The organism is uncultured Fluviicola sp. (assembly GCF_902168135.1).
In the GTDB taxonomy this organism is placed as follows: Bacteria; Bacteroidota; Bacteroidia; order Flavobacteriales_D; family Crocinitomicaceae; genus Fluviicola.
This window is the reverse complement of the sequence record NZ_CABHOL010000012.1, coordinates 1-56,711: the sequence shown is the minus strand read 5'-3', so window position 1 is coordinate 56,711 and position 56,711 is coordinate 1. Positions and strand designations below refer to the sequence as shown.

Genomic DNA, 56,711 nt, shown 5'->3' with positions numbered 1-56,711 from the left:
TTTTCGGGCCTACTAATCCGCTCATACGGATAACCGTTAATCGGTCTCTCAGCATGGAACTGATTGCCAATTCCGCATAACCGATCGCGTTGGTTTTCACCGAACCTGCCGGGTAATCAAGTTCACTAAAAATACTGTTTCGCTCCGGGTAAACGCTTGTGGAACTGATTTGAATGACTTTGCAGGAAGGAGGTATCAGATCAAGCATACGGACACAATCTTTTGCATAGGCTTTTTCATCCGTCCTGGAAGGAGTAAAAGCGAGCACCAGGACATTCAGATCGCCGAAATAAACAGTGCTCTGGTATTTTTTCACCAAAGGATCAAACAAAACGTGCGAAAAATGCTCGTGCGAAAGCTCTACGGTGCGTGAGCGTGTGGTTCCGATGACGTGGAAACCTTTATTCAATAGTGATTTAGCCAGAGGAAGTCCAAGCCATCCCAATCCGATTATTCCGATCTTCATGAGCTAAATGTACATTAATTTAGTAGTGGTGAAAAATTTTTCACCACTACTGATTATCTTATTGATTAAACTCTAGTTTTCTTTGATCCAGGTATTCTTGATCGTGTGGCGTACCAAATAGTATTTGTTGTCTCTCCAATAGAAGAAACAAACACAGTTGTTGATGCCGTCGATGATCATTTCGTATTCATTTCCTACATCGCTTTTGATGTTCATCGTGTACTTTACTTCTTCGTCATTGTAGTCGTACTTGGTAATGAAATAATCCGATGAAATGCTTGCTGTGGTGTGGTGAAAAGTCGTCAATTCCTTGTTAAACTCAAACAATGTCCCGGCTTCGTCCGTAGAAAGGATGTCCCACTTGGAAGTTTCTTCGTTCCAAACACCATCCTGACGATAATTCGTAGAGATGTTCAGTTGTGCAAAAGTGATGATTGAGGTGAAAAGCAGGCTGATGATTAAAAGGATCTGTTTCATGGCGTAATAATTTAGATAGAACAAAGGAAAGGAAGAAATCCATATCCTGCAATAATGCATTTGTCGTATTCTGGTATGAGTGAGCAGAATGAGAATGAGGATGAGGATGAGGATGAGGAAACAAAATGATGAAGATGGATAATTCTCCGACAATCTGCATTACAAGCGAAATTTACAGCTGTATTTTCCGGAGTCGGTGTCAAAAAATGACTTGTGTCATAAATTACGAGGGGCATTTATAGCTATTTTTGGGCATCAAACAATACGTATGTTCTCAAAAGCTTTTATAAGATTAAACTGGATCACGCTGGTACTCATTTTCCTGGTAATTATTGCCGGAAGCGTAGTTCGTACCTCCGGAAGCGGAATGGGTTGCCCGGATTGGCCGAAATGTTTCGGAAGCTGGGTCCCGCCCACAACTGAAGCACAGCTGCCTGCAAATTACCGCGAGGTTTACGGTGAAAAGCGCGTGGCGAAAGTGGAGAAGTTCGCGAAATTCCTGACTATGCTCGGAATGAAAGAAACTGCTGAAAAGATCAAAAAAGATCCGAGAACGTACGAAGAAGAGCCATTTAACGCACAGCGTACCTGGACCGAATACGGGAACCGCCTGGTTGGATTCCTGGCCGGAAACGGGGTGCTGATCATTTTTCTTTGGGGATTTTGGAAATACCGGAAAGACCGTCGTTTGGTTTGGCTTTCATTCATCAACCTCATTGCCATTGGTTTAAACGGCTGGTTTGGTTCCATAGTCGTGGCTACAAACCTGGTTCCCTGGACGATCACTGTCCATATGTTCCTGGCACTTTTGGTGGTTTGCCTGCAGTTGATGCTCATCCGCAGGATCAGCCCGGTGCAGCAAAAGACCCTGAACCTGCCTGTTGCCATGAAATGGCTGATCGGGATTATTTTAGCAATCACGGCGTACCAGATGTTCCTTGGAACACAGGTGCGTGAGTACATTGACCAGTTAACCCAGCAAGGATTGGGAAGAGATTCCTGGACCAGCAAGTTCGGATGGGCATTCTTCATTCATCGCTCATTCTCCTGGGCTGTTTTGTTATTGATGGTGCTATTGGTATTCCTGAACTACAAAACCGACAAAGTAAAATCCGTTTACTGGGCATTTTTAGTGTTGGTGATCGAACTGGTAGGCGGCGTCTTATTAGCTTATGCGGACATGCCCGGATTTGTACAAGTATCTCATTTATTGTGTGCTACGGTTTTGTTCGGGATCCTGTTTTTGCAGTTCATTCGTCTGCGTCCTTTGTCCAAACCGCTTGGAAAGAGCAGCTTGCGTGGATAATTTCTTTCAGAAAAAATACAGCTGTCAAAAAAACGGAAATCAAATTGTTGGACTCCGGGATTAACAGGTGATTAAGTTGAACAATACAGAGTTGTGAAAATTAGGAAATTACCGAATAATTAATCATTTTTGATCGAACACAATAACACTATTCATGGCAAACTCAAAAATCATTCTGACTGCTGACGATTTCGGTGTAGATGACTCCATCGACAACGGGATCATTCAATTGGTAAAGTACCGCATTATCCACTCGGTAGAAGTTCTTGCAAACAATGGGGAAAAGGGTGCAGAGAGTATTCGTCGAACCGAAAAACTGCTTGACCAGGCTCAGGGCGTGAACCCGGAACTGGAACTTGGTGTACATCTTACCATTACCTCAGGTAAACCGGTCAGCACAGCCAATTTATCCGAGATACTTTTCGACGGGCATTTTATTTCTGCCAAAAGCACAAAAAGCTCAGCAAATCCCACGGCTATTTACACGGAATTAAAAGCACAAATCGAAATTTTAAAAAGCAACGATCGTATTTGGAGCAGGGTGACACATCTGACGAATCACCACGATGCCTTGTGGTTTTATCCGGATTATACCGAGGTATATGTACGTGTAGCGCAAGAATATGGTCTGCCCATTCGTAATCCGCGTGTATTGCCAGCCTGGAGTGCCTTGTTGTACTACAAATACTTCGGTCCCCGAAGCGCCAGTCAGGAGGATTTGGAAAAATCACAGAAAGCCTACGATTTGCGTAAGTTGGGACATTTTGAAGCCCGCGAGCTGGAGTACCGGTCAACCCATTATTTAGACAGTTCTCATTATTCACTTTGGCGCACTATTATTGATGCCAATCCCTATAAAACAGACGAATTTATTGCACATCGGCAGCAAAAACTCCGGGAAGTGTTTAGAAACATCCGCAAAACCCACGACGAACTCGGTGTTCCTCAAATCGTAGAAGTACTGCTTCATGTGCGTGAGGGGGGAGTGAACAAATCGGCAGTAAAACTCCCGAAACACAAAAGAAACCAGGCTTTTGACAAATTCGACCTGGAACATTACAACGGAATTTCAACGGCTTATTTTGACGGCAGATCCGTGGAATACCATGCTTTATTGTGGGAAAATACGGATGGAAGACTCTCCGGGCTCTATACTGATAACCAGATTGAGAAAGGCCGCTGGGACGAATGCGTCGCACAAAAGTTAAGTACAATTTAAAGGATACGGGAATAAACCGCCAAAAACTGAAATACAATACCTTTCGAGCAAACCTGAATCGAACCGGAATAAATTTTAGAAACCCAAATAAAATCAGTGCTTTCGGAAGATTTGAGTTCACCACCCTCCTTAATCCTCCCTCAGAGGGAGGAGACAGAATTGAAACTTCGAACCGGGATTCCACACTCAAAACTCACGCTCACACTGAAAAAGAAAAAAGCAGAGATAGCGTGAGTTTGAGCGCGAGTATTGAGGGACCAAAAGAAAAAAGCGAACTACTACCGTAATTCGCTTTTTTCTTTTTGTGGTCCCACTTGGGATCGAACCAAGCACCTACTGATTATGAGTCAGTTGCTCTAACCGACTGAGCTATAGGACCTTTAAAGCATGCTTAAGTGAAAGAAATCTTTTCGCTTCCTGCTTCCGGTTGCAAATATAGTATTTCTGGCGAATTTCCCAATCCCGGGTGCATTTTACGCGATTTTTTTCTTTTCCGGTATTTATGGAAACCATCAAGTAGTAGGAGGGAAGTTTCCCTTTCAAAGGTTGATCAATCCCTCCTTTTTTACTTTTCCGGAACCTCCTAAAACTTAAAAAAGAAATAAGCCACTGCTGCCCATTCTTTCTTGATTCCCCGGGCATAGCCCAAAGTGCTGTGGCTTCTGTCTTCCACTGTTCCGTCGTCTTTGATGTAGCCCAAAGTGGAGTGGCTCCTGTCTTCAACCGTTCCGTCTTTTTTCACGTAACCAACCGTAGAATGGCTCCTATTTTCGATCGTTCCGTCGCTTTTGATGTAGCCGATCGTACTGTGGCTTCTGTCTTCAATGGTGCCATCGCTTTTGATGTAACCCTTGGTAGAATGACTGCGGTCTTCAATGGTTCCGTCGCTTTTGATGTACCCAATAGTACTGCGGCTTCCGGATTCAATGGTTTGTGCCTTGGCGCACGCGGCGCTTCCCAGGACCATCAGGATGACAATTGCTTTTTTCATCATGTGTTATTTCAGTTTATATCATTTAGAACTTCAGAACGCAAAAGAATGCATTTCCTTTCAATAAAAATAAATGATTCCGGGATCAAAAATGAACAAAAGACACATTCGATGATTGCGGGTTGATATCTGCGGCGAATGGGGATATATTCGTTGTTTCTATGACAGGAACGATTCAATTTGGGCGTTATTATTCCTGAATGTTCTAATTTTGCAGGGTGGCGAAACAGAAAAACACGGAAAACAAAAAGCTTCATTCCAAATTAATGGGACAGAAGAAAAACAGGAAACAAGCAGCTAAAGAGTTGAACAGGCAGCGACTCCGTGAATTGAATCAGCTAGCTAATAAACGGAGGAATGAGAACCGGCAAGAACCCCTTCATCCTGTGATGGAGAATAACCAAATCCAGGTCGTTTCGAATTTTCCGGACCTGGTCTCTGCATCTTTTCACGGAGCAATGAATGCGGTTTGCTGGAAGCGGGAATTAAGCGGCGATTTTTCTGAGATCGCAAGCAGGGTCGTATTCACCGGGAATATGACAACACTCGAAGAAGAAGACCTTTTGGAGCTTGACCTGAGCGAGCAGGGACAGCTTGCACGTGAAATCCTGATTGCTGATCTGAAACTGCTTAGGGATCACGGTGCGTCGCCGGTCCTCAACGTGATCAGGTACTATGACCGCGACGATGAAGATTCCTTTTTTTCAACGGATGTTTATTCGTTCCATGTAGACCACTCGCCGATACCTGTCGACACTTTCTTGTGCACGTATTATGGCGACTCCAGTGAAATCATACCGAATTCTCAGGCTCAGCAGAAAGTTCATATTCCGGAAATTCGTGATGAGCTCCGAAAGTTGTATAACGGACCGGAAGAAGGATTCGGAGCATTCCTGACCGAACATTTTTTTGATCTGCATTACGAAGCTCTACCCGGAGCAAATCCGGTTAGTTTGGGGCTTGGTCATTTGTGGAAGATTGCAACAGAACATCCCGAAAGACAGTCGCTTCCTTGTGTTCATCGTGCTCCTGTGGAAAAATCCGGGCAGAGCAGGCTGCTGTTGATTTGTTAAGTGCTGTTTTTTACCAAATGATAAATTCGGGTGACTTTATTTTAACTAATTTGCAAAAATGAACCCATTCATCGAATACAGTTTACAATTTGGGCTGTTGAATAAACAGCAAATTGAGTTGATAGAAAGTAAAATGACCGAACTGGTACTTCAAAAAGACCAGTACTTTTCGGAAGCGGGAAAGATCCCCTTACAAGTTGGTTTCGTGGTGGAAGGAATTATGCGCGGCTGTTATTACAACAATCGGGGAGAAGAAATTACCCGTTGCTTTATTCCCGAAAACAACCTGGCGGTCGATTATGTAAACTTTGAAACCAACACTGCTTCATCGGAATACCTGCAGGCAGAAACGAATTGTGAACTGATCGTATTTTCGAAAAAGGACTGGGAGGAACTTTCCCAAACAATCGTGGGATGGGATAACATAAAGAACAAAATGGTCCAAAAATGCATGTACCTTAAATCGCGAAAAGGTCCGGTTATTTCACAAGATGCAACGACACGTTACCTGGAATTCATGGAAAACTACCCCACATTGGTCAACCGGGTTCCATTGGCACATATTGCTTCTTATCTTGGAGTTACCCAGCAATCTCTGAGCAGAATCCGAAAAAATATCCGCTGATTGACTTTTTACCAAATGGTAAATCATTTCATTTTTTGAACCCTCAAATTTGTGTCATACAAATTTAAATTTCAACAAATGAGAACAGTTTTAATTACAGGTGCAAACAAAGGAATCGGATTGGAAACCGCAAAACAGCTTTTACAAAAAGGTCTGTTCGTTTATTTAGGAAGCCGCGACATCGAAAAGGGAAGAAAAGCGGTAAAGGAATTAACCGATCAGGGCTTTGAACACGCAAAGGCAATTGAGATAGATGTTACGGAACCCGGAACTATTCGCGCAGCGAGGGAACAAATTGAACGGGAACAAGGTCGTTTGGATATCCTGGTGAATAATGCGGGAATTAGTGGGATAATACCACAAAATGCAAGAGGCACAGGTGTCGACGAATTTAAAAGTGTCATGGAAGTCAATCTTTACGGAGTTGTAAGAGTGACACAAGCTTTCCTGGATTTGCTCTTAAAATCAGAAGAACCAAGAATAGTGAACGTTAGTACGAGTGTGGGATCACTTTCTTTGCAAAGCAATCCGGATTGGCCCGCTTACGATTATGCCAAATATGCCGTCTATGCTTCTTCCAAATCTGCCATGAATATGTATACCGTTCATTTGGCTTATGAATTGCGGGATACTAATCTTAAAATCAACGCGGTTTGCCCGGGCTATACCAAAACGGATTTTACCGGTCACGTCGGAGGTGAAGTCGAAATGGCAGGAAACAGGATCGTCAAATATGCTTTGCTGGATCAAAACGGACCAACCGGTTGTTTTTTCAGCGAGGAAACCAATCCTGAAACCGGAGAAATTCCCTGGTAATCTATTCGGAAATTCAAATTGAAAGGCCAGTCCGCTATCCCGGACTGGCTTTGATTATTTAAGATCTTGTTTCTTTTTCTTACAATGCAAACGAAACCGGAAGGATCATTTCCGCATCTACTTTTTTACCGTCTTTCTCTCCCGGGATCCAATTCGGCATGGAAGAGACTACACGAAGTGCTTCAGCGTCCAATTCTTTGCTGACACCGCGTTTAACAGTCGCTTTTGTTACTTTACCGTCTTTCGTAACCACAAAAGAAACAATCACTTTTCCGGTGGTTTTGGATTTGACTGCTGATTCCGGGTAACGTACATTAGCGATCATGTACTTCGTCATTGCTTCCATTCCGCCTACATATTCAGGCATTTTGTCAACTTCCGTTTCCTGGGGTACTGCACTATGCATCTCTGTAGTGCTCTCAACTTTGTCCGGGATAACGAAGTAGATATCCTTCTCCTTTGTTTTGCTTGCTTCTTTCGAAACCTGTTCTGTTTTCTTATCAGGAACTACTTGTTTTTTAGGAGCCGGTTTGACTTCTTTGGTGGTTTTAGATTTAGATGCCGGAGTCTCTTTTTTGGTGCTTTTCTTCGTAGGCTCCTGGTCAGGCGAAGTAAATGAGATCAGCGTAAAACCTCCTGCGATAAGCGGCAGGGCAAGTGCAGTAATCAGCACTCTTTTCGATGTTTTTTTCATGATTTTAATGCGTTTAATCAGCGTGAGCTTTGTCATAAACTGATTGGTGAATAAATATATGGATGAACTAGTTCCGAGGGAATACGCCAGCAGGAATTCCATGTAGCCGACGCGGTATTTGTTGTACATGATCCTGTCCACTTCGAATTCGTGGATATGGACCAATTCTTTTTTCAAGAGCAGAAAAACAGGATTAAACCAGGAAAAGCAATGCAGGGTTTCCAGGAATAAACGGTCTGCAGAATGGTATTTTTGAGCATGTATCTTCTCGTGCTGGAAGATAATTTCCCGGTCGTACTCCGAAAGCCCGGCAGGTAATTGAATGAACCGGAAGAAGGAGGAAGGTGCTTCATTCGGGAGTTCTACCAATGTAAATCCTTCTTCTTGGGTGCATTTTGCTCTCAGAAAGACCTTGAGTACCCGGTAGATATTAATCAGCATCCACACGGAAAGCGCTCCGACTCCGAGCCAATAAGCAATTTCCAGTAAGATCATATAATCAAAAGGAACTGCAGCTGGTTCTTGTGCACCAGTAATACTTACTTCCTCCAGCTCGAAAACCGGAATGTTGTAGCTCCACGATGATTCGGAGATACTGGCATGTTTAATCCAGACAGCCAGTCCGGAAAGAATAGGAATTGAAAGCAGGGAAAACCGCTGCCACCCGAAAGAAAGGAAGCGCTGTGTGAGCTTGAAAACACCGAATAACAAAGTGATTACGACGTTTGCTTCAAAAAAATACCACAAGTAATTATTCATGACGCTCCTTTTTTATGATTTCAAGTAATTCGTTCACATCATTCAGATCCAGGTTGTTCTCCTTCATAAAGAAGGAAAGCAGTTTCGCATTCGAGTTGCCGAAATAGTTTTCCTTTAATGACCGGAAACGCTGCGCAGAATAGGCTTCTTTACTGATCGTCGGGTAGTACTCATTAGACTTCCCATAGGTTTTGTATTCCACGAAGCCCTTTTGTACCAAAACACGAATTACTGTCAACACCGTATTGTAAGCCGGTCGCGGCTCTTCCAGCTGTTCATGGATATCTTTTGCAAATCCTTTTTCAATAGACCAGATGGCCTGCATGATTTGTTCTTCTGCGCGTGTCAATTCCTTTTTCATACCGCAATGATATAATTACTTTTTTAATTACACAACTATATTTATAAATATAAATGTTAAAAATTAATTTGTACTTCTGTTTTTCTTTGTTTCCAAGGGGTTTTAAGGGTTTTAAGAAAAAAAATATTTTTTTTCTGACAATTCTCTGACAATTGAAATCCAAAACGGAACGCTCATCGTAGGTCATTAAAACAGCAACGATGAAAAAATTCTTCAAACGCACATTAAAGGTATTGGGAGTATTGGTCCTGGGCCTTTTCTTAACAGCCTTTGTATGGGCAAACTGGGAAAAACCGTCACCGGGTGAAATGGCTCCGGTAGTTGACTTTCTGCAGTATGATACTCAAAAGGCTGGAGATTCTGCCAAAATTCAAGGTATTCGAAAAACCCTTTCCGGGATCGAAGGTGTTCGTGGAAGTACGTTCAATCCTGCGAGCGGGTTGTTGGTCGTTTCATACGGAGTTGCAGACACAGACCGTGAACTGATCGAACAAACGATTCGAAATACTCACCAGGTAGAACTAAAAGAGAAAATATTTGAAAAATCAGGCCCCAAATGTCCGATTGATGTATCCTACATTGTTCGGGTAAAAAGGTTTCTGTGTGTAAGAGATTAAAAACCCTCAATTTAAAATTTAACAATTATGAAAAGATCAACATTTATGGTGGTTGCAGGACTTTTGTCCGTTTCCATGTTAACAGTTAGCTGTAAAAAAGAAGAGAAAGACGATACACCTGCTCCAACCCCCACACCGACGCCGTCTTTGTATACGCGTCTTGGAGGTGATGGAGCGATTACCGCTGTTACCGACCAATTCATTCAAAATGTGTTGGCAGATCCTACTATTGCTGATAATTTTCAGGCAACAGGATCAGACCCTTACAGATTCGCACTTTTCCGCGAACGTTTAATTGACCAGTTATGTGCAGCTACTGGTGGGCCTTATACTTACACAGGTGCAAACATGTACGATGCGCATGATGGAATGAATATTACAGATGCTGAGTTTGGGGCACTTGTAAGTGCATTGGTTGCTTCCCTGAATCAATTCAATGTGCCGGCTGCTGAGCAGAATGAATTGCTTGGTATTTTAGGACCGATGCAGACAGACATCGTTGGACACTGATTTCATTAATTATTGAGGAATTAATCCCGTTTGAGTAGATTCAGACGGGATTTTTTGCGGTTAAAAGGGTTTAAAAAGTGCTGAGAAGTCAGAAATAAAAAAGGGAATTGAAAGTCTGCAGATTATCCGTTCGAAATTCTGTAATTTAGACCAATGAACGAACTGGAACGTAACATAGCAGCACTTTTTGAAGTGAGATCGGAAGATCTGAAAACAATCAGTTCTCATTTTCGACCAGTTACCTTAAACAAAGGAGGAACGTTCTTCAAAGAACACGGTTACTGCAACCAGCTTGGATTTGTGAAATCAGGTTTGCTGCGTGAACATGTTAACCTTCCTGAAAAGGAAATTACCAAATGGATCGCAACACCCGGTTATTTCATAACTGACCTCAATAGTTTCCTCTTTGATAAACCTGCCGTTTCTTCCTTACAGGCATTGACAGACTGTGAATTGTTTGTGATCAGCAAAGAGGATTACAGGAATATGGGTAAATCCATCCCAACGTGGAATACCGTAGAAAAATTGTTCATGGCGAAGTGTTTTGCTACCATGAGCGACCGGATTTTGGCATTTATTTCCATGACAGCCGAAGAACGCTACATTCAATTGTGGAATACCAATAAAGAACTCTTCAACCAGATCCCGTTGCAATATTTGGCATCCATGCTCGGTATGACTCCCGAAACGTTCAGCAGACTTCGGAAAAAACTTACCGCCATTTCTTGATATTTGTCAAGAGCAGGCTCCTTCTTTTCATCGAATTTTGTTCCATCAAACGATTAACATTCAATTCAGATGAAAAAGGAAATTAAAACACAAATCATCATAGAAGCAACTCCCGACCGTGTTTGGGAAGTATTGACCGATTTTGAAAAATACTCCGGCTGGAACCCATTTATCAAATCCATACAGGGAAAAGTGCATACAGGTGAGAAGATCATTGTCCGGCTGGAACCTCCCGGAGCAAAAGGAATGACTTTTAAACCAAGAGTATTGGCTTTCGACAAGAACGAGCAATTCCGATGGATCGGTCATTTATTCTTTCCGGGCTTATTTGACGGTGAGCATCGCTTCGAACTGATCGATAACGGAGATGGAACTACGACATTTATCCAGGCTGAAAAGTTCAAAGGAATTTTGGTGCGCATGTTATCCAAAATGCTGGACGGAAGTACGCTGAACGGTTTCAAAGCCATGAATGAACACCTGAAAATAGAAGCGGAGAAATAATTACGAATTACTTCCGTCAGCTGACGGAACGAATTACGAATTGTTTTTCGGATAACTATTTCTGTTGTCTCAAAGTTCTTTAGCAGGGGCAAAAAGATTGTTGAGAGGTATTGAAATCTATTGGATAAAAAGAAAATTTGAAGCTACAAAGGTTTAAAAACTTTCACAAAAGCATTCAATCGGTTCATCCATCCTTTTAGGAAAACAGCGTTTTTGCCCTTTGCAATCCGCTGAAAGAAAGCCGCACGCTGTTTTAACAGTTCGTCGAACAATTCTTTCGCTGGAATGGCATTAGCCGCAGCAATGGTTTTGGGACCTATCACTCCGTCAATGGAAACCGCCCCGCCTTTCTGGTTGATTGCCCGTTGAAGCGTTAAGCCCGCTTGCCTGACGCCGGAACCCCAGGCAATGGTAGTCACCATGAAACCAATCGATAAGGAATTGAAAGAAGCTGCCTTTACTTTTGAATAATAAAGCGAATCGAAAACAATGAACCAATCTGCATTTGACATTTCAAAGAAACGCTGGTCGTTTAGTTTTCCGAATTTTTTGCGCCAAACGGCGTAGGTAATTCCAGCATTGGTATGCCATCCGGTTTTGCCTTTGAAAGGAGTTGGACAAGGTGTTTTGCTTGCAGAGTCGGAAGTGTGTCTGCTGAGACCGCCTTCCCATTTTCGTTCGAAAACGATAAAATCTTCTAGTGTCATGATGTGAATAGTAAATGTTTTGTAAAGATGAGCCAAATTTTAAAACGGCACATCATTGATTGTGATTATTAATAAGTTAATTGAACCTGGATGTTTTTCAAAATGCTAATTTACGACACGAAGTCCGTAATTTTTTTACGAAGTTCGAAATCAGTTTGATGTGATTTGAAAAGAAAACCGGATGGATTTCCGGGTCCATCCGATCTCTCCTTGCATCCGGAGGCCTAGGTTTTATAACGTTAAGATCTTTATCATGACAAAGCTTTAGACATAAACGGAGCTTTTTTGGATTTGGTTGGAAATTGGTCAGAAAAGTTCCGGCTTCTTAAAAAGAAAAATCGGATGAATTCGTTAATCCACCCGATTCTCCGTTATGTGAACCTTGCTTTTAATGCTTTTCAGTGGGGGAGACTTTACTCTTCGGACTTTCGTTCCAGTATTGCATAATAATGAATGAAATAGCTACCGCACAACCGATGCCTTCGGTAAAGAGCGTTAATGCCGCCTGCCCTAAAGTAATGTGGTTGTTCCAAAGTATTCCACCTTCAAATTTGCTGATGAAATCCGGCTCGATGAACATGGCATAGATCACAAAACCAATCAATGATAAACTGACCGTTATCACATTGGCCAGGATCAATGAAACCCAGGCATTCAGGTAATTATTGTCGACATTGTTCTTGTGATTCAGTTTCGCCAGCCTGTTTGTAAAGAAAATAATAATCAGGATGTTTAAGAATCGGAGAAAAGTGACATGTTCCAATGAGAATAGTTTCGTTAGCAGGAATAAAGCAACAATGCCTGCAAAGCTGTAAAGCCCGTAGCGTACGGATTGAGATCGAGTGTCCATAGTGATAGAATTTAAATGTGATCAGAATTTACGTGAAAATGATCGGATATCCAAATTTATTTTCAGGTAATGCATTTAATATCAATCAGCTACAAAAGAAAATCGGGTGAATTTGACTATCCACCCGACTTTCCGATTTGTCAAGAGTTTTACTCTTTGGCGGGTTCCACAGGAACACATTTGTTGTCCGGGGTTCTTTCATTCCAGTACATCACATTAATGAATGATACTGCTAAAGCACTACCCATACCCTCAAAAAACAGGATAACGGCAGCCTGATCTATTGTTACATGATTATTCCAAAAGATACCTCCGTCAAACTTGTTTATAAAGCCAGGTTCGATAAAATTGGCGTAAACCACAAAGCTGAATACTGACAACCCTACTGTAATCACATTGGCCAGCATCAGCGAGCCGAACGCCTTTAAGAAGTTGTCGTCGTCATCCAGCTGGCGGTTCTTTTTAGCCAGTCTATTTGTAAAGAAAAACACGATGAATACGTTCAGGAAACGTAAATAACCGTTGTTTTCCAATGAAAACAATTTCATGAGCAAAAATAGGACTGCAATACCTGCAAAACTATAGAGTCCATAACGGACATGTTGATATTTCGTATTCATAACTTTGCTTTTTGAATGAGATAATAAATTACAATAAACCGTATTGGATTCCAAGTATTTAACATTTTAAAACACTTGAGAACTCAAAATGAAGGATTGAAAATGAGTAGGTACGCAATGCATTACGTGCCTACTCATTTTTTCAAGGTTCGGAAGATTTTGACAAACGTAATTCGGAATTATGTACATTAGTAACATTAATTCGAACCCTATGAAATTCGTACTTTATTCTTTGGCAGTTAGCGTCTTGCTTGTTTCTTGTGGAAACCCGGCTGTTCCAGATTCGGAAGCTGATCGCAACGGAAAGATAGCTGTTGATGAAAAAAAACCGATCCAATTAAGTGCAGCCGACCTTTTCAACGGGGAAAAAGTGCGCTTGTTCCTTTATCAGAACCCAAAGGCAAACCCGGAATCCAATAAATTGTTTTTAAGTGCCCTGGACGAATTCAAGAATAAAAAGAACCTGCAGGCTGCAAGCGATGGATTCAAAGCTTCTATTGCGGCATATCCGAATGCAAAGTCTTATTACGAACTGGGAAATGTATTCATGGAAATGAAAAATTACCAGGCAGCACTGGATGCTTATTCATTAGCTGAAAAATTGGGCTATGAACCTTTCTCGAAGGTCATGTTTAATGTAGCATGTGCGTATTCCCAGTTAAAGAACTTCCCCATGAGTGCCGATTACCTGCAGTTCGCCATTCAATCCGGATATGTGAATATCGATAACATCGAAAAAGACAAGGATTTGGCAAACCTGCGTGAGAAAGAGCCTTACTTATTCAAAAAATACATGGATCTTGGCCTGAGCGGTGTTTCCGATGTGGAGAATTTGCATTGGCTGCAATTTAAACGCATGTTTGTTCAGGCTACTTTTCCTGTCAACCTGAATATGGAACAGGGAAAAGTGGTGTACGATGACAAGAACCGTATTTCCTATGATTACGAGCGTTTTGTGTCTGAAATGCGCAATGAGCGTTTTTCCCGGGACGTCAGTAAAGGATTTTACAATTTTGTACAGGTTGCAGAAAAGCCTAATTACGTGGCATTAATTTACGTAATCAGGGAAGAATTTAATGGTGACCAGAGCCCGCTGACTTACCGCCTGGTGACATTTTCAAAAACAGGAAAACTGATCGATAAGAAAACAATTGCCGGTCGCGAGGATTATTCGGAAATGCTTAAAATGTGTACGATCAACAAAGATCTGACGTTTACGATTACCAACTATGAAACAACTTTTGAGAAAGACCCGGAGGAAGAAGGATATTATGAAAACCCGATTGTTTCAAAAAAGAAAATAGACTCGGAAAAATACCGCATTGATGCTTCCGGGAAGATCCTTTACCTGGAAGGAAAAACATTTGCAGAAGCTACTGCGTTGCTTAACGGCTGGCTAATAAACGTTTTATAAGCCCTCGTTGAATAAAAATCTCAGCAATAACCAGGTTCAGCGTCCAGCTTAACCAGGAAAGCAGGATGTATAGATTTACGGGATCCATTTGAAGGTAGAAAACATCGAATAAATAGGAGTACAGTCTCAGTGAAACTGCCGATAAGGTCAATGCATAACTGCGGACCATCCATTTTCCGTGTTTTTCGTAATCCTTTTTGCGTACGTAATGGTAAGCCAGGTAAGTTGTTCCCAACCAGAGAATACTTAAGATCACAAAACTCGCCTGGGCAGGATAACCGCCGTTTGCATATAAAGACATGACTAAAGCAGCCGGGCCTGAGATCAATAACGTGACAACCAGGTAAATGAATCCGGAAATGCGGTGAATCCTGGTGTACTTGCTCAGAATTGTTTTGCTGAACTGCAGTAAGCCGCTGGTAATAATCAGGACGCTGGTAAATACATGGATGTAAAAACTGTATTTCCAGTGTTTGATATGGTATATTAACTGTTTAGTCTTCAGGAAATCAATACCACGGCGTATTTCCAGGTAAGGAACCGACAATAGAAGCAATAAATACGAAGCGTAAAGAATACCGATAGCAAAGAATATCCAGGCTGTTTTTCTCATTAAACCTTCCTGAATTAGTAATAATCCGGGTAAATACTCAACTCATTAGGTCCGTCAAAACTAGGCATTTCGTCCTCTTTTTGTGTCAGTTTGAAAGTCATGACCTGTTGTTTGAAATGCGTGTTTTTAGACCAGTTGATGACAATGGTCTTTTTGTCGGTAAATTTCCAGGAACCTTTGATAATTTCCTGCTGTTCATTTTCCTGTCCGTCCGGATAATAAGTATAACGCAGAATCCCGTTTTCCCTGAACTCCACGTATCCGCCGTTCAAATTGGAGTAAGAGAAAATATCCATGAAATTGTCTTCCGTGATCTCACCACCGTCGAAGTAAGATTTCTCTTCCGAACCGGTAGTTTTTTTACTGGACTGCTTTTTCAGCTTGAATGTTTTAGACTTGATTTTCGGATTGTTGGCTTTCCAGCTTGCTTCAACACTACCATCCTTCTTTGAAATAATCAAAGTGAAAACGCCGTCAAATTCATTGTCTCCGGGCTCGTTCAGAGTCAACTCGAAATGGTCCTTTTTCTGTACGACCGAACCGCTGACATTGCGCTGTAAACCTTTGTGTACGTTGTAGCCTATTGCTTTTTTATCGTTCACATAAGTTAGAACGATATTGATGAAACCATCCCCGAAATCGCCGGTATATAATCCTTTAAGTGTGTCAAAATCAGTTTGAGGAAACCATTCTTCTGTTGAAACAGAATCAACGGATGTTTTTTCTGCGGTAACGTTATTCTTAGTTGCATCAGTATCTGATGAACAGGAAGTACTTAGTAGTAAACCGGAAATTCCGACAAATAATGCGAAAGGTGTTTTCATAAAGCAATTAATTCGAAGCTAAAATAAACTTTTTGACAATAACAAACCGATTCGAAGGATTCACACAGCCGAATGTTTAAAGAAATGTCCTCTGAAGTTGGCCAAAAAAACTATTTTTGCGGTTAAGATTAACGATTTACAATGGAAGAATTCATTATTGATAAGATTGAAGAAATTGCTTTTTCACGTGTTAAACCAAGTGATTCGTTGTGGCAGGAAAAAGTATTGGATTCAATTACAATTGTGGAGTTGGTGGTTGAATTGGAGAATGAGTTTGGGATTAAGATTCCGTTTAATGAAATCGTAGAAGATAATTTTGAAACTGTAGAACGCATAGTTACATATTTGAATTCCAAGAAATGAAAAAAATCCTGCCGGGTTTATTCAAGTACCACCTCATTCCAATAGCAATTTCCCTGGGAGTTGTTTACCTGCTAAATTTCCTTGTAATATCTTTTTACAAACCAGATAAAACACCGGAACGTATTGTGTTGTCTGGCATCGCTTCGGGCGAACGCGGTAGTTTTGCGGATTTCTATAACAAACAAACAGAGATCGAGCTGATCGGTTCATTGAGTGACAAGAAGAAACTGACTATTTTCGGTTCATCTGAACTACAGGGAGAGCTATATTCGAGCTATTTCTTTTTGCCCGACAGTATCGGTCTTCCAACGATTGCTTTCGGACATGAACACCATCAGAATTTGAGTATTGCTTGTGAATTGCTGGCTGCAGGAGATAAGTTGGAAGGAGCCAATGTGTGTGTAATTCTTAGTCCGGGATGGTTTGAAACGGAGGGAACCAATATTGAAGCGTTCCTGGAATTTGTACGACCGAATTTTCTACGCCGCATTATTCACGATCCATCCATTCCGCTCAGTAATAAATTACGTGTAGCAGACTTTGTTAGGGATTTTTACAGCGACATCAACAATCCGTCGGTGGAATTGACTTATTTGAAGAATATGAGTCTTTACGGGAGGTATTCCTGGCTGCCGGGCAAGTTTAATGACCTTCCGCTGGATCTGATCCCACATGTGGAGTATGAAATTACTTCAGGGCCAAAAACGTTGAAACCGACGGAGAGAAAGTTCTTCAGTTGGGCTGCATCAAAGAAAAGAATGGAAACAGAATTCCTGAAAACTTGCAGAAATAATTCGGCGTATGTTGATAGTGCATACTATGTAGAGAACTTATTGAAAGATGGAAAACACAAAAGGGGAAGAATGATCCCGGCTTCTTCCGAAAGGGAGTTTGAAGATTTTCAATTGGTAGTAGAAATTTTAAAACGCCATCACTGCAAAGCCTCTTTTATTCTTCAGCCACTTAATCCTTATCATTTCAGATACATGTACCGGTTCACCGAAACCCAAAAAAAGATCAAACAGGAAGTAGCCAAAGCGGGTTTTTCTATACTGGACATGTACGTTATCGATAAATCACGCTATGTGCCTGGAACGTTGAAAGACGTAATGCATCCGGGCAACAGGGGATGGATGGAAATGAACGAATTTTTAGTCAAACAATACCGGAACATGTATGAATAAAAGGAGGTTTTTAATGAATACGCTGATTTATATCTTACTTCTTGTAGGATATTATATGTTCTATGTTGCACAACTTGATTCGTTTTTTAATCGTTCCCAGGAACAGAATCCCACTTCCAAGGTGAATTTTATTTACCAGCAATTTTAATCGGATGGGAAAATTGAATCACATGCTGCCGTTTACGGAATCAGGATTCTTCTATTTCCTGTTATTGGGAGTAGCTTTATTGGTTATTTGTAAACGTTTGTTTTCACGGAAACTGAAATATCCGTATGTGCTGGCACTCATTAGTTTGACTTACATTATCCTGTACTTCACAAAACCGGTACAAATTATCGGGTTGATGGCCTATTTTTACCTCATTTATCTGATTTTTGCCCGGGTGTTGAAATTTTCCGGGTTGTTGCTGCCGGTCATTTTGATCTCGCTGCCAATGATCTTTATGAAGACTCTGAACATCCTTCCTACGGAAGAACCGGGAGCTTTATATACACTGGCAACCATTTTTCAGGTCGCTGGAATTTCGTTTATGACCTTCAAAGTGATCCAGCTTTATATCGATGAGGGACAAAAAGAAGAACGGGTTTCCGTACTTGATTTTTTCAACTTTGTAGCCTTTGTACCGACTTTGCTGATCGGGCCGATTGATCGTTTTGCACGCTTTAAGGAGAATGTAAACAAAGGATACGAATCCATGACTTCTGAGCTTTTTTTGGACGGATTGAATGATCTTATCCGTGGGTTGCTCTATAAGTTTATTATTGCACATGCAATTCTGGTGATGATCCTGGATCAACTGGAGAATGACGGAACAATCCTTTTCCACCTGGCGAATATGTATGCTTACCTGTTCTATTTATTCTTTGATTTTGCCGGTTATTCCCTGCTTGCCATCGGAGTGGGAAAAATGATGGGGATCCATGTTCCGATCAACTTCAATAAACCGTTCCTGGCGGTAAACCCGAAGGATTTCTGGAAACGCTGGCACGCAACTTTGGGAGATTGGCTGAACGATTATTTTTTCAAGCCTATTTTCAAGGAATTAACCACCAAAAAGCGGTTTAAACCTATTCAGAGACAAAACCTGGCTTTGTTCCTGACTTTTACCCTGATGGGATTCTGGAACGGATTCGAATTGCATTACATCCTGAGCGGTATGCTTTTCGGGCTTTTTTCCATCACGCATAATTACTATGTTTATCGGTGTAAAAAGAAAGGAAAGGATGTGTTCTTCGGGAATTTGTCACCGGGAGCTATCCGGTTCATTTCAATTTTCCTGATGTTTAATTCGGTAGCTTTTGCCATTTACGTGTTCAGTGGTAAGATCAGCTACCTGTTTGATAAAATATTCTAAGCGATGAGGTTCTGTTTTGATACCAAACAATTTACGGATCAGGCTATTAATCCGGATAAACTGGCTGTAGTAGGTGAGAACGGTGAAATTACCTGGACTGAATTTGAATCGCGGGTAACCGATTTTTGTACATTTTTCAAAAGCAAAGGCTGGGATCAGTTAAAGTTTCCTGTGATCCTTTACGGACACAAACAGGTCGAAATGATCGTTGCTGTTTACGCGTTGATGCAATTGGAAGTTCCTTACATTCCGGCTGATGTCATCTACCCGAAAGACCGCGTGGAATCGATCAAACAGATCTCCAAAACGAACCTGATCATTAATTGTTCGGACGAAGAACTGGATTTTCAGGACGTTTCCATTTTGTCGTTCCGAAACAATGCATTTGAGCTTTCTCAGGAAGCTCCGGTTATTCTTGCAGAAGAGAAGCCCACGGATCCATTGGTGTATTTGATCTTTACATCCGGAAGTACCGGAGAACCAAAAGGCGTTCAGATCAGTACCCAGGCAGTGCGCGATTTCACGCAGTGGATGCGCGAAGATTTTGGTTTTAAACCGCATGATGTCTTTATCAATATCGCTGTTTTGAGCTTCGACCTTTCCGTTTATGAATTGATGTCTTTCGGAGCAATTGGTGCGACTTTACTGCTGAATTCCAAAACAGTATCCGAAAATCCGGACTTGCTGATGGATCGGGTTCAGAAATACAACGGAACGATTTGGGTTTCTACTCCTTCCTTCTCATTTATCTATTCCCGGATTGATGAAGTGAGCCGATTGGACAGCATTCGTTATTTCTTATTCTGTGGAGAATTGCTTCCTCATAGTTTGGCAAAAGTATTGGTGGAAAAGTTCCCGAAAGCGATAGTCTACAACACTTACGGACCAACAGAAGCGACCGTTGCTACAACCATGATCGAAATAGATGCGGCTATCTTGGACAAACACCCGATTTTACCGGTTGGAAGATCAAAGCCGAGAAGCAGGATTCTGATTGACCAGGACGAGATAGTGATCGTTGGAAAAAATGTTTCGCTGGGTTATTTGAACCGTCCGGACCTGAATGTGGAGAAATTCATTACCATAGAAGGTGAACGCGGATTTAAAACAGGAGACCAGGGTTATCTGGAAGATGAAGTGTTGTTTTTCAAAGGCAGGAACGACGACCAGGTAAAACTGCATGGGTTCCGCATTGAATTGAATGAAATCACCTCAGTTCTGAACGATTTGGACTTTGTGCTCCAGGCAGAAACCATTCCTTTGAAAAGAAACGGGGAAGTGAAGAAAATCGTGAGTCTGATCCAATTGAAAACCGGGGTGGACGAAAGCAAAGACTGGAAGGCTGAAATACTGGAAGGACTGAACAGTAAGCTGCCTTATTACATGATTCCATCCGATTTTAAATTCATTGATAAAATGCCTTTAAACCAGAATGGTAAGGCCGACAAGAAGATGCTGGAACAGTTCTACCTTGCAAAAAGCTAAAATGAATGTATAAGTTGAATATCCGTCGAAAGGATATGTCGATTTAAAAGCTTATTTTTGAACTTTCGAAGAAAATTTATGGAATACAACACCACGAGACCGAAGTTATTACTTCCGGAGTATGGTAGAAACGTACAAGAAATGATTTCTCACGCGATGGAAATCGCAGACCGCGATGAGCGCAATAAAGCAGCCAGAGCAATTATTGAAGTCATGGGACAGTTAAACCCGCATTTACGTGACGTAGATGATTTCAGGCATAAATTATGGACGCATTTGTTCGTGATGTCTGATTTTAAATTGGACGTTGATTCTCCTTATGAAATCCCAAAACCCGAGACACTTACCAGTAAACCGGACCAGATGGATTACCCGAAGGGCCGTATCAAGTATGGGCATTACGGGAAGTATACACAGGAAATCCTGAAAGATGCTAAGAGCATAGCTGCTGCTGATGAACGTGATTACCTGAAGATCACTATGGCAAACTTCATGAAGAAGCAGTATTTGGCTTACAACAATGATGCGGTGGAAAATCATGTCATTGCTAATCAATTGCGAGACCTTTCGCAGGGAGAATTGATCCTGGAGAACCCGGATGAATTGATGAATACCAACCTGATCCTGAAATCTTTCGGAATTCAGCCGAACAAGCGCCCGAAAAAGAATCAGAAAAACCAAAAGAACTTTAAAGGAAAAAACAACCAAAATCGTAATAAGAATTAAGTATGTCGTCTTTTGAAATTTACGGAGGAAAGAAACTGAAAGGGGAATTGACTGTACAAGGGGCTAAAAATGAAGCTTTACAAGTACTTTGTGCTCCTTTGTTGACCGCTGAAAAAGTTACTATTTCAAACATTCCTGACATTGTGGATGTGAATAAGTTGATTGACTTATTGCAGACGATGGGTGTGAAAATTGAAAAAGTAGAGCGCGGTACCTACGTTTTTCAGGCAAAAGACATTGACCTCGGGTATTTGGAAACCGAAGATTTCAAGAAGAGAGCGGCATCCCTGAGAGGTTCTATTATGATTGTTGGTCCTTTACTGGCACGTTTCGGAAAAGGATTTATTCCAAAGCCGGGTGGTGATAAGATCGGCCGCAGAAGACTCGATACGCATTTCGAGGGATTTGCCCTGTTGGGAGCAAAATTCAATTACGATGCCGGCGAGCATTTTTACTCAATTGAAGCAAAAAAATTAAAAGGAACATACATCCATTTGGATGAGGCTTCCGTAACCGGAACTGCAAATGTTATTATGGCAGCGGTTTTGGCTGAAGGAACAACTACTTTCTACAATGCGGCTTGTGAACCTTACATTCAGCAGTTGTGTAAGATGCTGAATTCCATGGGAGCGAAGATCTCCGGGATCAGTTCAAACTTGCTGACTATCGAAGGTGTGAAGGAATTGGGTGGTTGTTATCACCGTATTTTGCCGGATATGATCGAGATCGGAAGTTTCATAGGCTTGGCAGCAATGACGCAGTCTGAGATTACGATCAAAGATGTGAGCTGGGAAAACCTGGGTGTCATTCCGAATACTTTCAGAAGATTGGGAATTAAACTGGAAAGAAGGGGAGACGATATTTACATTCCTGCGCAGGAATCTTATGAGATTGATACTTTCATTGACGGTTCCATTCTCACTATCTACGATGCGCCCTGGCCTGGATTTACCCCGGATTTGTTGTCTATCATCCTGGTAGTTGCAACACAGGCAAAAGGAAGTGTATTGATCCACCAGAAAATGTTCGAATCGCGTTTATTCTTTACGGATAAACTGATCGATATGGGGGCACAAATCATCTTGTGCGACCCGCACAGGGCTACTGTTATCGGGTTGGGAAGACAGCATAATTTACGTGGAATCCAAATGACATCCCCGGATATTCGTGCCGGAGTTTCCCTGTTGATTGCAGCCCTTTCTGCAGAAGGAAAAAGCGTTATTCACAATATTGAACAAATTGACAGAGGTTACCAGGATATCGATATTCGCTTGCGAAACCTGGGTGCCGATATTCGTCGCGTAAACTAAGAACAGATGAAAAATTCAATAATCATTCTTTCAACTTTATTCCTGGTGGGAATTGGTTTGTCTTCTTTCAAAGCAATCAAGCCAATGCCGGGAGTCGGTACAAAAGCTCCTGAAATTGCCCTGACGGGTGTTGATGGGAAAATTGTAAAGCTTTCTTCCTTGAAAGGGAAAATGGTTTTAATCGACTTTTGGGCTTCCTGGTGTGGACCTTGCAGAAAAGAAAACCCGAATGTGGTTGAAGCTTATGGGAAATACAAGAACGCGAAGTTCAAAAACGCAAAAGGATTTGAAGTGTTCTCCGTTTCCCTGGACCGGGATGAAACCAAGTGGAAAGAAGCTATCAAAGCAGACGGGCTTATCTGGAAAAGTCACGTTTGGGACAAAGCAAATGAGGCCGGAAAAGCTTACGGGGTTCAATTTATTCCTAGTGGGTTCTTAGTAGATGGCGAAGGGAAAATTGTAGCTTCGGGTGAATCGTTAAGAGGACTTGGCTTGCACGTGGAATTGGACAAGCAGAAAAAGTAGTCTTCTTGTTCTAAATTCGATCAGCAAAATATACGGATAGACATCCCGTATTGACGGGACAAGTTATGTCTATTTGATCAGTGATACTGGGCTTTTTTAACTTTTTATAGCTTGTTTTTCTTGGTTTTAAATCCAAATCCGCTGAACTTGCGTAACTGATTCAAAACGATTGAAGATGAAGAACTATTTGATGATTTGCTTAAGCTTGTTTGTCGGTTTAACAGCTTGTTCCCAGGAACCAACCAAGACCGATTCGTCTAAAAAAGAAACCAAATACAATAAACTCACTCCCCAGGAAGAAAGCGTAATCCTACATAAGAATACCGATCGTGCTTTTACCGGGGATTATTACCTGAAAACGGATAAAGGAGTTTACATCTGCAAACAGTGCAATAATCCGCTTTATAAATCAGACGATAAATTTGAATCGCATTGCGGCTGGCCGAGTTTTGATGATGAGATCAACGGCTCTGTAATTCGCGTTCCTGATGCCGACGGAATGCGTACAGAAATCATTTGTGCGAATTGTAAAGGACATCTGGGACACGTTTTTACTGGAGAGGGATTTACGGATAAAGACACCCGTCATTGCGTAAACACCAGTTCTATTCAGTTCTATCCTTCAAAGGATTTGGATAAGCTCCCGAAGGTGATCAAGTAAGAAATCTGCCAGTAGGATCTGTTTGATCGTCAGTTCAAGCAGAAAGAAACTTCAAGTTGCCGATATAATAATTAAAAAGTCCTTCACTAACGGAGGACTTTTCTGTTTCGCTTGAAGAGCCCCTGATCCCTGCGCAAATTGGTAAATTTGCCAGTTTGCCAAATAGCAAACCGTATTTTTAAAGGGACGTAGAGGTTTTTCTAATCAAATAGGTCTTAAATAAAAACTCGCAGCAAAAATCAATAACCCAACTACAAATCCATTAATTCGTAATTCTTAATTCGGAATTTTCAAAGTCTGCCCCACACGGATCAAATAAGAGCGTAAATGATTCGCAGCTTTAATTTTTGAAGGTGTTGTATGGTACTTTTCAGCAATTTGAGAAAGCGTATCTCCCGACTTTACAGTATAACGTCTATAGCGCACAGCCGGAGCTGCAGGCTTGGATACGACCATTAAAGAAGCCATTTCAGCATCTTTCTCTTTCTGAACCACTTCTGCAAGAGTTACACCGTTCCCTATCTGAGGATCGTAGTATTTATAGAAATGCTGCTGAATATTGATGGCATGTGTCACCGTGTCTATTTTGGCTCCGTCCCAGGTGTAACATTGTAATACATTATCGTTAAACTCCAGAACTTTCACAGGAACAAGTGTCGAATGAATGCGGTGCATGCGCGGACATTGCTTCTGAACAGCGGCTAATCCACCACCGGCAGAACCACGGCTGTCAACGCTCATGTAACATCTTCCGTCAAGACTTGGTCCAACTACTGCAGTCCAGTAAACCGTCAAAGTCGAAGGATCAATTTGAATGTATAATTTCTTCAGATCGGAGTTGAATCCTCTATTGCGCACTTCGGCTAATCCGGCATTGATCTTATCGTTTAAAAATCCTCCGAATCCATCCATTCTTCTGCGATGGAAAGAATGCAATGCATCGTATACATACGGCTGCCCCATAGCAGTGTATGAATCCGAAACCAGGAAATCATTTTCTCCAAGTTGGATCGTATCCGGATCGTATTTTTGGAATGCAGGAACTTCGAGAATTTTCTTAGAAGAAACAACAGTAATAGAATCAGGTGTTTGTGCCATCGCTGAAGCTGTAGGCGACATGTGATCAACTTCTGACTCGCTGTCTGATTGCGCGTACAGTGCTTGACTGCTAATCAGAATGCTTAGAAAAATGAATTTGATACTTCCCACTTTTGTTGTTTTATTTGCATTTAACGCACCTAAATTTAACAAGTTACATTGGGAATTCAAAAAAAGTTTGTTGAAAAGCCCGATATATTCGATAAAAAGTGCGAAATGTACAGTTAATCACACGGATTTACCCATTAAATCGAAGCTAAAACCAATTTTTCAACCACAATCCATCAATTCGTAATTCGTAATTCGCAATTCGTAATTACCTTTGGTTCATGCACGATCTCAAGCAGCTTACGGCGATTTGGACGGATAAACTATCAGCCCTCTATTCGGAAAGAGAAGTACGGAATATCCTTCTGCTCGTTTTGGAAGATATCTTCGAATTCAACCGTTCCGCATTACTGGTTTCGAAAGAAATCCTCCTTTCGGATGCTCAATTAGAGAAACTGGATCAAATCGTGTCCAGGCTTCAAACGGGGGAACCGGTTCAATACATTATCGGATTTACGTATTTCGATGATTTGAAAATAGGAGTGGCCCCGGGCGTTTTAATTCCACGACCTGAAACAGAAGAGTTAGTTTCCTGGATATTTGAATCAATTCAAAACAAAGAAAAACCTGAGATTGAGGATTGGTGCACCGGTTCGGGGTGTATCGCGTTGGCTCTTAAAAATCGAATGCCGGATGCTGATGTCAGGGGAATGGATGTCTCTCCGGAAGCACTCGAAATTGCCCGGTCAAATGCAAAAGACCTCCATTTGGATGTAAGTTTTGAATTTCACGACGCTTTGAGTATTGAAAAAACAAGAAAATTAGATGTGATCGTCTCGAATCCACCTTATATTCCATGGCTGGAAAAAGAGCAGATGCATCAAAATGTAACTGATTTCGAACCGGATCTGGCGCTTTTTGTTGCGGATGAAAATCCTTTGTTGTTTTACAAAGCAATTGCAGAGTACGCAGCAAAAAACCTGAACAAGAATGGATTGCTTTTCTTTGAACTGCATGAAAAATTCGGATCGGAGACGAAAATAATGACGGAACAATTGGGGTTTACCGATGTTGAGGTCCGGCAGGATCTGCAGGGAAAGAACCGTATGTTGAAAGCGGCATGGAAGTAAAACCGAACAAATCATTTCGTATCTTTAGTTTTATTTAACTCGAATTCCCCATGGCTGATAAACCGATTGTAAAAGAATATTCCAACGAAGAAATGACGATTGTCTGGAAACCGGAAAGCTGCATCCATTCAACAGTTTGTTGGAAAAAAGCGACTGGCCTTCCAAATGTTTTTCAGCCCTCTACCAAGCCGTGGATAAAAATGGAAGGCGGGACGACCGAAGAAATTATCCGTCAGGTAGATAAATGTCCGAGTGGAGCTTTGAGCTATCGTCTAAAAAACGAACAGAAAGAAGTACATCAATCAAACATTGTTGAAACGATGCCGAATGGACCATTATTGGTTTATGGAAACATTACGGTAAAGCATCACGGTTCGGAAGAATTGAAGGAAAGTAAGGTAACTGCATTTTGCCGCTGCGGAGCTTCTTCAAATAAACCTTATTGTGATGGAACTCACGTCAAGATTAATTTCTCTGATTGACCAAATTACCGCAAACAAGCAAAGAACGCTAAGTTTTTAGTGGTTGTTTTGCGCTCTTAAAATGTTATAAAGGATTTATTTTTCGTCACTCTTCCTTTGCGTCTCAGCGCTCTTTGCGGTGAGAATAAGCGTTGATTTTCGTATCTTTGCAGTCCATAAGAGAATCCGTGTCAGTAAACTCCAAATTTATTTCTTTTCATTCCGATATTTCATCGATTCCGCGTCCGGAGAAGTTTACCTTTCCGTTTTACTACGATCCGCACCCGCTGGCTGTCGCTGCAATGGCGCAGGTACAGGAATACCTCGAAACCCAAACGGAATGGGTACATAACTTTGGCCTGGACGATCAGCAGGAAGGATTGGTGATAGGGAAGATGTTCGGAGTACTCGTTGTGGAAAACAACAAAGGAGAACTAGGATTTTTGGCCGCCTTTTCAGGGAAATTGGCAGATTCCAACGACTTCGATTACTTCGTTCCACCAGTTTTCGACCTGCTCGATTCCAAAGGTTTTTTTAGGAAAGAAGAAGTGATTATCAATGAAGTCACGCTTGAAATTGAAAAACTGGAAAAAGAAGAAGCTTATTTAAATGCAAAAACAAACCTGGAAAGCACCATTGCGTCTTACCAGGAACAGCTTCAGAAGTACAAAAAAGAGATCAAGGAGTCAAAAGCGAAGAGAAAACAAATTCGCGAGGATATCACCGGATTAAATGAAGCAGAATTAGAAACGTTGCTGGAAGATTTGAGAAAACAATCGATCCGGGAGCAATACTTTTTGAAGGATTTTACAGATTCCGGTAAAAAACAAATCGCTGCATTAACCGAAACTGTTGCAACTTTTGAAAACCGGTTGAATGAGCTTCGGGAAAAACGCAGGAATATGTCGAACAGGCTTCAGGCAGAAATCTTCGATTCGTATTATTTCCTGAATGCAGGGAAAGAGCGAAGAAGCCTGCAAAGCATTTTTCAAAATACGATAGACCATAAACCGCCGGCTGGAGCGGGAGAATGTGCGGCGCCGAAACTGCTTCAGTTTGCTTTTGAAAATGAGTTGAAGCCAATTTGTCTGGGTGAATTTTGGTGGGGAGCTTCTCCCAAGTCGGAAGTGCGTATACACAAACAAGTCTATCCGGCATGCCGTGGTAAATGTGAACCTATTCTCGGCCACATGCTTCAGGGAATCGAAACCGATGAAAACCCGATGCTTCAAAACCCGGCAGAAAACAAAGCATTGGAGATCGTTTTTGAAGACGAATACCTGGTGATTGTCAACAAACCGGCAGAATTCCTTTCTGTTCCCGGGAAAAACATCGAAGACTCGGTTTACACGCGCATGAAGGAAAAATACCCGGAGGCAACAGGCCCGTTGATCGTACATCGCCTGGACATGTCTACATCCGGCATTTTGGTACTTGCAAAAGATAAAAAAGTACACATGCACCTGCAGAAACAGTTCATTAAGCGAAATGTACAGAAGCGCTATGTAGCCTTGTTAGACGGAATTGTAAAGGAGGATTCCGGCATCATAGATTTACCGCTGCGTGTAGACCTGGACGACAGACCGCGCCAGCTGGTATGCTACGAACACGGAAAACGCGCCGTAACCAAATGGGAAGTCGTAAAGCGGAGAGACAACCAAACACTGATCTATTTCTATCCGATCACAGGAAGAACGCATCAATTACGTGTTCATGCGGCGCATGTCCTTGGACTGAACGCTCCGATCATTGGTGACGATCTTTATGGAAGCAAAGACAACAGGCTCCACCTGCATGCACAATTCCTGCAGTTCACGCATCCGATCACCAAAGAAGCTGTCAAGATCAAAGTGGATGCGGAGTTCGCATAATTTCTCCTACTTTTTGGGCCTATCAAAAAGTAGGGAGGAAAAGAGGATTGTTTCGTGGGGGGGAATTTAACCGGATAACAATGATTCATAATTATTCTTGGAGAATCCTGTAATCTTTCTTCCTCCAGATATATCCGTCAAGTATGTAATGTACTACCTGAGGCATAATAAGCAATGGTACAAAAAGACTGATCACCTGGTCGTCATTCAATTGATTAAAAGTACCGTAAAGCCATCCGAAAGGAACGGTGTTTTCCCGCCAGATAAAGACATCCCAAAGTGTTTCTTCAAAATAGGCGAAAGCAAAAACAATGGCATAAAAAAGCACCCATCCCCATTTGGAAAGTACCAATTTTAAAAGGGTAGGGGAATCTTCTTTGAGTTCTTTCTTTTCACTGAAATAAACAAGCGCCAAATAAGGAATTCCATGCCCGATCACATTGACCAGGGAAAAAATGAAATCGTTATTGGTCAATACAATACTTACGTAATAAGAAAAGCAGGTTGAAAGCGTCAATAAAATGCGAGGAGTATTCAAATACCCCGAATCCTGTTTCTCTTTCCATTCCACAAACAAGTACGCTATTCCGATCAGGATCATGACTCCGTTTAAGATTGGTTCCAGGAAAGGAAGGTTTATATACCAGAAATCACCGGCAGTCATCCAATTGAAGTTTTGCTGTCCTCTCACGTGCCAGATTAGGATAGGAATGACAGTTACCGCATAAATTGTGATCGATAAAATTCCTTTTCTCCATCTGTAAGAAGTTTCGCGCTTGGAATAGAGCCTAAAGAAACCGTATTGCTGTCGGATAAAATGAAAAACGGCAAAATAGGCCAGTAAGGACCAGAACAGTTTGCTGCTTATGGAGTAAACCATCACGCCGACAATCCAAACTAAAAATGGAACGGCAAGCAGTTTCAGCTTATGAATCTTGAAAGCACTTGGTTTGAAATACGTTTTGTAAACGGTTGTGTATACGTGTGCTACGTCGATTGATAGAACAATGAGAATCCAGGACCATGGAAAAATTTCTGTCTTTTGCTGATTAGTGAATTGTTCCGGCAAGAAGAATACGATCAATGGAGGAAGTGCCATTGGAGCAATGAACCACCATAGATCAAAAGAGCGCGATTTTATCCAGATCTTAGGCTTCATGATTGACGAGTTTGTTTGCGGCCAAAAGACCAAGGTCAAATCCTTCTTCAAAAACTGAATAGGAAGAATAATCGGTGTGTGCCAGGTGAACGCGTTTTGCATTTGATTTTAAGCGGAGATATTCCTGGTATTTTGCAAGTGCTCCCGGATAAGGTGTTACCATTCCGTGTCCCCACCGCTGAAAACTGATACTCTGAATATGCTGTTCAATTAAAGGATGCATGGATGTCAGTTCTGAAACAACCAAACCGCACATTTCTTCATCAGTCATTTGGAATAGTTTTCTGCGTTCAGTTTGCTCGTCTTCCCGGTCCAGCGCCAGGTAAACACTAATTACATGCTTATCTCTATGCTGCCCGAATTCCTGGTGCCTGTCGGAAACATAGCCTAATCCCTTCGTTCCGAATTTGACATTGTCCCATGCCAAAGGAGTTCCGTTTCCTTCGGGAATTTCGTCCACTACAACAATGCCGATAAGCCATGGGTTGTGATGTATTCTTTCAAAATAGGATTGGGGCCAGGACGGAGATCTTAAGATATGTTTCGCTACATAAGAGGGCGAAGAAATAACAGCAGATTCCGCGTGGATATGAAGTTTTTTCTGTGTTTTAAGGTCAACTGCCTGAACAAAGACACGATCTTCCAGTTCCTCAACCGAATAAACAAGTACATTTGTTTTGACTTGTTCGCGGATGCTTTTTTCCAGGATGTTTGTAAGGAAACCATTTCCTTCCGACCAGGTGAGTACTGTTGTAGGATCGGTGTTGCCCGGTTTAGCCTTTCGCCCCGCAAAATAATGAATTCCTGCCCAGGCAGAAACTTTGTCAGAACCCGCTCCGAAGTCATCCCTGCAGCAATAATCCAGGAACCAATGCAATTCCTCCGAATGATATCCCTGGTCATTCAAATAGTCCCTGAAAGTAATTTTATCAAGTGCTTCCAAATCTGAATTGATGCTGGCCTGCGAAATAGGAATGTTGAAAAGGTCAATTCCATCGGTGTTTTTTGCTTCTTTCAAAACTTTCATCTGATCGAAAAAGCGGGTGATTTCTGCGTGCGTTTCAGGACTTATTCCATACTCCGGAACCAGACCTTCGTGGAAAACACCCTTAAACAATAAGCGCTCATCCGGTGCATGACATAAAAAGTCTTCCAGGTAGTATTGACGTCCGTCCTCTTCTCTGGTAATTAGTCCCTGTTCTTTCAGAAAGTCAATCAATGCCCGGTTGTTCGGATTTGCAAGCGATAAGTAATGTGCTCCCAAAGGATATTTGGAATACCGGTTTTCTCCGAAACCCGAATTACCACCAACACTTTCATTCAGCTCTAGCAACAGAAAATCGGTGAATCCATTCTTTTGAAGGTGATATCCCGTTGAAAGTCCACTGATTCCCCCTCCGATGATAACAGCAGGAATCTCCATTTTTACAACCGGGTAATCCCTGGCAAAATCAAAATTTCCACGCAATAAGTGTCCTCTGTCAAGTGGTGCCCCTAATCGATTAACCGAAATTTTGGATTTGGCAGTATTACAGGCAAGTAGATCCGGCATTAATAATGCTACTGTTCCCAAAGTACCGATATAACGAACAAATGTCCTTCTTTCCATTTTAGTCAAATAAAGAGTCCCATTCTTTTTCAAATAGCGGAATAAGTGCCTGGTTATCCAATCGGTTAACCACTTTTTTATGATCCTGCATATCCGGCGGGAAAAACTTCATGGATTTGAATTCTTCGTTAGAATAATACTTTAATTTCTTAGGAAGGGAACGGACTTTTAGTTCATTAAGATCGTAGCCGAAAAGGATGTATCCCCATTCCCCGAAAGAAGGAACATACGTATGATAAGGAATTGTCTGCAGGTAAGAAGCTTCAATGGTACTGTTGATACACCAGAAAGATTCTTTGGCATACAAAGGCGAAGTGCTCTGCATAACCGCCAGTGTGCGATTAGTCATTACCCGCTGAAGCGATTTGTAAAACGACAATGTATACAATTTCCCGACAGAGTAATTGGATGGATCGGGGAAATCAATGATGATTGCATCGTATTTGTCTTTTGCTGTGTTTCTTAGCCACTCAAAAGCATCGGCATGGACCACCTTCAATTTGGGATTGTTCAGCGAGTTTTGATTGAGTTTGGTCATTAGTTCGTTCTTCGAGAAAATAGAGACCAGTTTAGGATCCAGGTCAACCAATGTTATGTGCTCAACCTGTGGATATTTCAGTATTTCCCGGACAGCAAAACCATCACCGCCGCCAAGGACAAGTATGTTTTTCGGTTTGCTGCAATGAGATAATACCGGATGCACTAAAGCTTCATGATATCGGTATTCATCCCGTGAATTGAATTGCAGGTGGTTGTTCAGGAATAAACTGTAAGCATTCCGGTCACGTGTAAGAACAATACGCTGGTATTTCGAATTGGTCGCATAAATGATACTTTCCCCGTAGATTTCTGTTTCACTGATCCGGTTAATCCGCCCGGCGTAAACAAATGCAAAGATTAGCAGAAGTGAAGCTCCGGAAGCCTGGATGAAAAGCAATGTCGGATGTTTGAGTTCTTTTCTGAAATAGTAAATGAGGTAAAGAGCCAGGCCGACATTGAATAATCCAAAAAGAACAGAAGTCCTTGTCAAATTAAGATAAGGAACAAGAACCATCGGAAATGCAATCGAAGCAATCAGTGCACCGATATAATCAAAAGTAAAAACTTTGGAAACCAAATCCCTGAAACCGACCTTATTCTTCAGGATGCGCATAATTAGCGGAATCTCCAGTCCGACAAAAATTCCTGTCAGAAGCACAAGTCCGTAAAGAATGATGCGGAAGTAACCGCTGTAACCAAAACTGATAAATAAAATGGCACTGCTCAACCCTCCGATTACTCCGGTAATCACTTCAATGCGAATAAAATGTTCGATGAGGTTGTTCCGGAGGAATTTCGATAAATAAGAACCGATACCCATTGCAAAAAGATAGGTTCCAATAACTGTTGAAAATTGAGTAACGCTGTCGCCTAGCAAATAACTGGCAAGTGTTCCTGCAACTAATTCGTAAATCAACCCGCAGGTAGAAATAACGAAAATGGTGAATAAAAGTAAATAATGCATCTTAATGAATGGCTGAAGCAATAATAATCGCTACAGCTATAATATATGCACTTGCCATCATTGCCAGTGCTGTGTTTTTGTTTTGTGAGACCTCTTTCCACAGGTTTTGAGGAGCCAGTTTTTCAATAATTACAAATGACACAATCAGGATTGCTATTCCCAATCCCGCATAGATCAACGATGCCAATACCGTGTCCCAATTTACAATTCCCTTCATAAGCGTTTATTTATGATGCACACTACCGTGAGTCGTATTCGGTGCATACTTGGTTCCATACTCTGATTTAAACAACTTGAAACTGCCGGATTGTGCCCATAAAAAGGATACCACAACAGCAGCTGCAATAAATGTTGCAAATTTATTTCTCTTTATAAAATTCATGCCTGACTCTCGAATAAATTGTCAATTTCTCCCTTTCTCATTAATTCATACCTGCGCTTTAATAAATTAATGATGATCATCAAACCTAATATAGGAAAGACAAGGATACAGGTGTTCCAAACTTCCGTGCTTGCGTATCTTGCTTCAAGGTATAGGTTTTTATCTGAAGTGACCGAAGAGAAAATCTTTGCTTTTACATGATACCTTCCACCGGGAACGGATGAAAGACCAACTGTTCCCATATTACTTCCTTCAGACCATGAATAACCATTATCTACCCCTGAGTAATATTCGGAAATCACACCGAATTCCCTTTCTTCCCCGTTTGCTTCGTTAACTAAAGTCAGTGCAGCTTCAATCCACTCATTGCTCAAGCTTGCTGTAGTGCTGAATTCCAGATAATTGCCGGTAGCGTTACTGTCAATGTAAAAGCTCTTACTAACAAAATCTTCAGTCTGGGGGTCAGTCCATGAAACAGGAATGTTTTCATGGAAGATTTGCCGGTATGATCTGGTCGTTGACCAGAAAATAGAGGCCAGAATAACAAATCCGATCAATGCCAGGCACATTTTATTAAAAGTACGCACATTAATTCCTCCCAAAACAGGCTGAGCTATACCGATTCCTTCCTTTTCCTGCGATTCGATCCGGTAGTCATTGAACATGGCAGAAACCTGCTTCCTTGTCATATGTCTTCCTGAAAAAGTGCTGATGCGTTTGCTTTTCTCGTCTTTTTCAATGGAAATAATATAAGGGGGCGAAATGTAATCGGAACACCTGATGTTCTTGACGTCAATAACATCGTAGTGAAATTCACCGATGCAGTATTTAGAGGCATAATTATATCCTTGCAGAAAATCATAATCCCGATCCTGAAACCTGAAAACAGCATCTGTATTGGAAAGGATTTCCTGAGCAGGAATGGTATGGTCTTCCCTTAACCAGGTATAATTTCCATAAGAACAGTTCAGAAAGGAAATTTCTCCTGTTTCACTCAACAACAGGATTTCGTCCCATTTGTCAGCATACCGGTAAGCGACATGTTTGTGAGCCTGGCCAATAACAGTATACTTAACTCCTTCAAATGTCCCAACCGTCCCGATTTTAAAATACTTCAAAAATTGGGCATTTTGATTGGGGATTTTAAGGTATTTGTCAAAATACAGCCGATCATGAATTTTGCCGCATTTCGGACAGGCAAAAGTTTGCAGCTTATGCTGGATGTATAATTTAGAAACAGTGTGGCATCCTGTACATTTAAAAGCAGTTCCGTGCTCATTAACAGTTATACAAGAATCAAAATTTGTCATTGGGGGCAAGCTGGCTATAATCAGTACAAATATCACTAAATAATCTAAAAATGCAAGTAAGACAAGTAAGGGTGAAAAATTTTTCGACCTTACTTCACTCATAGCTATTAATAATTCGGAATTACTATGCTATTTTTGACTACCGAATAATTTAGTATGAATCCAGTCGAAGCACAAAAAAGAATCGAATTCCTGACTCAGGAACTTACACAACATAATTACAATTATTACGTAGAAAGCAATCCTACGATATCTGATTATGAATTCGATGTGCTTTTGAAAGAATTGCAGGACCTGGAAGCTGAATTTCCACAGTTTGCTTCTGAGTTGAGTCCCACAAAGCGTGTGGGCGGAGATATCACCAAGAAATTTGAGACGGTTGTACACCGGTTCCCGATGCTTTCATTGTCGAATACCTATTCGGAAGAAGAGATCATTGACTGGGAACAGCGTTTGAAAAAATTGGCAAGCGGACCAATCGAATACGTCTGCGAGTTGAAATATGACGGAGTAGCAATCGGGATTCGTTATGTGAATGGAAAGTTTACCCGTGCAGTAACACGCGGTGACGGAACACAGGGCGAGGATATTTCTGCAAACGTAAAAACCATACGAACTGTTCCGTTGACTTTGAGAGGGGATTTCCCGGATGATTTCGAAGTTCGGGGCGAGATATTTTTCCCGCGGGCGAATTTTGATGCAATGAACAAACAACGTGAAGAACTGGGAGAACCTGTCTTTGCCAATCCGCGTAACTCAGCTTCCGGTACTTTGAAATCTCAGGATTCGAAAGTGGTGGCAGAAAGAGGTCTGGATTGTTATTTATACGGTGTGTACGGAGATGACCTGAATATGGAATCACATCTGGAAAGCGTAGAAAAAGCGCATGAATGGGGATTCAAAACGCCACAGGTGAAGGACCGGTATATTGAAAAAACTTTCAGCATCGAAGGTATCATGGAATTTATCCATTATTGGGACAAGGAACGGTATAACCTGCCATTTGACATTGACGGAATCGTGATCAAGGTCAATAATTACGATCAGCAGTCGGATTTAGGTTTTACCGCAAAATCACCACGCTGGGCAATTGCCTATAAGTTCAAGGCGGAACGTGTTTCTACCACTTTGGAAGAAGTAACCTACCAGGTGGGAAGAACAGGAGCGATCACGCCGGTTGCGAACCTGAAACCGGTTTTGCTGGGCGGAACGGTTGTAAAAAGAGCTTCTTTGCACAATGCGGATCAAATCGAAAAACTCGACCTGTATTTGGGAGATGAGGTATTTGTTGAAAAAGGAGGGGAGATCATTCCGAAAATTGTTGGGATAAATACAGATTCCCGTCAGTCTACAGCGCAAAAAGTAGTTTTTATTGAACATTGTCCGGAATGTGGTTCTCAACTTCATCGAAGAGAAGGAGAAGCACAGCATTACTGCCTGAACGATTTGGTTTGTCCACCGCAGGTGAAAGGCCGTATGGAGCATTTTATTTCCCGGAAAGCTATGAATATCGACGGATTGGGAGCGGAAACGATCGATTTGCTCTATAAAAAAGGATTGGCAACCAGCATTGCAGATTTATATGATTTAACCTTTGACCAGGTAGTGAACCTGGACCGGATGGCAGACAAGTCGGCAAACAACCTGATTTTAGGGATTAAAAATTCAAAAGAAATTCCTTTCGAGCGCGTATTGTTTGCTTTGGGAATTCGTTTCGTAGGAGAAACGGTTGCAAAAAAACTGGCAAACGCCCTGAAAAACATTGATGCTATTGCAAACGCAACTTATGATGAGTTGATTGCCGTAGATGAGATCGGTGAGAAGATCGCCATTGCTGTTCAGCAATTCTTCCAGGATCCGCGTGCACTCCAAACGATAGACCGCCTAAAAGCAGCCGGAATTCAATTCGAGGTAGAAGAAGTGGCATTGGATTCCAATGAACTGGAAGGAAAAACCTTTGTTGTTTCCGGAGTGTTCGCAAAGTTCAGCCGGGATGAGATCAAAGAGCTGATTGAAAAGAACGGAGGAAAGAACGTGGGATCGATCTCCGCCAAGACCAGCTACGTGCTTGCAGGAGAAAATATGGGGCCGGCCAAATTGGAAAAAGCCAGCTCACTGGGTATTCCGATTATTTCCGAAGACGAGTTCCTGGCGATGATTTCAACGAATTAAAGTTTTCAGCTTTGTTAGCGCGAGTCTCTAACTCGTGCCGAGAAAATTAGAGATTAACTCCAATGACTCACCGGATACTTCACTGTCCTCAATTTGTGTCATTGGTTCTCCATTGAAATGCGCTGTAATTCCATCCCATTCCAATTTTCCCTCTGCAAATTCACGGATATGTTTGTCATCATTTTGCGCCATGGATTGAAAAGTAAGAACATAAATTGTAGCACTCAGTAGCGATTGAGCACTACTGATTTCTTTCTTTATAAGAATCCATTTATAAATTGCGCTTTTATCTTCAGATTGAATGTTCATGCGTTTGATCTCAATGATCAGCCTGCTTTCATTTTCGAAGCAAAAAAGGACTTTAAACGGAAGAGGATCTGTTGTCATACCACAAAATTAACCAATCCGCATCACCAATAAACGGATAATGAAACAATCAATAACTTATTCGATCATATTAAAATCTTTAATCTGTGATCTCCGTGAGATCTGCGTGCTAATAATATTCGTAATTTTGGATCAACTTTTTACTGTTTAAAAACAATAACAATGAATCTATTTAAAGGAGCCGGAGTTGCATTGGTTACACCATTCAACGCAGACATGTCCATTGACTTCCCGGCATTGCGCAGATTGGTACAGGAACAAATTGCAGGAGGTACCAACTACCTGGTGGTTCAGGGAACCACAGGCGAATCTCCAACTTTAAACAGCAGTGAAAAGAAACAGGTGCTGGAAACAGTCCTGGAAGAAAACAACGGGAAATTACCTGTCGTATACGGAGCCGGTGGGAACAACACGATGTCCGTAATCGAAGCGTTTAAAAATATTCCAAAAGGAGTAGACGGGATTTTGTCCGTAGCACCTTATTATAACAAACCGACCCAGGCCGGCTATCTGGCGCATTACAAAGCCCTGGCATCCGAAACGGACCTGCCGATCATTTTGTACAATGTTCCGGGAAGAACGGGATCGAATGTGCTTGCCGAAACTACATTGGAATTGGCTGAGATCAAAAACATCGTTGCCATGAAAGAAGCTTCCGGCAATATGGAACAGATCATGGAAATCATTCGCTGCAAACCTGAAAACTTTTTGGTACTTTCCGGAGATGATGCAATAACACTTCCTTTGATCGCAGCAGGTGCTGACGGTGTTATTTCCGTAGTAGCGAATTCATTCCCGGCGCAGTTTAGTCAAATGGTTACAAGCGCTTTGAACGGTGATTTTGAAAAAGCAAGAAAATTCCATTACGACTTACTTCCTGTGACCAGGTTAATGTTTGCAGAAGGAAACCCCGGAGGAGTAAAAATTGCACTGGAAGAATTGGGTTGGATGAAACCGTTCATGCGTCTTCCGCTGGTTCAGGTATCCGAAGGGTTGAAAGCGAAAATTGTTGCAGAAACAAAAAAACTGACTAAATAATCACGCGATTCATTGAAAATTAATAGATTCGCAGGAAATTACTTGATGATGAAAAACAAACTAATCTTAGGTAGTATCGTATTACTATTCGCTTATGCTTGCGGTTCCGGTGAGGAAAAACAGGAAGTCGCAACCCTTGAAGAACAGGAAACAGTGGATGCTGCTAATGTGAACTACAATATCCCGTCACCTTCAGAGCAGTTTGCTTTGATCTCTAAAATGGACGCCGTAAAGAATACGAAGATTCTACATGATCCCGCGACGGCAGACAAGTATTCGAATTCTTCTCAAAAAGCTTTGAATTTCGGAGTTTATACAGCAGATGTAGCTTACTTGACTTCTTTCAATGAGACCAACAAGTACCTGAGCTACTTTGGGAAATTGGAGAAACTGGGTTCTGATATTGGTGTTGCCCAGGTTTTTGGAAATGAATTGGGTGAACTGGCTAAAAAATGGGACGGAAATGCAGATTCATTGTTCAAATTGAGTGATGATGTATACAATCGTACATTCCAGCGTTTGATCGAGATCGATAAAGGAGATGAATTGTCCCTAATGCTTGTTGGCGGATGGGTTGAATCCATGCACCTGATGATCGGAAGTTCTAAAGGGTTTGGAAAATCACCGAAATTGGACCAGGCTTTGGCAGATCAGAAATTGGTCGCAGAAAACTTATTGGAGTTTTTACTGAGCTACAAGGATAACGAAGCAGTGAAAGAATATTCTGCAGATCTTGAAGAGATTCTAAAAGTATATGAGCAGCTGGATTGCAACTCTGGTGAAACGCAGGTTCAGAACTCCAATGGAAAACTAACTTTCTCGGGAGGTGACAGCTGCAAAATGACTCAAAAATGTTTTGACAACCTCACAAAAAAAATCAACGAAATTCGCACTAAAATTATAACTGCTTAATTGATTGGATATGAAATTTACTTTAACATTAGCCCTATTAGCCAGTTTTGTATTTGGTTTTGCTCAATGTCCTCCGGCAGAGGCTTTCATGAAAAAGAAAAAAAACAAAGATGCTTATACCTTAAATTCTCAATCCCGCTCCGGATCAATTGCATCTGATGAGTCCTATGAAATGTCGTTTATTGCACACCAGGGACTTGATTACCGTTTAACAACCGTACTTGGAGAAGGAAGTGTAGGAACATTAAACTACGAGATCTACGAATTGGTTGTAGAGAAAAAAACAGAAGGTGAAAAAGAGACATTCAAAAGAGTGAAGAAAGTATTGGCTTCATCTGGAAGTGCAGAAGCCCTGGAATTCACATCTGATAAAGCACGTAAAATTTTTATCAACGTTTCCATTACAGGTGGGGACAAAAAGAAATTGGCTTGCGTAGGTGTTTTGATTGAAACAAAACGTACCCAGAAAACAGGATTTTAATCTGTTAAATCATATTGAAAAACAGTAGGGGCGGAAAATTTTCCGCCCCTACTGTTTTTGTGTCAATCATATTCACAATCCGTAATGTATAATTTCTGATCACGAATTCGAAATTCGGAATTGGGAATTCGTAATTTTGACCTATGGATTCATCGCAAAAAATAAAGGAGTTTGTAGATCAGGCTCAATCAATTGTTATCACATCCCACAAATCACCGGACGGAGATTCGATCGGAAGTTCATTGGGGTTATACCATATTCTGAAGAAGTGGGGAAAACAAGTGCAGGTTGTTCATCCGGATCCCGCTCCCGAATTTTTGCACTGGGTGCCGGGACAGGAAGTAATTGTGGACTTTGAAACAAAGGCCGAACAAGCTGTGTCTATCCTTCAAACAGCAGATCTGATCTTTTGCCTCGATTACAATGAACCTTCCCGTGTGGGAGATGTGATGCAGGAATACCTGGTTGCTTCAAATGCCGGCAAAGTAATGATTGACCATCATTTGCATCCGGCCGATTTTTGCCAGGCGGTTATCTCGGAAACTTCCGCTTGCTCCACTTGTGAACTGGTTTATAAATGGATCGAAGATATTGACCGTTTGGAGGATCTGGATGAAACTTCCGGAGCATGTATCTATCTGGGTATAATGACGGATACGGGATCATTCCGTTTTCCTTCCGTAAGCGCATACACCCATGAGATTGCAGCAGATTTGATCCGCAGGGGAGTAAAACACTATTTGGTACATGAAGCTGTTTATGATACCAACACTGTTGACCGCATTAAATTAAGAGGGTATGCATTATCTGAAAAACTGGTTTGCCTCAATGACATCCATGTAGCTTATGCATCCCTTTCAGAGGAAGAACTGAAAAAATACAATTATCAAAAAGGAGACACAGAAGGTTTGGTAAACCAGATTTTAGGTATACAGGGAATCAAAATGGCAGTATTGTTCGTGGAAAAAGACGGTAAAGTGAAAATTTCTTTCCGTGCGAAGGGTGATTATTTTGTAAATGAGTTGGCTAAAACTCATTTTGACGGTGGTGGGCATGCATATGCTTCCGGAGGAGTTTCAACTGAAAGCCTCGAAAAAACTGTCGGAAAATTTGTAACATTTGTAAAAGATTTCATTCCTAAAGCATGATTAAAAAAGAATTTCTCTTCTGTCTTTTGATTTTTTGTTCTTGTGGGGAAGAAGAGCAGCAGCCGAAACCTGTTCAATGGGATATTCATAAATCGACCGAGATGAACAAGGAATTAGCGGTTGAGGAAAGTATTAATATCGATCTTTATTTTGCTCAGCATGAAAACTGGGATGTGAAACAAACCGGAACAGGATTGCGTTATGTCATTTTGAAAAAGACAGACGGAGCGGTACCCAAACCGGGAATGGATGCAAAAACACAATACACTATAAGCCTGCTTGACGGAACAGAGGTATACAAAACAGATCCGGATGAACTTGATATTTTCCGGGTTGATAAAAGCGAAATGGAATCAGGTATCCACGAAGGGATCAAATTAATGCGTGTAGGCGAAAAAGCCAAACTTGTTTTTCCCAGCCACCTGGCGCACGGGTTGGTGGGGGATTTGGATAAGATTCCGCCATTGTCTCCTTTAGTTGTCGATATCGAATTAATTGAAATAGAATGAAAAACCTGAAATACTTAGCGCTTGGTCTTTTAATAACTGCCTGCACGAATGGAGTGGAAAAAGTGGACAACACCCAGGCTCCGGATACGCGTAATCCCGGAAACCAATTGTCAGAGGCCGAAAAACTGATCGAGCCTAAAAAGCAGATTGTCGACAAGAAATCCTTTCCGAACGGAATCCGGATCCAATGGTTTGAGAAGACGGATGGTGCGCCGATCCGGGAGGGTTCGGTTTATGAGATTAATTTCAAGACCAAGCTCCAGAACGGGGAAGTGGTGGATGGAAATTACAAATTACAGCGGGATATGCTGCCATTTCTGGCCGGTTACGGAATGCAGACTCAGGGATTTGATTTAGCAATGAAAGAATTGCACGAAGGTGATTTCGTGGAGATTTTTATTCCGGGTAAATTGGCTCGCGGTAAGAAAGGAATTCCCGGAATCATTCCTCCCAATGCGCCGAATATTGTGATGCTTCGAATTGGTAAAGAAATAAAACCGACCAAGGTAGTGAATGGAGTGAAAGTTTGGAAACTGGAAGAAAATCCGGAAATGACCGATGCCAAAATCGGGGAAAACTCTAACGTAGCAATCCATTATTTTGTGGGTACGAAATCCAATCCGCGTTACGATAACTCATACCAGAGAAATACGCCGTTCGCATTCGGGATGAAAGATTATTCATTGATTCCGGGGTTGAGAAAAGCAATGATGGATATGAAGATGTATGACAAATTATACATACTTGTCCCTGCAAAAGAAGCTTATGGATCAAGAGGTTATGTGGATATGGTAAAACCGAATGAAGATTTATTCTACGATATTATTGTCATGGATGTGGATGGGAAATCCGTTCAACAAAATGAAAATTAAAGCCCTGTAGGTACGCGATTAATCGCACACCTACAGGTTGATCAAAATGCAATTTTCAATGATCAAAATGGAGTTATGAACTTGTAAATGTTCGAATTAACGTTTTTTTGCAAGTAGAAAGTGTCTTTTTTTTGTTAGTTTTGTGACACCCAGAAAAAATACCAAGGCATTAATTATGAACAAATTTCTTTATTCCCTTCTCTTATTTGTTTCATTTTCGGGATTCGCTCAGGCTCCGATCGATACCGTTGATACTGAAAAAGGTACAATGGTGATCTATTCCAATCGAACATGGAAATTCTTATTGGATGAAGAGTTCGACGGGATTATGAATGAAGCTCTGTTTAACCAGATCCAGGCAGATACCAACCTGAATTTGATCCAAACCTGGAACAATGATATTTGTTTTTCTTCCGACAGACCGGATATGTCACGTTTGAATGACACCCTTTGGTTGTGTATGGTAGATGATATACATAAAGAGTTTGTTTGTCCGGTTCCGGGAATAGTAACATCCCGTTACGGATACAGAAAGGGAAGATACCACAACGGAATTGACTTAAACCTGAGAACGGGTGACACGGTAAAAGCTGCATTTTCCGGGCGTGTGCGTTATGCGAAATGGAATGACGGAGGTTTTGGTAACCTGGTGATCATTCGCCACTATAACGGATTGGAAACGTTCTATGCGCATTTGTCAAAACATTTGGTTGCTCCGGATCAGGAAGTGAAGGCAGGTGAGCCAATCGGATTGGGAGGTAACACCGGACGTTCTTTTGGAGCACACTTACATTTCGAAGTTCGTTTTTATGATGCTCCGATGAACCCGGAAGAAGTGATCGACTTTGCTAAAAAAGAATTGAAGGATGAGAACCTGCTTGTCCAGAAACGATTATTCCGACCGGGAGCAAAACCAACGGATGAAGAAATTTCTGGGGAATCCATTGCGGCAGTGCAGGCAAGAACAGAAGCCGTAGCTACCCGAAAATATTATAAGATCAGAACGGGAGACACCCTGTCACAAATTGCATCCAGAAATAATACAACGGTTTCCAGGCTGTGTAAGCTGAACGGAATCAGACCAACGACACTTTTGCAGGTTGGTCGACAATTGCGTGTAAGATAAAGACGAATACCCTTTTAGAGTCGTTCAACTAATTTTACACTGTTAAAAATTTGTTTCGTAAAAGTGATTGTTTTAAATTGCTTTTATGTCGTGCAACTACAGAATTGTTTTAGTAACAGATGGAGGTTCAGATGCCTTACTCGTCCCGATTGTCGGGCTGAGTGCATTGTCACGCCGCATTCACGCTGTTGATATAGATAAATCCCTTTATAATTGGATTGATTTATTGGTCGCTTCGGGAGATAGCGTGTTATTAGCCAGCCTTTTGGCAAAGCAGGAAATTTCGTTAATCGAAGAATTGGGGGCGCTCGAAAAATTACTTCGTTACCAAAATAACGGCTACAGCAAAGAAATGGTATCCCGTCTTTTTGATGAAGAAGACACTTTATTTGCTCTTAGGAAACATTTCCTCTTCCTGACCTACGATGTGGATTCGGATGAATTATTCCAGTTCTCAGACAGCAGACCGACTCAGCAGTCTATCAAGCTGGATTCTGTTTTAAAAGCCTGCATGGGTAACCCGAATGAACAGCAGTTTATCAAATTGGGTTATCGAAGATTGATGAACGCCAGTCAATTTGCGCCTAATCCTATTCTGCAAGCCATGCATTATGCAGACTGTCTGTACCAGGATGATTCCGTTGTAATTGTCAGTATCGGTTCCGGAAAGCATAAGGATGCCGATTTGGAGCAGCAATTCTCCGAACAGGCACAGTTACAATTCGAAGAAGAAGTCAGAAATCACAAGAAATGGCATTATTTCAGATTCAATCCTGAATTTGAAAGAGAAGATACCATGGAGACTAAAATTGAAAAAACGCGCAGTTATTTCGAAGATGAAGCTCCGAATATGGACCGACTGCTGCGACTGATGGAAATCAAGTCGGGGAAATTGGTTTAAATGTTCAAATGTTCTTCTTAAACACTTTTCGGATTGAACTTTTAAACTCTTTTGAACCTTCGAAGTTCGAAGAACGAAGAAGATTTGAACCTTTTGAATACTTTTCAACTCTTTGAACTTGTTAACTTTTCAGAAACAATATTTCACGGAAGTTTCGCGTTAGGGGATTTCTCCTATTTTTGTCGTCATGAAATGGATTTTCTTACTTCTTACTATACTCACGCTTGGCAGCTGTAATTCGTATAACCGTATTTTGAAATCGGATGATTACGAAGCTAAGTTCAATGAAGCTAATCGCTTGTACGATACTGAAAAATACGAACGAAGCGTTGCCTTGTATGAGCAGGTTTATCAAAGAAGTCCGCGTTCACCGCAGGGTGAAGTCGCTTTTTACCGTTTGGGAAAAGCTTGTTTTGCAGTAGAAGACTGGTATTTGGCCAGCTATTACCTGGCGTCTTTCGAATCTAAGTTCCCCTATTCGCCGAAAGTAGAAGAAACCATGTTCCTGGCAGCAGTATGTGCTGTTAAGAACAGCCCGGAAGTTGCATTGGACCAGCATGAAACAGAAGTTGCCTTAAATGAGCTGCAGAATTTTGTCATGCGTTTTCCGAATTCGGAATTATTGGATACCTGTAACCTAATCATGGACAAGTTGCGCTACAAACTGGAAACCAAGGATATGATGACCGTAAGATTGTATGCCAAAACGGAAAATTACCGTGCAGCGGTAGTGAGCGGGGAGCAATTCCTGGATAATTATCCGCGGTCAACATACCGGGAAGAAGCATGGGCTATCCTGATTCGAAACTCATACCACTTGGCAATTAATAGTGTGGACTCCAAGATTGAAGAACGAATTGATAAAACCAAAGAACGATTCGCTATTTTTCTTGTAGAATTCCCAAATTCAAACTATCTTCGCGAATTCGAAGGGTATATTGAGAAATTGAAAAAAATCGATATTCCCGTATCTAACAAGTAAATAAATAGAAGAAATGAGCTTCAAAAACAACAATGCTGAGCGTTCGACTGTAACGCGTGATACAATAGATTTAGAGCAAACAACAGGTAATATCTATGAATCAATTGTAGTATTGTCCAAAAGAGCAAATCAAATTAGCTCTTCGATGAAAGAAGAATTGACTGCTAAATTGCAGGAGTTTGCTTCGTCAACAGATAATTTGGAAGAGATTTTCGAAAACCGCGAGCAGATTGAAATTTCCCGCTTTTATGAGAAACTTCCTAAACCGGTTGCAGTTGCAATTGAAGAGTTGAAGGACGGACAAATTTATACCAGAAAAAATCAAGAGTAATCCAAACTCAATATGTCTTTAGAAGGAAAAAAGATTCTGGTTGGTGTTACTGGCGGAATCGCAGCGTATAAAATTGCATCCTTCGTGAGATTATTAAAGAAACAAGGGGCAGAGGTCAGATGTATGATGACTCCTGCCTCTTCTGATTTTATAACACCACTTACTCTTTCCACCCTTTCAGAATCTCCGGTCGGAATCGAATTCTATAACTCCAAAACGGGGGAATGGACCAATCACGTGGAATGGGCATTGTGGGCGGATGTGATGATCTTCGCTCCGGTGACAGCCAATTCACTTGCCAAAATGGCCCATGGTTTCTCTGACAACTTTTTGATGGCAACGTATTTGAGTGCAAAATGCCCGATTTATATTGCTCCGGCAATGGATTTGGACATGTATCAGCATCAAACAACGAAAGATAATCTGGATCGCCTGGAATCATTCGGCTATACGATTATTCCTGCTGAAAGCGGGTTTCTTGCAAGCGGACTCGAAGGACAGGGAAGAATGGCAGAACCTGAAGTGCTGCTTCAATACCTTCATGACCATTTCCGCGCAGATACGCGTTTTTCCGGAAAGCAGTTTTTAGTTACTGCCGGTCCGACCTATGAAGCGATAGATCCCGTTCGCTTTATTGGAAATCATTCCTCGGGGAAAATGGGATTTGCCCTGGCGGAGGCAATTGCTTCGAAAGGCGGAAAAGTAACACTGATAACCGGTCCCAGCAGTTTAAGTGCGAAGCATAAAAATATTGAGCTGGTACGTGTAACTTCTGCACGCGAGATGCTTCAGGCGGTGCAGGAAAACTGGGAAAAGTCCGATATGGGAATATTTGCTTCTGCTGTTGCAGATTACCGGCCTGCAGTTGCCCAAAACCAGAAGATTAAAAAGACTGCGGACCAGCTGGAGATCTCATTGGAGAAGAACCCGGACATTTTATCCTGGGCAGCTTCGAATAAAACAGCACAAAAAGTAATTGGATTTGCTTTGGAAACCCAAAACGGCATGGAGTATGCAAAAGGGAAGCTGGAAAAAAAGAAACTGGATGCCATTGTACTGAACGAAATGGGGGAGCCGGGAGTTGGTTTCGGGACCGATACGAATTCCGTTAAATTGCTCTTTAAAAACAATAAAATGTGTAGCTTTGAGTTACAGTCAAAGCAGGAACTTGCGTTCTCTTTGTTGAATGAATTGATGAATAATCTATATGAATAAGATTCTAACCCTTGTCTTTTTGACGCTTTTTGTAAAAGGATATTCCCAGGAATTGAACTGCCAGGTTTCACTGATTACCAATATCAAGACCGAAGTTACTTCAGCGGAGAAAGAATTGTTTGATCAGTTGAAGCAGGTAATTACTGATTTGATGAATAACACCAAATGGACAGAGGAAAAGTTCAAAGTGGAAGAGCGCATTAATTGTCAGTTGCAATTGCAAATTAATACTATTAACAACGGAGAATTTACCGGATCCATCCAGGTTCAGTCAAGCAGGCCTGTTTATAATGGATCTTACAATACAACTTTGTTCAATTTCCAGGATGACAACCTGGATTTTACCTATACCAGAAGCAGCCAGGTAATTTATGCAAAGAACCAGTTTAGAGACAACTTGTCTTCTATTTTGGCATTCTACGCATATTACATCATTGCATTGGATTTTGATTCTTTTTCAAAACAAGGTGGAACAAAATATTTCCAGGAAGCACAGCAGATCGTGACTAACGCACAAAGTTCTTCTGCGAAAGGCTGGAAATCCAATGAACAAGGGAAAAAGAATCGTTACTGGTTGGTGGAAAACGCTCTTCAGCAGTTATTTGAACCGTTGAGAGAATGTTATTACGAATACCATCGTATGGGGTTGGATCATCTTTACGACAAACCGGAAGATGCTAAAAAAGCAATCTACAACTCGCTGGATAAATTATCCAAAGTTTCTGCGGCACGCCCGAATACGATCAATATCATCAATTTTGCGTATTGTAAAATGAATGAGTTGAAAAACCTGTATTCGACTGCGAAACCGGAAGAAAAAACACAGATCGTAACGGTGTTAAAGAAAATAGATCCTACTAATTCAACCAAGTACGAAGAAATTCTGAACTAATGTTGAAATCCCTTTCCGTTCAAAACTTTGCTTTAATTGAACATGTTTCCCTTCAATTCCATGAAGGGTTGCACGTTATTACCGGTGAAACCGGATCCGGGAAATCTATATTGCTTGGAGCATTAAATCTCATTTTAGGTGAGCGGTCTGATTTTTCAGTCATTCGAAACCCGGAAAAGAAAACCATTGTTGAAGCCGTTTTTCAATTGAATGAAAGTTTTAAGGATTGGTTTATCAGCGAGGATATCGATTGGGAACCGGAAACACTAATTCGAAGAGAAATCACCAGCCAGGGAAAATCCCGTTCATTCATTAATGATACGCCGGTCCAACTGAGCCAGTTAAAAGAATTTACCGAGCAGTTGGTTTATATTCACTCGCAGCACGAAACACTTGAAATTAAGAAGACAAAATTCCAGTTCGATCTTTTGGATTCGTATGCGGATAGTCTTGACCTGGCACAACAGGTTTCGGGTATTTACAGTCAAATCCACCGTTTAAGAACAACGCGTGAGCGTTTGGAGTCTGCCAGGTCCAGTCAATTACAGGAATTGGATTACATCCGCTTTCAATTGAACGAGATCGGGCAGTTAAATCTCGACCAGGTGGATTATGCCGCTTTGGAAAATGATTTCAACAAATTATCCCGATTGGATGATCTTAAAGAAGCATATTCGGCAATAATTGATGCAATAGACCAGGAAAACGGAGCCGCGGATCTGATTAGAAGGTTAAAGTCGCATATCGACAAATGGAAAAGTGCGGATACTGACCTGGGAGCTATTTCCGGCAGACTGCAGGAAGTCATTGCGGAATTGGAAGATATCTCAAGGGATTCAGAAAGGCAGTTGAACCAGTTGGAAGGTGATCCGGAAGCTTTATTCCGCTTAACAGAATCATTGGACGAATACAATAAGATTCTGAAAAAACACCATTTCTCAACGCAGGAAGAATTGAGTGATTATTTCCATACACTTGAAGGTAAATTGGAAGAATCGGATTCTTCAGATGAGCGCATTGCGGAACTCACGAAAGAAATTGAAGAAAAAGAGCAGGAATTACTCCAATTATCCGGTAAATTGTATGAGAAACGTGTTGCAGTAGTTCCCAAACTGGAAGCGTATTTACTGGAGTTACTGACAGAAATGAAAATGGAGCATTCGCGCTTCCAAATTCTGCTGGAAAGGGGGGAGAAGATGGATTCGAACGGTGGAATGAGTATTCAGATTTTGTTTTCAGCGAATAAAGGACTGGAGTTAAAGCCAATTGAAAAAGCCGCGAGCGGCGGGGAGTTATCCCGTGTTATGCTGGCAATCCAATTAATCATGAGTGAGAAAAAATCACTTCCGACTCTGATCCTTGATGAGATTGATACCGGAGTTTCCGGGGAGGTGGCTCTGAGAATGGGGAAATTACTGAAGCAGATGGGAAAACACTTGCAGGTTTTTGCTATTACGCATCTTCCGCAAGTTGCGGCAAAAGGTGATTATCATTTCGAAGTTTCCAAATCACATGCGAACAGCCAGACTATTTCAGAAATCCATCTGTTGAACCGGGAAGAACGCATTGAAGCACTGGCCAAATTGATCTCCGGAGAACAGGTTACGGACCTGGCGCGCTCATCAGCTATAGAATTGATGAACTAACACTTCGACTTTTTGCATTTTTAATTTTGAACTACAAAGTCAGTGAATTCTCTAACAAATAAACAACCTTCACACTTTGTTTCCGTATCTTTACTAACACAAATACACGAATTATGTTTAAGGTTCTTTTGATAACACTTTCATTGGCTACTATCAACTTTACTTCCGAAGCAAAAAATCCGGAACAATCGGTTTATTCTAACGCGGGAGAAGTTATAAAAATGCGTGTACAAGGTCACCGTGTCGCTTGCCAGCCTAACGGAGCGCAACTGTGCTTCTCTGTACAGAAAGGTGCAACGATCGGTATGGATAGCTGGGAAGTGCTTCAACAGCCTGTCGAAGGGTTTACCTACGAAGAAGGGTACACCTATGATTTGATTGTGAAAATTGAGTTTCAGCAAGGAAAAACGGGTTCGGAAAGATTCAAATATACCTTGGTAGAAATAATTTCAAAGGTCAAAGAGGCTTGATTCTTTTTTTTCTCCTATCTTTAAAATTATGGAGAAGAAATGGGTAAGTACCGGTTTAATACTGGTCATCATTGCAATCATATTGGGAGCATTCGGTGCTCATGGATTGAAAGGATTAACTTCCGACGAAGATATTTTGGCAGCTTTTGATACGGCAACCAAATACCAGTTTTTTCAGGGGCTTGGATTCCTTGTAATTCCATTCATAACAACACGTTTTGCTATTCCGGGTAAAGCTGTTTTCTTTTTATTGTTAATTGGAACTATCTTCTTTTCGGGAAGTATTTACGGGCTCACATATTCCAAAATACACGCAGGAGGATCTTTGTCGAAAATTTTCGGTCCTGTAACACCTATCGGAGGCTTGCTGATGATTCTTGGGTGGACGGTATTGTTAATCCAGGTAATCCGATCAAAAAAATAATGAAGTTTTCGGCAACTATATTGGGTTCGGGGACATCCCAGGGAGTTCCTGTTATTGCTTGTGAATGCCGCGTTTGTACTTCCGGCAAACCGGAAGATAATCGTTTGCGCTGTTCGGTCCTTTTGGAGATTGCCGGTAAGAATTATGTCATTGATGCCGGTCCTGATTTCAGGCAGCAAATGCTCAAATTTCGTGTGAAAAGCCTGGAGGCTGTTTTATTCACGCACGAGCATAAAGATCACATGGCGGGATTGGATGATGTGCGGGCTTTCAATTTTATTGAAAGCAGGGATATGGATATTTATTGCACCAAGGCAGTTGAGATCGCATTGAGACGCGAGTACTATTATGCATTTGAGGAAGATAAATATCCCGGGATTCCTCAGTTGAATATTATCACTATTGAAAATAAACCCTTCCGGCTTGCGGGTACAATTCCGGTTGTTCCGGTTGAAGTAATGCATTATTTCATGCCTGTTTTAGGTTTTCGAATTGGTGACTTTGCGTATATAACCGATGCTAAAACGGTTGCTCCCGACGAGATTGAGAAATTGAAAGGCATAAAAGTGTTGATTGTGAATGCATTGAGAAAAGAACCGCATATTTCTCATTTCAACCTGGAAGAGGCCTTGAATTTTATCAGCCAGGTGAAACCCGAAAAAGCCTATTTAACGCATATTTCGCATCTTTTCGGAACACATGAAGAAATCGAACGGGAATTGCCTCCAAATGTATTTGCAGCCTATGACGGGTTGAAATTCGAGTTTGATTGAAGCAGCCTTTTTTATCCGTAATTGATAGAATTAGTTGGATTTCCTTTGAATTCGCAGGATAGCCCGAAATATTCCTTGTAGGCTTGAAATTAAATTCTAAATTTGTTCCCAAATCAAACAATTATGTCAAAATTATTGGAAGGAAAACGTGGGATTATTACCGGGGCATTGGACCAAAATTCAATTGCCTGGAAAGTTGCTGAAAAAGCACATGAACACGGTGCGACGTTTGTTTTAACAAATGCTCCAATTGCAATGCGAATGGGAGAAATTAATGGATTGGCTGAAAAAACTAATTCACAGATTATTCCTGCTGACGCAACGAATACAGAAGATTTGAAAAAGCTTTTTACAGAAGCTCAGGAAATTTTAGGTGGTAAGATTGACTTCGTACTTCACTCAATTGGTATGAGTGTGAACATTCGCAAGAACATCCCTTACCAGGACTTGAATTATGACTTTTTCCAAAAGGGGATTGATGTTTCTGCTTTGTCATTGCATAAAATGCTTTCAGTGGCTAAGAATATGGATGCTATCAATGAGTGGGGAAGTGTAGTGGCTCTGACATACATGGCTGCTCAGAGAACCTATCCTTTCTATACCGATATGGCGGACATCAAGGCAATGCTGGAATCAATCGCAAGAAGCTTCGGTTACCACTATGGTTTGGAAAAGAAAGTACGTATCAATACGGTTTCTCAATCACCGACTAAAACAACGGCCGGTACAGGTATCAAAGGTTTCGGTGATTTCTACGATTATGCAGATGCAATTGCTCCGCTTGGAAATGCAAGTGCTGAAGACTGCGCAAATTACTGCATTACTTTGTTCTCTGATCTGACAAGAATGGTTACCATGCAGAACTTATTCCACGACGGTGGTTATTCTACAACCGGGGTAAGTGATTCGGTTTTGAGCAAATTAGGAATCTGATCTCAGAAATAAAATAAGAAATAAACCAGTGGGGGCGCGATTAATCGCGCCCCTAACTGTTTATACTATTTTGTACTTTCGTAACGTTACTACTATTAAAACATTACTACAATAAACGAACCTATGAAAAAGAGATGTGTCTTATTTTTTGTGATTCTCTCATGCCATACATTTGCCCAGGATCTTACCTTAAAAGGTGGGAGAGGAGGAATCCTGTCCGTTGGGCAAAGAACTACACTGAGTTCATTTAACGGAGATCACGAACGTCCTGCTGTTGGTTTGGGCGGACAATTCCGGCTTCAATTATCTGATCGCGTAAATACCGAATGGTTCATGGATTATTTACCCGTTACCAATCAATATACACGAAGAAATGACCTGCATATCGGTTGGAGTGTGATGTTTTATTTGTTGAAGAATCCAACACCGAAAGTGCAACCATATATCCTGACCGGACATTGTTTTGACCGTACTTTACAAACAGAACTGGCGAACCGGAGTAATAAAATTGACCGCTGGAGCAGTGCTGTTCAGGGCGGGGTAGGTGTTCATTTCAATTTAACCCCCCGTTTTGATATCTCACTTTCCAGCCAATACATGATCCATTTGGGAACGGATATCCACTCACATGTGGAAGAAGACGGAAGCGTGCATTTTGAACAGCATAAGGGAGGTTCTCTCGAAGGGCATTTACTGACTTCATTGACGTTAAACTATAAACTGGCAGATCTATGGAAATCAAAAAGAAAATAAGCGTTTTGTTTCTGGGTTTCCTGTTGGGAGCCGGTAATGCAGATACACAAGTCCTGGCGGAAGGTCAGCGTTCCGGTTTGTTACAGGCAACGGCAAGTATTTATCCTTCTCAACAGCTGAATACCAAAGGGCTGAATTTATACGTTGGCGGGTATATGAATTACCATTTTGATGATAAATACAGTTTCAGAGGTGATATTTATCAATTCATAAGTGCACAGTCAAAACCGGGATATGTAAACGATCACCTGCAGGTTCAGGCCGGATTCATGCGTTATTTTCCAATAAAACGATTAGATACGTTTGTAGGTATTCAGGTAGGGTTTTCAGCCATTCAGACCAATGAACGAAGCGAACGTATTTACAACTCGGCTTTTGCTGTTAAAGCAGGATTGAATTACCATGTGTATAAATTCTTTTATTTCTTTTTGGAATGCCAGTATATTCATCAAACCGATCCGTGGCATGCACGTCCACTGGACCAGTTTATGGGAACAGGAGGATTGGGCTTTCAGCTGCCTTGTAAAAATGTACGCCAATAGGTAAAAAGGATATAAATAGTTCAAATGTTCAAATGTTCAAATGTTCAAATGTTCAAATGTTCAAATAGAATTTCTTAAACTTTTGAACTCTTTTGAACTCTTTTGAACTCTTTTGAACTTATTAACACTTACCCGCCCCAGTCGCAATTGGATTCCGGATCGGAACAGTTAAACTGCAGCGCAGGCTCTTCCTGATCTCTTTCAATTGATTGTTTGAGCAGCAATATCCGGTTTGCTTCCGGGTAAGAAAGGATCTTTGTTTTCAGGATGCGGTTTATTTCTGCCAGTACAACTGGTTTCGGGAACATGTAGATACGGTGTTCCATGTCCATGATTGCCCGTTCACGAAGTTTAATCAGGTCTTTTTTAAACAAATCACTTTTTTTGATAACCTGGAATGAACCGCTCAGGAATTTATAAGTGTTGCTGTCGCCCAAAAGAGATCCGCCTCCGTAATCCCAGGTACGCTCGAAGAAAGTGAGCCATCCCGGTTCGTGTTTTCCCTGGTCACCTTCTGCAAGGATTTTTAGAGCCATGAAGTCATCGTCTGCTTCTCCTTTGGTGTATTGTGCTAATTTTTGAAGATCGAGGAAACTATAATCCAGCACGAATTCGGTGCATTCGGCTACACAAGAAGAACGGAAAGCAAAGGATTTATTGATAAAGCTTAAGGCTTCCATTCCGGAGTAACCGTCGGGGAATTTCTTGGAAACTGCTTCTTCGATATCACTGAACACCTTTCTCCCGGAATGGTAAACACGGGCAAAATCTTTGTCGGTATGGACGTATGAAAGCGAATCCATGTAGGCAACCATCAATTCTACCGTTTTTTGAGGGAGGATTTTATTCAGTTTCTTCACCTGGTCAGGGGTAAAGTTCCGAACAACTCCATTTCGTTTTGGAAGCGTATCGGTTACTTTTTCCTCTTGTTTTCCTGCTGTTTCCGTGGCTGGTTTAATGGAATCCGAATCCTCTTTTTTCGAATTATTGGAACAGGCGGCTGTAATCAGACAGATTGAAAAGCAGAATAATAGTTGTTTCATAGAGTTTCGAGCTAATATCAATCTAAATTACATTATTTTTAAGTTTGAAAATCATAAAATAATCCTTCATTCGTTAGAATTGAGCATGAAATGTTTGACAAGTTCCATCAAATCCTTATATCTTCTAGTTCTATGCATTTTTTTTGTGCTTCCTTTAAAAGCATCGGGTAGTTCTTCGAAAACTCCTGAATACATCATTATTGATTCCTGGGTGAGTGGTTTTATCGCAGGTCTAGTAAAAACCAAGGAAAACAGGTGGAAAACTGCCTGGAAAAGAGCGAATCAAAGTGCAAAGAACGATGCGCGCATTTGGGGAGGATTATTTGTTTCCGATACCAATTCGAGATCCGGAAAACGCTTTTTGGAAGTAGCTTCCCGTTTTACTTATCAGGGACCGCAAACCGGGATAGGTTTTTTCATGGCTCACTTATACAATACCGTTTTATGCAAAGTAAACAATGTCTCTCATCCAAATGGAAGTACACTGCTAAACATGAATGTGGGCTGGACAGGGATTTGTTTCGGGAATTACATCCTTGCAAAAAAGAACTGCGCCCCACATCCTGATAACCGTATTTTTCAGCACGAGTATGGCCATTACCTTCAAAGTAAGAGAATGGGATTCGCCTATTTGGTTCGTGTTGGCCTTCCTGCTATTATGAGCACGGGTGTGCATGATGAACATCCGGTAGAAGTTGACTGCAACCGGGAAGGTTTTTTGTACTTTAACAGGATAAATCCCAATTTCCAGAACGATGTGGGCTACTCTGATAAAAAAGGGTGGGATTTTCTCTACAATCCTTTCCCGGATACGATCGGTGTGAAAACAACGGTTGGCAGAAATACCTTTCGATACATTGATTACCGGGATTCGATCGGAAGAGCGCAGGTCGATTCACTGAAAGTGAAGGCGAAATGGTTTGATTACGCAGGTTGGATTGCATTTCCGGCTCCCGCGGTTGTTGGTGTTTGCAATGCGGTTAAATACAACCGGGAGCAAGGGCAAGGTTCCGGTTCCGGCCCTTTGATTATCATTGATGAGCCTGAAAAGAAGACGAACTAATTTAGATTTTTCCGGTTATGTCGTATGCAATGTAACCGAACATTTCTTTCAGTAAACCATGCCAGTCATTCATGGTGCTTACATCAGGAATGAGTATCTCATCGAAGGTATATGAACGTTTGGGTCCGGTATATAAATCGGTTGAATACGTATCGCATTTTACCCCGGCTTTCTCAAAACAGCCTCTTGCCCGGCGCATGTGTTTTCCGGAAGTTACCAGTAATATGGATGATGAATTAGGGAATAAACGGTCCAGGATCTTTTTCGATTCAACCGCATTTTCGTAAGTGTTTTTCGATTTGGTTTCTGTAATGATTACGTGCTCCGGAATACCCCAGTGAACAAGCGTTTCTTTTAACTGAGAAGCTTCGTGCAGGCCTTTGTCGATGATGTAGCCATGATCACCGGTTATTAAGATGCGATCAATTTTACCCGATTTATAAAGTGAGATTGTCTGCCAGATACGGTCAATTCCCCGTCTTGCACTCAATACTTTCAGGTCGTTGTTGTATTCTGCCATTCCGGTTAGAACAACCGCGACATCGTAATGTTTGACTTCTGAAGGAGGTGTTCCGAAAATTTCCCACTGCCTGCAAAATTCTTTAAAAATAAAGGTGTTGCTGAAAAACAATGCGATAAAAACGGCAGCATATTTTGCTCTTTTTGCACGAATGCTTTTTTTGGAATAAAAAGCAAAATACAGAGTAATCAACAGCCAGGTAAAGGGGCTGATGGTAAAGAGCAATATTTTGGAAAGAATAAAGAACATCTTTTTTGAATGAGATCAGATGGTCAAAAATAGAAAATCCCGAAGCAGATATTACTATTACTTCGGGATTTTTCAAATGAATTGTTTTTTATTCTCTCACAAGGTGAACAAAAGTTTGTCCTTCGACTGCTTTGTCTCCTTTAACATTTGTAATCTTATAAGTGATGAAATAAACCCCATCAGAAGGAATAACACCATCTACTTTACCATCCCATTTCGGATTCATACCCGATCCCTGGAAAACGGTATTTCCCCAACGGTTCACAACACTGAATTCAACGTTTGAGTAATTGGTTACAACAAACTCAAAGAAGTCATTGTCTCCGTCACCATTCGGTGTGAAGATATTTGGCACTTCAAATTCTGGCTCAGGGAAAAGACAGGAACCGTCGTTCTGTGCAGCTGTAGGATCGTAGTTAATTGCTAACGGATCTGTACATCCACATGTTTGAACGGAAACACTCACATAAGATGTATCCGAACAATTCGCGTCATCGTATGCAATCAACATGATCGTTGCATTACCGGAATAAGTGTGATTATGCGAATTCATTGCATTTTCATTGATCACCGTTCCGTCACCGAAATCCCAGGTATAATGTGTTGAATTCTCACTGTTGTTTTCGAATGCTACATCAAAAGGAGCGCACCCTGCCAGTGGATCTGCATCAATGATTGCTACCGGAGCATTTTTAATACTGATAAGAACACTGTCCGAATCCGTACATGCATCGTCTGTTACTGTGAAGTAATACCATCCCGGAGAACGGTTGGTCCAAACGGTAGAGTTAATGAATGACGGGTTCGTTGCACCCGGACCGTTCCAGTTGTAAGTTGGCTGATTCGGGTTAATTGTTAATCCCGAAACATATGCTACCACGGCTCCGTCAGTTAAACAGGAACTTGCGTCGTATGCAACCAGTGAATCAATATTCAATAATTTATTAACGACCAGTATGACACTGTCCTGCCT

Annotated in this window: 62 protein-coding genes and 1 tRNA gene (1 of these 63 running past the window's edge); 42 read left to right on the top strand and 21 right to left on the bottom strand. The window is 41.4% G+C overall.

The features are described from left to right. On the bottom strand, positions 1–466 hold the 5' portion of the coding sequence (locus QZT69_RS02570; RefSeq protein ID WP_294670220.1) for an NAD(P)-binding domain-containing protein. It extends 320 nt beyond the left edge of the window; the window shows 466 of its 786 coding nt (coding positions 1–466); the start codon lies at positions 464–466; its stop codon lies beyond the left edge, outside the window. A gap of 72 nt (positions 467–538) precedes the next feature. Next, a complete protein-coding gene (locus QZT69_RS02565) occupies positions 539–943 on the bottom strand; it encodes a hypothetical protein (protein ID WP_294670218.1) in 405 nt (134 codons plus the stop codon). A 268-nt stretch (positions 944–1,211) separates the two neighbouring features. Here QZT69_RS02565 and QZT69_RS02560 point away from each other — a divergent pair, with 268 nt between their 5' ends. Both QZT69_RS02560 and QZT69_RS02555 read left to right on the top strand, forming a co-directional pair. Beyond that, positions 1,212–2,249 (top strand): COX15/CtaA family protein, encoded by a 1,038-nt coding sequence (locus tag QZT69_RS02560; protein ID WP_294670216.1) that lies wholly within the window; start codon positions 1,212–1,214, stop codon positions 2,247–2,249. 154 nt (positions 2,250–2,403) lie between these two features. Then, the gene (locus QZT69_RS02555) at positions 2,404–3,468 is read left to right on the top strand and encodes a ChbG/HpnK family deacetylase (protein WP_294670214.1); all 1,065 of its coding nucleotides are present in this window, start codon (positions 2,404–2,406) and stop codon (positions 3,466–3,468) included. Positions 3,469–3,773: 305 nt separating this feature from the next. On the opposite strand, the gene QZT69_RS02550 is transcribed toward QZT69_RS02555, so the two are convergent. Both QZT69_RS02550 and QZT69_RS02545 read right to left on the bottom strand, forming a co-directional pair. Next, a tRNA-Ile gene (locus QZT69_RS02550) sits at positions 3,774–3,847 on the bottom strand. 204 nt (positions 3,848–4,051) lie between these two features. Then, entirely contained in the window at positions 4,052–4,462 is a 411-nt protein-coding gene (locus QZT69_RS02545) for a 5-fold beta-flower protein (RefSeq protein WP_294670212.1), read from the bottom strand. Positions 4,463–4,848: 386 nt separating this feature from the next. On the opposite strand from QZT69_RS02545, the gene QZT69_RS02540 reads away from it, so the two are divergent. The 3 genes from QZT69_RS02540 to QZT69_RS02530 all read left to right on the top strand — a co-directional run bounded on the left by QZT69_RS02540 (position 4,849) and on the right by QZT69_RS02530 (position 6,973). Then, the gene (locus QZT69_RS02540) at positions 4,849–5,532 is read left to right on the top strand and encodes a hypothetical protein (protein ID WP_294670324.1); all 684 of its coding nucleotides are present in this window, start codon (positions 4,849–4,851) and stop codon (positions 5,530–5,532) included. Positions 5,533–5,590: 58 nt separating this feature from the next. Next, positions 5,591–6,157 (top strand): Crp/Fnr family transcriptional regulator, encoded by a 567-nt coding sequence (locus QZT69_RS02535; protein ID WP_294670210.1) that lies wholly within the window; start codon positions 5,591–5,593, stop codon positions 6,155–6,157. Between the two features lie 78 nt (positions 6,158–6,235). After that, the gene (locus tag QZT69_RS02530) at positions 6,236–6,973 is read left to right on the top strand and encodes an SDR family oxidoreductase (RefSeq protein WP_294670209.1); all 738 of its coding nucleotides are present in this window, start codon (positions 6,236–6,238) and stop codon (positions 6,971–6,973) included. A 79-nt stretch (positions 6,974–7,052) separates the two neighbouring features. Here the strand turns inward: QZT69_RS02530 and QZT69_RS02525 are convergent, their stop codons facing one another. Beyond that, positions 7,053–8,426, bottom strand: coding sequence for a TonB family protein (locus tag QZT69_RS02525; RefSeq protein ID WP_294670207.1), 1,374 nt, complete (start codon positions 8,424–8,426; stop codon positions 7,053–7,055). Further along, positions 8,419–8,787 carry a BlaI/MecI/CopY family transcriptional regulator gene (locus tag QZT69_RS02520; RefSeq protein ID WP_294670205.1) on the bottom strand — a complete coding sequence of 123 codons (369 nt, stop codon included), beginning with the start codon at positions 8,785–8,787 and terminating at the stop codon, positions 8,419–8,421. The genes QZT69_RS02525 and QZT69_RS02520 overlap by 8 nt, the downstream gene beginning before the upstream one ends. Positions 8,788–8,987: 200 nt before the next feature. Between QZT69_RS02520 and QZT69_RS02515 the strand changes: the two genes are divergently transcribed. The 4 genes from QZT69_RS02515 (at position 8,988) to QZT69_RS02500 (ending at position 11,147) form a co-directional block, all read left to right on the top strand. Beyond that, positions 8,988–9,404: a heavy-metal-associated domain-containing protein gene (locus QZT69_RS02515; protein ID WP_294670204.1), complete on the top strand. Its 417-nt coding sequence runs from the start codon at positions 8,988–8,990 to the stop codon at positions 9,402–9,404. Positions 9,405–9,431: 27 nt separating this feature from the next. Next, positions 9,432–9,914: a group 1 truncated hemoglobin gene (locus tag QZT69_RS02510; protein WP_294670203.1), complete on the top strand. Its 483-nt coding sequence runs from the start codon at positions 9,432–9,434 to the stop codon at positions 9,912–9,914. A gap of 153 nt (positions 9,915–10,067) precedes the next feature. Next, positions 10,068–10,643: a Crp/Fnr family transcriptional regulator gene (locus tag QZT69_RS02505; RefSeq protein ID WP_294670202.1), complete on the top strand. Its 576-nt coding sequence runs from the start codon at positions 10,068–10,070 to the stop codon at positions 10,641–10,643. A 69-nt stretch (positions 10,644–10,712) separates the two neighbouring features. After that, positions 10,713–11,147, top strand: coding sequence for an SRPBCC domain-containing protein (locus QZT69_RS02500; protein WP_294670200.1), 435 nt, complete (start codon positions 10,713–10,715; stop codon positions 11,145–11,147). 143 nt (positions 11,148–11,290) lie between these two features. Here QZT69_RS02500 and QZT69_RS02495 read toward each other — a convergent pair whose 3' ends face one another. The 3 genes from QZT69_RS02495 to QZT69_RS02485 all read right to left on the bottom strand — a co-directional run bounded on the left by QZT69_RS02495 (position 11,291) and on the right by QZT69_RS02485 (position 13,324). Continuing rightward, positions 11,291–11,854, bottom strand: a complete 564-nt coding sequence (locus QZT69_RS02495; protein ID WP_294670199.1) for a putative peptidoglycan-binding domain-containing protein — start codon at positions 11,852–11,854, stop codon at positions 11,291–11,293. A 388-nt stretch (positions 11,855–12,242) separates the two neighbouring features. Then, positions 12,243–12,704 (bottom strand): hypothetical protein, encoded by a 462-nt coding sequence (locus QZT69_RS02490; protein WP_294670198.1) that lies wholly within the window; start codon positions 12,702–12,704, stop codon positions 12,243–12,245. A 149-nt stretch (positions 12,705–12,853) separates the two neighbouring features. Further along, positions 12,854–13,324: a DUF4199 family protein gene (locus tag QZT69_RS02485; protein WP_294670195.1), complete on the bottom strand. Its 471-nt coding sequence runs from the start codon at positions 13,322–13,324 to the stop codon at positions 12,854–12,856. Positions 13,325–13,535: 211 nt separating this feature from the next. Between QZT69_RS02485 and QZT69_RS02480 the strand changes: the two genes are divergently transcribed. Further along, positions 13,536–14,738, top strand: coding sequence for a hypothetical protein (locus QZT69_RS02480; RefSeq protein ID WP_294670193.1), 1,203 nt, complete (start codon positions 13,536–13,538; stop codon positions 14,736–14,738). Here QZT69_RS02480 and QZT69_RS02475 read toward each other — a convergent pair. Together QZT69_RS02475 and QZT69_RS02470 are read right to left on the bottom strand one after the other, a co-directional pair. After that, the gene (locus QZT69_RS02475) at positions 14,710–15,351 is read right to left on the bottom strand and encodes a DUF2306 domain-containing protein (protein WP_294670192.1); all 642 of its coding nucleotides are present in this window, start codon (positions 15,349–15,351) and stop codon (positions 14,710–14,712) included. The genes QZT69_RS02480 and QZT69_RS02475 overlap by 29 nt on opposite strands. 14 nt (positions 15,352–15,365) lie before the next feature. Then, the gene (locus tag QZT69_RS02470) at positions 15,366–16,175 is read right to left on the bottom strand and encodes a hypothetical protein (RefSeq protein WP_294670190.1); all 810 of its coding nucleotides are present in this window, start codon (positions 16,173–16,175) and stop codon (positions 15,366–15,368) included. Between the two features lie 141 nt (positions 16,176–16,316). Here QZT69_RS02470 and QZT69_RS02465 point away from each other — a divergent pair, with 141 nt between their 5' ends. From QZT69_RS02465 to QZT69_RS02430, 8 genes are all read left to right on the top strand, one after another. Next, on the top strand, positions 16,317–16,538 hold the full coding sequence (locus QZT69_RS02465; RefSeq protein WP_294670188.1) for an acyl carrier protein: 222 nt from the start codon (positions 16,317–16,319) through the stop codon (positions 16,536–16,538). Continuing rightward, the gene (locus QZT69_RS02460; RefSeq protein WP_294670186.1) at positions 16,535–17,722 is read left to right on the top strand and encodes a D-alanyl-lipoteichoic acid biosynthesis protein DltD; all 1,188 of its coding nucleotides are present in this window, start codon (positions 16,535–16,537) and stop codon (positions 17,720–17,722) included. The genes QZT69_RS02465 and QZT69_RS02460 overlap by 4 nt, the downstream gene beginning before the upstream one ends. Positions 17,723–17,874: 152 nt before the next feature. Continuing rightward, a complete protein-coding gene (locus QZT69_RS02455) occupies positions 17,875–19,077 on the top strand; it encodes an MBOAT family O-acyltransferase (RefSeq protein ID WP_294670184.1) in 1,203 nt (400 codons plus the stop codon). A gap of 3 nt (positions 19,078–19,080) precedes the next feature. Next, entirely contained in the window at positions 19,081–20,562 is a 1,482-nt protein-coding gene (locus tag QZT69_RS02450) for an AMP-binding protein (protein ID WP_294670183.1), read from the top strand. Between the two features lie 78 nt (positions 20,563–20,640). After that, entirely contained in the window at positions 20,641–21,288 is a 648-nt protein-coding gene (locus QZT69_RS02445) for a DUF4290 domain-containing protein (RefSeq protein ID WP_294670182.1), read from the top strand. A gap of 2 nt (positions 21,289–21,290) precedes the next feature. After that, complete coding sequence (gene murA, locus QZT69_RS02440; protein ID WP_294670180.1) at positions 21,291–22,598, top strand: UDP-N-acetylglucosamine 1-carboxyvinyltransferase; 1,308 nt, start codon at positions 21,291–21,293, stop codon at positions 22,596–22,598. A gap of 6 nt (positions 22,599–22,604) precedes the next feature. Beyond that, positions 22,605–23,123 carry a TlpA disulfide reductase family protein gene (locus QZT69_RS02435; RefSeq protein WP_294670178.1) on the top strand — a complete coding sequence of 173 codons (519 nt, stop codon included), beginning with the start codon at positions 22,605–22,607 and terminating at the stop codon, positions 23,121–23,123. Between the two features lie 175 nt (positions 23,124–23,298). Then, on the top strand, positions 23,299–23,784 hold the full coding sequence (locus QZT69_RS02430) for a methionine-R-sulfoxide reductase (protein WP_294670177.1): 486 nt from the start codon (positions 23,299–23,301) through the stop codon (positions 23,782–23,784). 276 nt (positions 23,785–24,060) lie between these two features. On the opposite strand, the gene QZT69_RS02425 is transcribed toward QZT69_RS02430, so the two are convergent. Beyond that, entirely contained in the window at positions 24,061–24,903 is an 843-nt protein-coding gene (locus QZT69_RS02425) for a LysM peptidoglycan-binding domain-containing protein (protein ID WP_294670176.1), read from the bottom strand. Positions 24,904–25,211: 308 nt separating this feature from the next. Here QZT69_RS02425 and prmC point away from each other — a divergent pair, with 308 nt between their 5' ends. The 3 genes from prmC (at position 25,212) to QZT69_RS02410 (ending at position 28,392) form a co-directional block, all read left to right on the top strand. Next, positions 25,212–26,060, top strand: a complete 849-nt coding sequence (gene prmC / locus QZT69_RS02420) for a peptide chain release factor N(5)-glutamine methyltransferase (RefSeq protein WP_294670175.1) — start codon at positions 25,212–25,214, stop codon at positions 26,058–26,060. Between the two features lie 50 nt (positions 26,061–26,110). Beyond that, positions 26,111–26,542 (top strand): (4Fe-4S)-binding protein, encoded by a 432-nt coding sequence (locus QZT69_RS02415; RefSeq protein WP_294670172.1) that lies wholly within the window; start codon positions 26,111–26,113, stop codon positions 26,540–26,542. A gap of 167 nt (positions 26,543–26,709) precedes the next feature. Next, positions 26,710–28,392 (top strand): RluA family pseudouridine synthase, encoded by a 1,683-nt coding sequence (locus QZT69_RS02410; RefSeq protein ID WP_294670170.1) that lies wholly within the window; start codon positions 26,710–26,712, stop codon positions 28,390–28,392. 91 nt (positions 28,393–28,483) lie between these two features. Here the strand turns inward: QZT69_RS02410 and QZT69_RS02405 are convergent, their stop codons facing one another. The 5 genes from QZT69_RS02405 to QZT69_RS02385 all read right to left on the bottom strand — a co-directional run bounded on the left by QZT69_RS02405 (position 28,484) and on the right by QZT69_RS02385 (position 34,164). After that, the gene (locus QZT69_RS02405) at positions 28,484–29,551 is read right to left on the bottom strand and encodes a hypothetical protein (RefSeq protein WP_294670168.1); all 1,068 of its coding nucleotides are present in this window, start codon (positions 29,549–29,551) and stop codon (positions 28,484–28,486) included. Continuing rightward, on the bottom strand, positions 29,541–31,160 hold the full coding sequence (locus QZT69_RS02400) for an FAD-dependent oxidoreductase (protein ID WP_294670166.1): 1,620 nt from the start codon (positions 31,158–31,160) through the stop codon (positions 29,541–29,543). The genes QZT69_RS02405 and QZT69_RS02400 overlap by 11 nt, the downstream gene beginning before the upstream one ends. 1 nt (position 31,161) lies before the next feature. Next, positions 31,162–32,664: a polyamine aminopropyltransferase gene (locus QZT69_RS02395; RefSeq protein WP_294670164.1), complete on the bottom strand. Its 1,503-nt coding sequence runs from the start codon at positions 32,662–32,664 to the stop codon at positions 31,162–31,164. 1 nt (position 32,665) lies between these two features. Then, positions 32,666–32,881: a DUF350 domain-containing protein gene (locus QZT69_RS02390; RefSeq protein WP_294670162.1), complete on the bottom strand. Its 216-nt coding sequence runs from the start codon at positions 32,879–32,881 to the stop codon at positions 32,666–32,668. A 161-nt stretch (positions 32,882–33,042) separates the two neighbouring features. Continuing rightward, a complete protein-coding gene (locus QZT69_RS02385) occupies positions 33,043–34,164 on the bottom strand; it encodes a DUF4178 domain-containing protein (protein WP_294670161.1) in 1,122 nt (373 codons plus the stop codon). A 348-nt stretch (positions 34,165–34,512) separates the two neighbouring features. Between QZT69_RS02385 and ligA the strand changes: the two genes are divergently transcribed. After that, on the top strand, positions 34,513–36,528 hold the full coding sequence (ligA, locus tag QZT69_RS02380) for an NAD-dependent DNA ligase LigA (RefSeq protein WP_294670159.1): 2,016 nt from the start codon (positions 34,513–34,515) through the stop codon (positions 36,526–36,528). A 27-nt stretch (positions 36,529–36,555) separates the two neighbouring features. Here the strand turns inward: ligA and QZT69_RS02375 are convergent, their stop codons facing one another. Then, positions 36,556–36,915 (bottom strand): hypothetical protein, encoded by a 360-nt coding sequence (locus QZT69_RS02375; RefSeq protein ID WP_294670158.1) that lies wholly within the window; start codon positions 36,913–36,915, stop codon positions 36,556–36,558. Between the two features lie 162 nt (positions 36,916–37,077). Between QZT69_RS02375 and dapA the strand changes: the two genes are divergently transcribed. The 19 genes from dapA to QZT69_RS02280 all read left to right on the top strand — a co-directional run bounded on the left by dapA (position 37,078) and on the right by QZT69_RS02280 (position 52,863). Beyond that, positions 37,078–37,953 (top strand): 4-hydroxy-tetrahydrodipicolinate synthase, encoded by an 876-nt coding sequence (gene dapA / locus QZT69_RS02370; protein ID WP_294670156.1) that lies wholly within the window; start codon positions 37,078–37,080, stop codon positions 37,951–37,953. Positions 37,954–38,001: 48 nt separating this feature from the next. Continuing rightward, positions 38,002–38,865, top strand: coding sequence for a hypothetical protein (locus QZT69_RS02365; protein WP_294670154.1), 864 nt, complete (start codon positions 38,002–38,004; stop codon positions 38,863–38,865). A gap of 10 nt (positions 38,866–38,875) precedes the next feature. After that, on the top strand, positions 38,876–39,346 hold the full coding sequence (locus tag QZT69_RS02360) for a hypothetical protein (RefSeq protein WP_294670152.1): 471 nt from the start codon (positions 38,876–38,878) through the stop codon (positions 39,344–39,346). A 143-nt stretch (positions 39,347–39,489) separates the two neighbouring features. Then, the gene (locus tag QZT69_RS02355) at positions 39,490–40,494 is read left to right on the top strand and encodes a bifunctional oligoribonuclease/PAP phosphatase NrnA (RefSeq protein WP_294670151.1); all 1,005 of its coding nucleotides are present in this window, start codon (positions 39,490–39,492) and stop codon (positions 40,492–40,494) included. A gap of 101 nt (positions 40,495–40,595) precedes the next feature. Next, entirely contained in the window at positions 40,596–41,003 is a 408-nt protein-coding gene (locus QZT69_RS02350) for an FKBP-type peptidyl-prolyl cis-trans isomerase (protein ID WP_294670150.1), read from the top strand. After that, positions 41,000–41,875: an FKBP-type peptidyl-prolyl cis-trans isomerase gene (locus tag QZT69_RS02345; RefSeq protein ID WP_294670148.1), complete on the top strand. Its 876-nt coding sequence runs from the start codon at positions 41,000–41,002 to the stop codon at positions 41,873–41,875. Before QZT69_RS02350 ends, QZT69_RS02345 begins: the two co-directional genes overlap by 4 nt. Positions 41,876–42,050: 175 nt before the next feature. Next, entirely contained in the window at positions 42,051–43,001 is a 951-nt protein-coding gene (locus tag QZT69_RS02340; RefSeq protein WP_294670146.1) for a M23 family metallopeptidase, read from the top strand. Positions 43,002–43,086: 85 nt separating this feature from the next. Beyond that, positions 43,087–43,902 (top strand): hypothetical protein, encoded by an 816-nt coding sequence (locus QZT69_RS02335; RefSeq protein WP_294670145.1) that lies wholly within the window; start codon positions 43,087–43,089, stop codon positions 43,900–43,902. 187 nt (positions 43,903–44,089) lie between these two features. After that, positions 44,090–44,884, top strand: a complete 795-nt coding sequence (locus QZT69_RS02330; RefSeq protein ID WP_294670143.1) for an outer membrane protein assembly factor BamD — start codon at positions 44,090–44,092, stop codon at positions 44,882–44,884. A 13-nt stretch (positions 44,885–44,897) separates the two neighbouring features. Continuing rightward, entirely contained in the window at positions 44,898–45,215 is a 318-nt protein-coding gene (locus QZT69_RS02325) for a DNA-directed RNA polymerase subunit omega (protein WP_294670142.1), read from the top strand. 12 nt (positions 45,216–45,227) lie between these two features. After that, positions 45,228–46,430 carry a bifunctional phosphopantothenoylcysteine decarboxylase/phosphopantothenate--cysteine ligase CoaBC gene (gene coaBC, locus QZT69_RS02320; RefSeq protein ID WP_294670140.1) on the top strand — a complete coding sequence of 401 codons (1,203 nt, stop codon included), beginning with the start codon at positions 45,228–45,230 and terminating at the stop codon, positions 46,428–46,430. Beyond that, the gene (locus QZT69_RS02315) at positions 46,423–47,322 is read left to right on the top strand and encodes a DUF4835 family protein (protein WP_294670138.1); all 900 of its coding nucleotides are present in this window, start codon (positions 46,423–46,425) and stop codon (positions 47,320–47,322) included. Before coaBC ends, QZT69_RS02315 begins: the two co-directional genes overlap by 8 nt. Then, entirely contained in the window at positions 47,322–48,968 is a 1,647-nt protein-coding gene (recN, locus tag QZT69_RS02310; RefSeq protein ID WP_294670136.1) for a DNA repair protein RecN, read from the top strand. The genes QZT69_RS02315 and recN overlap by 1 nt, the downstream gene beginning before the upstream one ends. 113 nt (positions 48,969–49,081) lie before the next feature. Beyond that, positions 49,082–49,438, top strand: coding sequence for a DUF4377 domain-containing protein (locus QZT69_RS02305; protein WP_294670134.1), 357 nt, complete (start codon positions 49,082–49,084; stop codon positions 49,436–49,438). A gap of 28 nt (positions 49,439–49,466) precedes the next feature. Next, positions 49,467–49,862 (top strand): DUF423 domain-containing protein, encoded by a 396-nt coding sequence (locus tag QZT69_RS02300; protein WP_294670131.1) that lies wholly within the window; start codon positions 49,467–49,469, stop codon positions 49,860–49,862. Then, positions 49,862–50,635: an MBL fold metallo-hydrolase gene (locus tag QZT69_RS02295; protein WP_294670130.1), complete on the top strand. Its 774-nt coding sequence runs from the start codon at positions 49,862–49,864 to the stop codon at positions 50,633–50,635. The genes QZT69_RS02300 and QZT69_RS02295 overlap by 1 nt, the downstream gene beginning before the upstream one ends. Before the next feature lie 123 nt (positions 50,636–50,758). Continuing rightward, complete coding sequence (locus tag QZT69_RS02290; RefSeq protein WP_294670128.1) at positions 50,759–51,568, top strand: SDR family oxidoreductase; 810 nt, start codon at positions 50,759–50,761, stop codon at positions 51,566–51,568. 123 nt (positions 51,569–51,691) lie between these two features. Further along, positions 51,692–52,321, top strand: a complete 630-nt coding sequence (locus QZT69_RS02285) for a hypothetical protein (RefSeq protein WP_294670125.1) — start codon at positions 51,692–51,694, stop codon at positions 52,319–52,321. Beyond that, positions 52,300–52,863 carry a hypothetical protein gene (locus tag QZT69_RS02280; protein ID WP_294670123.1) on the top strand — a complete coding sequence of 188 codons (564 nt, stop codon included), beginning with the start codon at positions 52,300–52,302 and terminating at the stop codon, positions 52,861–52,863. The genes QZT69_RS02285 and QZT69_RS02280 overlap by 22 nt, the downstream gene beginning before the upstream one ends. 128 nt (positions 52,864–52,991) lie before the next feature. Here QZT69_RS02280 and QZT69_RS02275 read toward each other — a convergent pair whose 3' ends face one another. Continuing rightward, positions 52,992–53,906: a hypothetical protein gene (locus QZT69_RS02275; protein ID WP_294670121.1), complete on the bottom strand. Its 915-nt coding sequence runs from the start codon at positions 53,904–53,906 to the stop codon at positions 52,992–52,994. Between the two features lie 145 nt (positions 53,907–54,051). On the opposite strand from QZT69_RS02275, the gene QZT69_RS02270 reads away from it, so the two are divergent. Then, on the top strand, positions 54,052–54,969 hold the full coding sequence (locus tag QZT69_RS02270) for a hypothetical protein (RefSeq protein WP_294670119.1): 918 nt from the start codon (positions 54,052–54,054) through the stop codon (positions 54,967–54,969). 1 nt (position 54,970) lies between these two features. Here the strand turns inward: QZT69_RS02270 and QZT69_RS02265 are convergent, their stop codons facing one another. Both QZT69_RS02265 and QZT69_RS02260 read right to left on the bottom strand, forming a co-directional pair. Then, the gene (locus QZT69_RS02265; protein WP_294670117.1) at positions 54,971–55,738 is read right to left on the bottom strand and encodes a YdcF family protein; all 768 of its coding nucleotides are present in this window, start codon (positions 55,736–55,738) and stop codon (positions 54,971–54,973) included. 88 nt (positions 55,739–55,826) lie between these two features. Continuing rightward, positions 55,827–56,711, bottom strand: an 885-nt coding sequence (locus tag QZT69_RS02260; RefSeq protein ID WP_294670115.1) for a gliding motility-associated C-terminal domain-containing protein, incomplete at its 5' end; no start/stop codon positions are given.

Bases quoted from the DNA above. Each gene is read 5' to 3' on its own strand.
- QZT69_RS02345 (WP_294670148.1), top strand. From the start codon at position 41,000: ATGAAAAACCTGAAATACTTAGCGCTTGGTCTTTTAATAACTGCCTGC.
- QZT69_RS02340 (WP_294670146.1), top strand. From the start codon at position 42,051: ATGAACAAATTTCTTTATTCCCTTCTCTTATTTGTTTCATTTTCGGGA.
- QZT69_RS02285 (WP_294670125.1), top strand. From the start codon at position 51,692: ATGAAAAAGAGATGTGTCTTATTTTTTGTGATTCTCTCATGCCATACA.
- QZT69_RS02560 (WP_294670216.1), top strand. From the start codon at position 1,212: ATGTTCTCAAAAGCTTTTATAAGATTAAACTGGATCACGCTGGTACTC.
- QZT69_RS02295 (WP_294670130.1), top strand. From the start codon at position 49,862: ATGAAGTTTTCGGCAACTATATTGGGTTCGGGGACATCCCAGGGAGTT.
- QZT69_RS02325 (WP_294670142.1), top strand. From the start codon at position 44,898: ATGAGCTTCAAAAACAACAATGCTGAGCGTTCGACTGTAACGCGTGAT.
- QZT69_RS02415 (WP_294670172.1), top strand. From the start codon at position 26,111: ATGGCTGATAAACCGATTGTAAAAGAATATTCCAACGAAGAAATGACG.
- QZT69_RS02515 (WP_294670204.1), top strand. From the start codon at position 8,988: ATGAAAAAATTCTTCAAACGCACATTAAAGGTATTGGGAGTATTGGTC.
- recN (WP_294670136.1), top strand. From the start codon at position 47,322: ATGTTGAAATCCCTTTCCGTTCAAAACTTTGCTTTAATTGAACATGTT.
- ligA (WP_294670159.1), top strand. From the start codon at position 34,513: ATGAATCCAGTCGAAGCACAAAAAAGAATCGAATTCCTGACTCAGGAA.
- QZT69_RS02280 (WP_294670123.1), top strand. From the start codon at position 52,300: ATGGAAATCAAAAAGAAAATAAGCGTTTTGTTTCTGGGTTTCCTGTTG.
- dapA (WP_294670156.1), top strand. From the start codon at position 37,078: ATGAATCTATTTAAAGGAGCCGGAGTTGCATTGGTTACACCATTCAAC.
- QZT69_RS02265 (WP_294670117.1), bottom strand. From the start codon at position 55,738: ATGTTCTTTATTCTTTCCAAAATATTGCTCTTTACCATCAGCCCCTTT.
- QZT69_RS02470 (WP_294670190.1), bottom strand. From the start codon at position 16,175: ATGAAAACACCTTTCGCATTATTTGTCGGAATTTCCGGTTTACTACTA.
- QZT69_RS02465 (WP_294670188.1), top strand. From the start codon at position 16,317: ATGGAAGAATTCATTATTGATAAGATTGAAGAAATTGCTTTTTCACGT.
- QZT69_RS02565 (WP_294670218.1), bottom strand. From the start codon at position 943: ATGAAACAGATCCTTTTAATCATCAGCCTGCTTTTCACCTCAATCATC.
- QZT69_RS02530 (WP_294670209.1), top strand. From the start codon at position 6,236: ATGAGAACAGTTTTAATTACAGGTGCAAACAAAGGAATCGGATTGGAA.
- QZT69_RS02315 (WP_294670138.1), top strand. From the start codon at position 46,423: ATGAATAAGATTCTAACCCTTGTCTTTTTGACGCTTTTTGTAAAAGGA.
- QZT69_RS02445 (WP_294670182.1), top strand. From the start codon at position 20,641: ATGGAATACAACACCACGAGACCGAAGTTATTACTTCCGGAGTATGGT.
- QZT69_RS02545 (WP_294670212.1), bottom strand. From the start codon at position 4,462: ATGATGAAAAAAGCAATTGTCATCCTGATGGTCCTGGGAAGCGCCGCG.
- QZT69_RS02555 (WP_294670214.1), top strand. From the start codon at position 2,404: ATGGCAAACTCAAAAATCATTCTGACTGCTGACGATTTCGGTGTAGAT.
- coaBC (WP_294670140.1), top strand. From the start codon at position 45,228: ATGTCTTTAGAAGGAAAAAAGATTCTGGTTGGTGTTACTGGCGGAATC.
- QZT69_RS02350 (WP_294670150.1), top strand. From the start codon at position 40,596: ATGAACAAGGAATTAGCGGTTGAGGAAAGTATTAATATCGATCTTTAT.
- QZT69_RS02460 (WP_294670186.1), top strand. From the start codon at position 16,535: ATGAAAAAAATCCTGCCGGGTTTATTCAAGTACCACCTCATTCCAATA.
- QZT69_RS02520 (WP_294670205.1), bottom strand. From the start codon at position 8,787: ATGAAAAAGGAATTGACACGCGCAGAAGAACAAATCATGCAGGCCATC.
- QZT69_RS02390 (WP_294670162.1), bottom strand. From the start codon at position 32,881: ATGAAGGGAATTGTAAATTGGGACACGGTATTGGCATCGTTGATCTAT.
- QZT69_RS02450 (WP_294670183.1), top strand. From the start codon at position 19,081: ATGAGGTTCTGTTTTGATACCAAACAATTTACGGATCAGGCTATTAAT.
- QZT69_RS02400 (WP_294670166.1), bottom strand. From the start codon at position 31,160: ATGGAAAGAAGGACATTTGTTCGTTATATCGGTACTTTGGGAACAGTA.
- QZT69_RS02535 (WP_294670210.1), top strand. From the start codon at position 5,591: ATGAACCCATTCATCGAATACAGTTTACAATTTGGGCTGTTGAATAAA.
- prmC (WP_294670175.1), top strand. From the start codon at position 25,212: ATGCACGATCTCAAGCAGCTTACGGCGATTTGGACGGATAAACTATCA.
- QZT69_RS02505 (WP_294670202.1), top strand. From the start codon at position 10,068: ATGAACGAACTGGAACGTAACATAGCAGCACTTTTTGAAGTGAGATCG.
- QZT69_RS02490 (WP_294670198.1), bottom strand. From the start codon at position 12,704: ATGGACACTCGATCTCAATCCGTACGCTACGGGCTTTACAGCTTTGCA.
- QZT69_RS02500 (WP_294670200.1), top strand. From the start codon at position 10,713: ATGAAAAAGGAAATTAAAACACAAATCATCATAGAAGCAACTCCCGAC.
- QZT69_RS02375 (WP_294670158.1), bottom strand. From the start codon at position 36,915: ATGACAACAGATCCTCTTCCGTTTAAAGTCCTTTTTTGCTTCGAAAAT.
- QZT69_RS02360 (WP_294670152.1), top strand. From the start codon at position 38,876: ATGAAATTTACTTTAACATTAGCCCTATTAGCCAGTTTTGTATTTGGT.
- QZT69_RS02455 (WP_294670184.1), top strand. From the start codon at position 17,875: ATGGGAAAATTGAATCACATGCTGCCGTTTACGGAATCAGGATTCTTC.
- QZT69_RS02365 (WP_294670154.1), top strand. From the start codon at position 38,002: ATGAAAAACAAACTAATCTTAGGTAGTATCGTATTACTATTCGCTTAT.
- QZT69_RS02395 (WP_294670164.1), bottom strand. From the start codon at position 32,664: ATGCATTATTTACTTTTATTCACCATTTTCGTTATTTCTACCTGCGGG.
- QZT69_RS02290 (WP_294670128.1), top strand. From the start codon at position 50,759: ATGTCAAAATTATTGGAAGGAAAACGTGGGATTATTACCGGGGCATTG.
- QZT69_RS02480 (WP_294670193.1), top strand. From the start codon at position 13,536: ATGAAATTCGTACTTTATTCTTTGGCAGTTAGCGTCTTGCTTGTTTCT.
- QZT69_RS02510 (WP_294670203.1), top strand. From the start codon at position 9,432: ATGAAAAGATCAACATTTATGGTGGTTGCAGGACTTTTGTCCGTTTCC.
- QZT69_RS02540 (WP_294670324.1), top strand. From the start codon at position 4,849: ATGGAGAATAACCAAATCCAGGTCGTTTCGAATTTTCCGGACCTGGTC.
- QZT69_RS02300 (WP_294670131.1), top strand. From the start codon at position 49,467: ATGGAGAAGAAATGGGTAAGTACCGGTTTAATACTGGTCATCATTGCA.
- QZT69_RS02430 (WP_294670177.1), top strand. From the start codon at position 23,299: ATGAAGAACTATTTGATGATTTGCTTAAGCTTGTTTGTCGGTTTAACA.
- QZT69_RS02495 (WP_294670199.1), bottom strand. From the start codon at position 11,854: ATGACACTAGAAGATTTTATCGTTTTCGAACGAAAATGGGAAGGCGGT.
- QZT69_RS02485 (WP_294670195.1), bottom strand. From the start codon at position 13,324: ATGAATACGAAATATCAACATGTCCGTTATGGACTCTATAGTTTTGCA.
- QZT69_RS02335 (WP_294670145.1), top strand. From the start codon at position 43,087: ATGTCGTGCAACTACAGAATTGTTTTAGTAACAGATGGAGGTTCAGAT.
- QZT69_RS02405 (WP_294670168.1), bottom strand. From the start codon at position 29,551: ATGAAGCCTAAGATCTGGATAAAATCGCGCTCTTTTGATCTATGGTGG.
- QZT69_RS02330 (WP_294670143.1), top strand. From the start codon at position 44,090: ATGAAATGGATTTTCTTACTTCTTACTATACTCACGCTTGGCAGCTGT.
- QZT69_RS02305 (WP_294670134.1), top strand. From the start codon at position 49,082: ATGTTTAAGGTTCTTTTGATAACACTTTCATTGGCTACTATCAACTTT.
- QZT69_RS02475 (WP_294670192.1), bottom strand. From the start codon at position 15,351: ATGAGAAAAACAGCCTGGATATTCTTTGCTATCGGTATTCTTTACGCT.
- QZT69_RS02525 (WP_294670207.1), bottom strand. From the start codon at position 8,426: ATGAATAATTACTTGTGGTATTTTTTTGAAGCAAACGTCGTAATCACT.
- murA (WP_294670180.1), top strand. From the start codon at position 21,291: ATGTCGTCTTTTGAAATTTACGGAGGAAAGAAACTGAAAGGGGAATTG.
- QZT69_RS02355 (WP_294670151.1), top strand. From the start codon at position 39,490: ATGGATTCATCGCAAAAAATAAAGGAGTTTGTAGATCAGGCTCAATCA.
- QZT69_RS02425 (WP_294670176.1), bottom strand. From the start codon at position 24,903: ATGTCGCCTACAGCTTCAGCGATGGCACAAACACCTGATTCTATTACT.
- QZT69_RS02275 (WP_294670121.1), bottom strand. From the start codon at position 53,906: ATGAAACAACTATTATTCTGCTTTTCAATCTGTCTGATTACAGCCGCC.
- QZT69_RS02435 (WP_294670178.1), top strand. From the start codon at position 22,605: ATGAAAAATTCAATAATCATTCTTTCAACTTTATTCCTGGTGGGAATT.